Source organism: Specibacter sp. AOP5-B1-6 (assembly GCF_052376555.1).
Classification (GTDB): Bacteria; Actinomycetota; Actinomycetes; order Actinomycetales; family Micrococcaceae; genus Specibacter.
Genome location: NZ_JBQSVT010000015.1, coordinates 57375 through 105109, shown reverse-complemented (window position 1 = coordinate 105109; position 47735 = coordinate 57375). Strand labels below are relative to the sequence as shown.

At 63.5% G+C, this 47735-nt stretch carries 38 protein-coding genes and 1 pseudogene (1 of these 39 only partly in view); 8 read left to right on the top strand and 31 right to left on the bottom strand.

Annotated elements, in window-relative coordinates; genetic code table 11:
• On the top strand, positions 1-676 hold a 676-nt coding region (locus ACT3TS_RS10010; RefSeq protein WP_444531357.1), incomplete at its 5' end, for an HNH endonuclease signature motif containing protein.
• Positions 677-1291: 615 nt separating this feature from the next.
• On the opposite strand, the gene nrdR is transcribed toward ACT3TS_RS10010, so the two are convergent.
• The 26 genes from nrdR to dinB all read right to left on the bottom strand — a co-directional run bounded on the left by nrdR (position 1292) and on the right by dinB (position 33501).
• Positions 1292-1825 carry a transcriptional regulator NrdR gene (gene nrdR / locus ACT3TS_RS10005; RefSeq protein WP_444531356.1) on the bottom strand — a complete coding sequence of 178 codons (534 nt, stop codon included), beginning with the start codon at positions 1823-1825 and terminating at the stop codon, positions 1292-1294.
• Between the two features lie 138 nt (positions 1826-1963).
• Positions 1964-3304 carry a histidinol dehydrogenase gene (gene hisD / locus ACT3TS_RS10000; protein WP_444531365.1) on the bottom strand — a complete coding sequence of 447 codons (1341 nt, stop codon included), beginning with the start codon at positions 3302-3304 and terminating at the stop codon, positions 1964-1966.
• 157 nt (positions 3305-3461) lie between these two features.
• A complete protein-coding gene (locus tag ACT3TS_RS09995) occupies positions 3462-4466 on the bottom strand; it encodes a hypothetical protein (RefSeq protein WP_444531355.1) in 1005 nt (334 codons plus the stop codon).
• A gap of 31 nt (positions 4467-4497) precedes the next feature.
• Positions 4498-8064 carry a DNA polymerase III subunit alpha gene (dnaE, locus tag ACT3TS_RS09990; protein WP_444531354.1) on the bottom strand — a complete coding sequence of 1189 codons (3567 nt, stop codon included), beginning with the start codon at positions 8062-8064 and terminating at the stop codon, positions 4498-4500.
• Between the two features lie 197 nt (positions 8065-8261).
• On the bottom strand, positions 8262-9185 hold the full coding sequence (locus ACT3TS_RS09985; RefSeq protein WP_444531353.1) for an RluA family pseudouridine synthase: 924 nt from the start codon (positions 9183-9185) through the stop codon (positions 8262-8264).
• On the bottom strand, positions 9178-9837 hold the full coding sequence (gene lspA, locus ACT3TS_RS09980) for a signal peptidase II (RefSeq protein ID WP_444531352.1): 660 nt from the start codon (positions 9835-9837) through the stop codon (positions 9178-9180). The genes ACT3TS_RS09985 and lspA overlap by 8 nt, the downstream gene beginning before the upstream one ends.
• 200 nt (positions 9838-10037) lie before the next feature.
• Positions 10038-10718 carry a DivIVA domain-containing protein gene (locus ACT3TS_RS09975; protein ID WP_444531351.1) on the bottom strand — a complete coding sequence of 227 codons (681 nt, stop codon included), beginning with the start codon at positions 10716-10718 and terminating at the stop codon, positions 10038-10040.
• Between the two features lie 145 nt (positions 10719-10863).
• Positions 10864-11154 carry a YggT family protein gene (locus ACT3TS_RS09970; RefSeq protein ID WP_444531350.1) on the bottom strand — a complete coding sequence of 97 codons (291 nt, stop codon included), beginning with the start codon at positions 11152-11154 and terminating at the stop codon, positions 10864-10866.
• Positions 11155-11324: 170 nt separating this feature from the next.
• A complete protein-coding gene (locus ACT3TS_RS09965) occupies positions 11325-11852 on the bottom strand; it encodes a cell division protein SepF (protein WP_444531349.1) in 528 nt (175 codons plus the stop codon).
• 87 nt (positions 11853-11939) lie between these two features.
• Positions 11940-12683 carry a YggS family pyridoxal phosphate-dependent enzyme gene (locus ACT3TS_RS09960; RefSeq protein ID WP_444531348.1) on the bottom strand — a complete coding sequence of 248 codons (744 nt, stop codon included), beginning with the start codon at positions 12681-12683 and terminating at the stop codon, positions 11940-11942.
• A gap of 137 nt (positions 12684-12820) precedes the next feature.
• On the bottom strand, positions 12821-13582 hold the full coding sequence (locus ACT3TS_RS09955; RefSeq protein WP_444531347.1) for a polyphenol oxidase family protein: 762 nt from the start codon (positions 13580-13582) through the stop codon (positions 12821-12823).
• Between the two features lie 56 nt (positions 13583-13638).
• Entirely contained in the window at positions 13639-14811 is a 1173-nt protein-coding gene (gene ftsZ, locus ACT3TS_RS09950) for a cell division protein FtsZ (RefSeq protein WP_444531346.1), read from the bottom strand.
• A gap of 308 nt (positions 14812-15119) precedes the next feature.
• Positions 15120-16568, bottom strand: a complete 1449-nt coding sequence (locus ACT3TS_RS09945; protein WP_444531345.1) for a cell division protein FtsQ/DivIB — start codon at positions 16566-16568, stop codon at positions 15120-15122.
• Positions 16561-18129 carry a UDP-N-acetylmuramate--L-alanine ligase gene (gene murC / locus ACT3TS_RS09940; protein ID WP_444531344.1) on the bottom strand — a complete coding sequence of 523 codons (1569 nt, stop codon included), beginning with the start codon at positions 18127-18129 and terminating at the stop codon, positions 16561-16563. The genes ACT3TS_RS09945 and murC overlap by 8 nt, the downstream gene beginning before the upstream one ends.
• A 5-nt stretch (positions 18130-18134) precedes the next feature.
• Positions 18135-19244: an undecaprenyldiphospho-muramoylpentapeptide beta-N-acetylglucosaminyltransferase gene (gene murG, locus ACT3TS_RS09935; protein ID WP_444531343.1), complete on the bottom strand. Its 1110-nt coding sequence runs from the start codon at positions 19242-19244 to the stop codon at positions 18135-18137.
• On the bottom strand, positions 19241-20620 hold the full coding sequence (gene ftsW, locus ACT3TS_RS09930) for a putative lipid II flippase FtsW (protein ID WP_444531342.1): 1380 nt from the start codon (positions 20618-20620) through the stop codon (positions 19241-19243). Before ftsW ends, murG begins: the two co-directional genes overlap by 4 nt.
• Positions 20620-22173 carry a UDP-N-acetylmuramoyl-L-alanine--D-glutamate ligase gene (murD, locus tag ACT3TS_RS09925; RefSeq protein WP_444531341.1) on the bottom strand — a complete coding sequence of 518 codons (1554 nt, stop codon included), beginning with the start codon at positions 22171-22173 and terminating at the stop codon, positions 20620-20622. Before murD ends, ftsW begins: the two co-directional genes overlap by 1 nt.
• Positions 22155-23267, bottom strand: coding sequence for a phospho-N-acetylmuramoyl-pentapeptide-transferase (gene mraY, locus ACT3TS_RS09920; protein ID WP_444531340.1), 1113 nt, complete (start codon positions 23265-23267; stop codon positions 22155-22157). Before mraY ends, murD begins: the two co-directional genes overlap by 19 nt.
• On the bottom strand, positions 23264-24787 hold the full coding sequence (locus ACT3TS_RS09915) for a UDP-N-acetylmuramoyl-tripeptide--D-alanyl-D-alanine ligase (protein WP_444531339.1): 1524 nt from the start codon (positions 24785-24787) through the stop codon (positions 23264-23266). Before ACT3TS_RS09915 ends, mraY begins: the two co-directional genes overlap by 4 nt.
• On the bottom strand, positions 24780-26534 hold the full coding sequence (locus ACT3TS_RS09910) for a Mur ligase family protein (protein WP_444531338.1): 1755 nt from the start codon (positions 26532-26534) through the stop codon (positions 24780-24782). The genes ACT3TS_RS09915 and ACT3TS_RS09910 overlap by 8 nt, the downstream gene beginning before the upstream one ends.
• A 78-nt stretch (positions 26535-26612) precedes the next feature.
• Positions 26613-28433, bottom strand: a complete 1821-nt coding sequence (locus ACT3TS_RS09905) for a peptidoglycan D,D-transpeptidase FtsI family protein (RefSeq protein WP_444531337.1) — start codon at positions 28431-28433, stop codon at positions 26613-26615.
• Positions 28434-28505: 72 nt separating this feature from the next.
• Positions 28506-29189, bottom strand: coding sequence for a hypothetical protein (locus ACT3TS_RS09900; RefSeq protein ID WP_444531336.1), 684 nt, complete (start codon positions 29187-29189; stop codon positions 28506-28508).
• Positions 29186-30184, bottom strand: a complete 999-nt coding sequence (gene rsmH, locus ACT3TS_RS09895; protein ID WP_444531335.1) for a 16S rRNA (cytosine(1402)-N(4))-methyltransferase RsmH — start codon at positions 30182-30184, stop codon at positions 29186-29188. The genes ACT3TS_RS09900 and rsmH overlap by 4 nt, the downstream gene beginning before the upstream one ends.
• Before the next feature lie 380 nt (positions 30185-30564).
• Positions 30565-30996 carry a division/cell wall cluster transcriptional repressor MraZ gene (gene mraZ, locus ACT3TS_RS09890; RefSeq protein ID WP_444531334.1) on the bottom strand — a complete coding sequence of 144 codons (432 nt, stop codon included), beginning with the start codon at positions 30994-30996 and terminating at the stop codon, positions 30565-30567.
• 637 nt (positions 30997-31633) lie between these two features.
• The gene (locus ACT3TS_RS09885; protein ID WP_444531364.1) at positions 31634-32011 is read right to left on the bottom strand and encodes a DUF3040 domain-containing protein; all 378 of its coding nucleotides are present in this window, start codon (positions 32009-32011) and stop codon (positions 31634-31636) included.
• Positions 32012-32340: 329 nt separating this feature from the next.
• Positions 32341-33501, bottom strand: coding sequence for a DNA polymerase IV (gene dinB / locus ACT3TS_RS09880; RefSeq protein ID WP_444531363.1), 1161 nt, complete (start codon positions 33499-33501; stop codon positions 32341-32343).
• Positions 33502-33693: 192 nt separating this feature from the next.
• Here dinB and ACT3TS_RS09875 point away from each other — a divergent pair, with 192 nt between their 5' ends.
• Together ACT3TS_RS09875 and ACT3TS_RS09870 are read left to right on the top strand one after the other, a co-directional pair.
• Entirely contained in the window at positions 33694-34293 is a 600-nt protein-coding gene (locus ACT3TS_RS09875) for a hypothetical protein (RefSeq protein ID WP_444531333.1), read from the top strand.
• Positions 34294-34348: 55 nt separating this feature from the next.
• Positions 34349-35467, top strand: a complete 1119-nt coding sequence (locus tag ACT3TS_RS09870; protein WP_444531332.1) for a polyprenyl synthetase family protein — start codon at positions 34349-34351, stop codon at positions 35465-35467.
• A 242-nt stretch (positions 35468-35709) separates the two neighbouring features.
• Here the strand turns inward: ACT3TS_RS09870 and ACT3TS_RS09865 are convergent, their stop codons facing one another.
• A complete protein-coding gene (locus tag ACT3TS_RS09865) occupies positions 35710-36063 on the bottom strand; it encodes an Rv2175c family DNA-binding protein (RefSeq protein ID WP_444531331.1) in 354 nt (117 codons plus the stop codon).
• Positions 36064-36224: 161 nt separating this feature from the next.
• Here ACT3TS_RS09865 and ACT3TS_RS09860 point away from each other — a divergent pair, with 161 nt between their 5' ends.
• Together ACT3TS_RS09860 and pknB are read left to right on the top strand one after the other, a co-directional pair.
• Positions 36225-37589 carry a LysM peptidoglycan-binding domain-containing protein gene (locus ACT3TS_RS09860; RefSeq protein WP_444531330.1) on the top strand — a complete coding sequence of 455 codons (1365 nt, stop codon included), beginning with the start codon at positions 36225-36227 and terminating at the stop codon, positions 37587-37589.
• Positions 37590-37695: 106 nt separating this feature from the next.
• The gene (pknB, locus tag ACT3TS_RS09855) at positions 37696-39837 is read left to right on the top strand and encodes a Stk1 family PASTA domain-containing Ser/Thr kinase (protein ID WP_444531329.1); all 2142 of its coding nucleotides are present in this window, start codon (positions 37696-37698) and stop codon (positions 39835-39837) included.
• A 121-nt stretch (positions 39838-39958) separates the two neighbouring features.
• Here the strand turns inward: pknB and ACT3TS_RS09850 are convergent, their stop codons facing one another.
• Entirely contained in the window at positions 39959-41356 is a 1398-nt protein-coding gene (locus ACT3TS_RS09850; RefSeq protein WP_444531328.1) for a class II 3-deoxy-7-phosphoheptulonate synthase, read from the bottom strand.
• Between the two features lie 376 nt (positions 41357-41732).
• Positions 41733-42455: pseudogene (locus ACT3TS_RS09845) on the bottom strand (lysophospholipid acyltransferase family protein); the annotation flags it as partial.
• A 190-nt stretch (positions 42456-42645) separates the two neighbouring features.
• Here ACT3TS_RS09845 and ACT3TS_RS09840 point away from each other — a divergent pair.
• Both ACT3TS_RS09840 and ACT3TS_RS09835 read left to right on the top strand, forming a co-directional pair.
• Complete coding sequence (locus tag ACT3TS_RS09840; protein WP_444531327.1) at positions 42646-43389, top strand: alpha/beta hydrolase; 744 nt, start codon at positions 42646-42648, stop codon at positions 43387-43389.
• Positions 43379-43930, top strand: coding sequence for a hypothetical protein (locus ACT3TS_RS09835; protein ID WP_444531326.1), 552 nt, complete (start codon positions 43379-43381; stop codon positions 43928-43930). Before ACT3TS_RS09840 ends, ACT3TS_RS09835 begins: the two co-directional genes overlap by 11 nt.
• 119 nt (positions 43931-44049) lie before the next feature.
• Here ACT3TS_RS09835 and ACT3TS_RS09830 read toward each other — a convergent pair whose 3' ends face one another.
• Complete coding sequence (locus ACT3TS_RS09830; protein WP_444531362.1) at positions 44050-45102, bottom strand: ROK family glucokinase; 1053 nt, start codon at positions 45100-45102, stop codon at positions 44050-44052.
• A 196-nt stretch (positions 45103-45298) separates the two neighbouring features.
• On the opposite strand from ACT3TS_RS09830, the gene ACT3TS_RS09825 reads away from it, so the two are divergent.
• Positions 45299-47113 (top strand): AMP-dependent synthetase/ligase, encoded by a 1815-nt coding sequence (locus tag ACT3TS_RS09825; protein ID WP_444531325.1) that lies wholly within the window; start codon positions 45299-45301, stop codon positions 47111-47113.
• 113 nt (positions 47114-47226) lie between these two features.
• Here ACT3TS_RS09825 and ACT3TS_RS09820 read toward each other — a convergent pair whose 3' ends face one another.
• Positions 47227-47735: the 3' end of a pyruvate carboxylase gene (locus ACT3TS_RS09820; RefSeq protein ID WP_444531324.1), read on the bottom strand. The gene runs 2887 nt beyond the window's last position; the window shows 509 of its 3396 coding nt (coding positions 2888-3396); its start codon lies off the right edge, out of view; its stop codon occupies positions 47227-47229.

Here is a 47735-nt window from a genome sequence, read left to right as displayed (position 1 = left end):
TCTGGCGAAAGCGACGAACTGCGAGATCGACCACCTCAAGAAATTCGAGCACGGCGGCCTCTCCATTTACGACAACCTTGAAACGTTGTGTCATCGCCATCATCTGCTGAAGCATTTCAAGGACGACAGGACCCGTACCGGTGAATGCCGCACGGACCAAAGCCCGGAACGTGAAGCAGTGCGCCTGCGTGGCTGGACCCCGGCCATGGTCGCCGGACGGGTTGCCTGGACCTCACCGACCGGGCGGTACTACCCGCCAGAGATTGGCGATACACAACCAGCGGTCTACCCGGAATGGCTGAAGACACTCATCAACAAAACCCTCGGACAACCAGACACCCACGACAACACCGACCAAAACACCGCCGCTGACCCCGCGAGTACTGACCCCGAAAGCGCTGCCCCCGAAAGCGCTGCCGAGTTCCAAGACTTCCAAGACTTCCAAGAGCCAGAGGATCCTCGAGAGCCTCAGGACTTCCAAGAGTTCGAGGGCGTCCTGGGCTTTGCGTTCCTGGACGAGGACGACATCCCGGGCATGGACCAAGACGACAACCCTTACGCCCGCCCGCTGCCAGTGCCGCCACCAGGAACCTTCCCCACCGACGAGGAACAAGCCGCCCTCGACAAAGAAACCCTCGCCAACTACCTCGTCAGCCATCCAGACACGCGCGGCTAAGCAGGGCAGTTGAAGGCCAAGCCAGTTGTAAAGCCAGGGTCCCGCACCGTTTGCTCGTATCAGTAGTCGGCCAAGTAATGCAGGGATTCCCTAGGCAATTTTTGTGCAGATGAAGGGCGTGGGATTTTCGTTCCATCCGGTGACCCAGTTGCACAGCTCCTTCTCCAGTCCCTGAACGTTTCCGTGGTCACGGGTCTGGAGATGTCCCCGTCCCTATGGGCGAACAGCCGCTCGAACTAATTGATCCGACTTCAAGATCCGCCCGCCGGTGGACTTGGATACCCCGTTACTTTCGTCCCTCTTGGAGCGACAACAAGCGGGCAGGCATGAGAGTTCAGCCGATACCAGCGATGGTCGATACAACGTGAGTCCAGCTTCGCCGCCCTAAGTGGCTGAACACCCAACAGGGATAACGACGTCCTTGTTCACAATCAGTTCGGCACAGGCCAAGAAGATGCACGAACGCAGTTCGAGGGTTTTGAGGACTTCCCTCTTCGAACCCGTCGGGTAAACCGATCGCGTCCATCACCGATCAGGATCAGCTCGGTCTCATGCCGTCAGTGCGTGCCAAACATGGACTCAAGCACTCATTCAACGCATATACGACCAGGGACCCTAGCCGGCATCGCCCGTGTTCCCTGCGCCTGACGCGTCGGCCTCTGCGCTGAGCGAAACAGTGCTGGCAGCCGAACGCCCTGCAGCGATGTCTTCGCTGCGAAGCTGCGCAATTGACGATTCGAAGTCTTCCAGGGATTCAAAGGCCTGGTAGACGCTGGCAAACCGCAGATACGCGACCAGATCCAGTCGGCGCAGCGGCGCAAGTATGGCAAGCCCCACGTTGTTCGCATCGATCTCGGCCGCACCGCTGGCCCGGATGGTTTCTTCGACCTCTTGGGCCAGCTTGGCCAGGTCGTCATCGGTGACAGGTCGGCCCTGACAGGCTTTACGCACGCCACTTATGATTTTGCTCCGGCTGAACGGTTCAGCCACGCCGGATCTCTTCGATACTGAAAGGCTGGCGGTTTCAACGGTGCTGAAACGCCGGCCGCACTCCGTGCATTGCCGGCGGCGCCGGATGGACGAGCCGTCGTCCGAGAGGCGGGAATCGGCCACTCGTGAGTCGGGATTTCGGCAAAAAGGACAGTACATGCAGATCCCTTCGGTTCATGGTGAGTCCCAGTCTAGGACTGGAAATGGGCAAACAACAATCGTGCAATTAGCACACTTGAAAGCTCCCGGCAAAGGTGCCGGTCAAGTGAATGGAAGGGCTGGCCAGTAGGCACTCGCTCAGGGAAAACGCACAGCCACGGCATCTCCGTGCGCCGGCAGGCCTTCGGCTTTTGACAAGGTGATGACGTGCCCGGCCACCGCGGCGAGGGCGTCCTTGTTGTAGTTGATGACCTGCACCGCACGCATGAAGGTGGTCACGTTCAGGCCCGATGAGAAGGCCGCCGTTCCGCTCGTCGGCAGCACATGGTTTGAACCGGCGCAGTAGTCACCGAGGCTTACGGGGCTGTAGTCGCCCACAAAGATGGCACCGGCATTGGTGATCCTGGCGGCAACGGCAGCGGCATTCTCGGTGACAACTTCCAAGTGTTCGGCTGCGTAGGCGTTGCACACGGCCACGCCTTGGTCGATGTCGTCCACCAGGACAATGCCTGACTGCGGTCCCCCCAGCGCGGTTTCGACACGTTCGCGGTGCCCGGTCAGGGCAACCTGTCGCACCAATTCCCGGTCGACGGCGTCGGCGAGCCCTAGTGAAGTAGTCACCAGCACTGAGGCCGCGTTGGGATCGTGCTCCGCCTGGCTGATCAAGTCGGCAGCCACAAACGCCGGGTTGGCACCGTGATCGGCCAACACAGCAATTTCGGTGGCACCGGCTTCCGAATCGATGCCGACAACACCCTTGACCAGGCGCTTGGCCGTGGCAACGAAGATATTGCCCGGACCTGTCACAACATCAACGGGTTCAAGCGCTTCTCCGCCACCGTTCGCGCCGCTGCCGGCGCTCACGCCGTACGCGAACGCGGCAATCGCCTGTGCACCGCCCATGGCATATACCTCATCGACGCCCAGCAGTGCCGCTGCTGCAAGCACCGTCAGGTCCGGGAGACCGCCAAATTCCTTCTGCGGGGGTGAGGCCAGTGCCACCGACTCCACTCCTGCCGCCAGCGCCGGAACCACGTTCATGATGACCGACGACGGATAGGCCGCCAGTCCGCCTGGCACGTACAGACCGACCCTGCGCACAGGTATCCAGTGGGCGGAGACGACGGCACCGTCGGCAACGGGGAAGTCAACATTGGCCGGTTTTTGTGCCTGGGCAAAGGCCCGGGCCCGGGCAATGGATTCCTCCAGTGCGGCCCGCACCTTCGGATCAAGCGACTCAAGTGCCTGGGCAAGTGCCGCGGCCGGGACGCGGGGATGTTCCTGCGTGACGCCGTCGAACTTGTTGGCAAGCTCCGCAAGGGCTGCATGGCCGCGACCACGAACGCCGGTGATGATGTCGCGCACGGCGGACTCGGCCGTGGTCACGGTGGACTGTGCCGTGCGAGGAACAGCGCTTTTCAATTCGGCAAGGCTCAGGGTACGGCCTCGCAGGTCGGTGCGGCGCAGGCCAGCGAGGATCCTGCCTGCTGGCGGGCTGCCCGCCGGACTGGCACTTGCGGGGCTGGACACTGAAGGTTCAAGATAGCTCACAACAGTTGAGTTTACCCGCTGACCTGCTGCACGCCGTGCATTGTTGCGGCCGGCCCTGCACTGCTCCCCCACGCCGGGCTTGGGTTTAGTTGCCGGCAGCGGTGGTGGCGCCGGCGATGGGGGTGGCGTCTGCCTTGGGAGTGTCGCCGGCACTGGGGGCCGCCGCCGTGCCGGCAGCCGCGGCCAGGGATTCCACCGGCGCGGGGAAGAATGAGTAGGACACCAGGGTTGAAACAAAGACCACGGCAACGCTTGCCAGCGGCCACAGGATCAGCACCGACGCCGACCGCAGGGAGAACACAATGCTCGGGTTGGCCATGTTGTCCGGCGGTGTGTGGAACAAGTCCCCGGCAAAAACACCCATGCGCCAGGCAATCACGGAGCCGGCAAATCCGCCCACCACGAGGGCGGCCATCAGCGCTGTTTCGGTCCCCGAAGCCGGGGCACTCCCCTGCCGGGCTGTTTTGCGACGGCCCCGCAGCACCAGGACTGCACTGAGAATACCGGCAACCAGCATCAGCAGGCCAAGGGTTGCATCCCGCGGCAACCACACCTCAAAGTCTTTGCCGTCACCATATAAAGCGCCCCCGGGCGCCAGCAGCCACCACAAGATGCCGGCGGCCACACCAGCGACGGCCGAGAAGGCCAGCCACCGCCGCCACACAGCCCGGGTGTCCGCCGTACGGGCCAGGCGCTGGGCGCTGCGGGTGCTGGCACCGCGCCTTTTTTCGCCGATCCGCTGTGCGCTGCGGCTGCTCAAGGCGTGCGACAACGCCGCAGGAACCGGGGCCGCCAGAACTCGGGCATCACCCTCGTGGTCAGCACCCTCGTGGTCAGCGCCGTCGCGGGCAGTCCCCACCTGGGCGGCGGGGACTGCGGCTGCATCCTCGTGGGGAGCGCCGTCGTCGGCAGCACCGTCGTGGGCAGTCCCCACCTGGGCGGCGGGGACTGCGGCTGCATCCTCGTGGGGAGCGCCGTCGTCGGCAGCACCGTCGTGGGCAGTCGCCACCTGGGCGGCGGGGACTGCGGCTGCATCCTCGTGGGGAGCGCCGTCGTCGCTTTCAGTGTTCTGGCGGTGAAACTCAGTCATGGGTTAACCGTAACCCTGCTTGCCTGCTCCATCAGCCCTCCAGGCATGTTGGCCCCAGCAACACCTTCAGGTCACCAAAGAGCGCCGGTGTGGGGTTGACCCTGTGGTGCAGGGGCAGTTTCATGACCTTGACGGCGCGGCTGCCTGCCAGATGCATTTTGACCTCGGTGTTGCCGCGGTGGTCACCAAGTACCTGCTTCAGCGCCAGCAGCACCTGCTCATTGGCCTTGTGCTCGGGCAGTGAAATCACAAGGGGGCCGGACATTCCTTCGCTGAGGTCAGGCACGGAGAGCTCCATGGCGTTCAAGGAGATGGCGCCGTCGTCGCGCTTTTGCAGCCTGCCCTTGATCACCACAATCAAGTCCTCGGCCAGGACATTGGCGATGGGCCCGTATACCTGGCCAAAGAACATGACCTCAACGGACCCGCCCAGGTCCTCAACCTCGCAGCGGGCGTAGGGGTTTCCGCTGCTCTTGGCGATGCGGCGCTGCAGGTTGGTGATCATCCCGGAAATGGTGATGATGTGCCCGTCCTGCGGGCCGTCGTCGCCCAACACTTGGGTGATGGACATGTCGGCGTTTTGGCTCAGGATTCCTTCAAGGCCCCGCAACGGGTGGTCTGAGACGTACAGGCCGAGCATGTCACGCTCAAACGCCAGCTTGTCCTTTTTTTCCCATTCAGGCAGATCGGGGATCTCGGTGACCAGTGCCGATTCCGGCTCTGCATCGCCGCCGAGGCCGGCGAACAAGTCAAACTGCCCCACAGCCTCGTTGCGCTTGATGGTGATGACCGAATCCACTGCCTCTTCGTGGATCATGGCCAGTGCACGGCGGTGGTGTCCCAGGGTGTCAAAGGCACCGGCCTTGATCAACGATTCGATCGTGCGCTTGTTGCACACCACGACGGGCACCTTCATGAGGAAGTCGGAAAAGTTCTCGAAATTTCCGCGTTCTTTCCGAGATGCCACCAGACCGTTGACGACGTTGGCGCCCACGTTGCGAATGGCGCCCATGCCGAAGCGGATGTCGGTGCCCACGGGGGTGAAGTTCAAGGCAGATTCGTTGACGTCGGGGGCCAGGACTGTGATGCCCATGCGGCGGCATTCGTTCAAGTACAGCGCGAGCTTGTCCTTGTCGTCGCCGACGCTTGTCAGCAGGGCGGCCATGTATTCGGCCGGGTGGTGTGCCTTCAGGTAGGCGGTCCAGTAGCTGATGACGCCGTAGGCGGCCGAGTGGGCCTTATTGAAGGCGTAGTCGGAGAAGGGCAGCAAGATGGCCCACAGGGTGGCGACGGCGGCGTCCGAGTAGCCGTTGTCGAGCATGCCCTGGTGGAAGCCCGCATACTGCTTGTCCAGCTCGGATTTTTTCTTCTTGCCCATGGCACGGCGCAGAATATCGGCCCGGCCCAGGGAATAGCCGGCCAGCTTCTGGGCAATGGACATGACTTGTTCCTGATACACGATCAGCCCGTACGTACCGCCGAGGATCTCGGCGAGGGGTTCCTCGAGCTCCGGGTGGATCGGTGTGATCGGCTGCAGGCCGTTCTTGCGCAGGGCGTAGTTGGTGTGCGAATCAGCACCCATGGGGCCCGGCCGGTACAGTGCCAGGACCGCCGAGATGTCCTCGAAGTTGTCCGGGCGCATGAGCTTCAGCAGCCCGCGCATGGGTCCGCCGTCGAGCTGGAAAACGCCCAGCGTGTCGCCGCGGGCCATCAGCTCGTAGGAGGCGACGTCGTCGTACTCCAGGCCTTCAAGGTCCAGGTCAAAGCCCTTGTTTGCCTTGATGTTCTCCAGTGCGTCCGTGATGATGGTGAGGTTTCGCAACCCCAAAAAGTCCATCTTGATCAGGCCGAGGCCCTCACTCGTGGGGTAGTCGAACTGGGTGATGACCTGCCCGTCCTGGATGCGGCGCATGATCGGGATGACATCGATGATGGGATCCGAGCTCATGATCACGCCGGCGGCGTGCACGCCCCACTGGCGCTTGAGCCCCTCCAGGCCCTTGGACAGCTCAAAGACCTTGGCGGCTTCCGGATCGGTGTTGATCAGGTTTCGGAAATCCTGTGCCTCGCCATAACGCTTGGCCTCGGGGTTCTCAATGTCGTTGAGCAGGATGTCCTTGGCCATGACGGCGGGCGGCAGCGCCTTGGTCAGCATTTCACCCATGCTGAAGGGGTGCCCCAAAACGCGTGAGGAATCCTTCAGCGCCTGCTTCGTCTTGATGCTGCCGTAGGTGACGATCATGGCAACCCGCTCGTCACCGTATTTATCCGTCACATACTTGATGACCTCGTGCCGGCGTCGATCATCAAAGTCGACGTCGAAGTCAGGCATGGACACACGTTCCGGGTTCAGGAAACGCTCAAAGATCAGCCCGTGGCGCAGCGGGTCCAGGTCGGTGATGCGCATGGCGTACGCGACCATGGAACCGGCACCTGAACCACGGCCGGGGCCGACCCGGATGCCGTTGTCCTTGGACCAGTTGATGAAGTCGGCAACCACCAGGAAATAGCCGGGAAAGCCCATCTTGATAATGACGTCAAGTTCATAGTCGGCCTGTTTGCGGACATCGTCGGGAATCCCTGCGGGGTACCTGAACTTCAGTCCGGAATCCACCTCCTTGACCAACCACGACGTCTCGTCCTCCCCCGGCGGGCAGGGGAACTTCGGCATGTAGTTGGCTTCCGTGTTGAAAGACACGTCGCAGCGCTCGGCAATCAAAAGCGTGTTGTCGCAGGCTTCGGGCAGCTCGGAGAACAGTGAACGCATTTCGGCCGGGGACTTCAGGTAGTAGCCGCTGCCGCTGAAGGCAAAGCGCTTGCCTCCCTCGTCGTAGGTGGGCTCGGTCAGTGTGGAGGCGGACTGCAGCGCCAGCAGGGCCTCGTGCGCCTTTGCGTCATGTTCGTGCGTGTAGTGCAGGTCGTTCGTGGCGACCAGTGGAATCTGCAACTCCCTGGCAAGGCGCAGCAGGTCCTTGGTGACCCTGCGTTCAATGTCGAGCCCATGGTCCATGAGCTCGCAGAAGTAGTTCTCCTTGCCGAAGATGTCCTGAAATTCGGAGGCCGCAGCCTTGGCCTCGTTGTACTGGCCAAGCCGGAGCCTGGTCTGGACCTCGCCGGAGGGGCAGCCGGTCGTGGCGATCAGGCCCGGGTGGTACTGGTTGAGCAGTTCCCGGTCCAGGCGCGGGTGCTTGCCCATGGGCGAATCCAGTGAACCTATGGAGGAAGCCCGGAACAGGTTGCGCATGCCTTGGTTGTTGTAGCTGAGCAGCGTCATGTGGGTGTAGAAGCCACCACCGGAAACATCGTCCCTTTTTTGGGACTCGTCGGTGCGCCACTTGACCCTGGTCTTGTCCGTGCGCGCGGTGCCCGGGGTGACATAGGCTTCGACGCCAATGATGGGCTTGATGCCCGCGTCGGTGGCCTTCTTCCAAAAGTCAAAGGCGCCGAAAAGGTAGCCATGGTCGGTGGTGGCCAAAGCCGGCATTTCAAGCCGTTTGGCCTCGTCAAACAGTTCGGTCAGGCGCGCCGCGCCGTCCAACATGGAGTATTCGGTGTGCGTATGGAGATGGACAAAACTGTCAGTCGATGAGCTAGCCACCCGATCATTCTACGTGCCATTTCCCGGACCCGGACCCGGCCCGGAAACAAGAGTGTCGCCTGCCTGCAGCGACGCCGCATCCCCGTGCGCGGCAAAAACAGCGACGCCGCATCAGCCTCGGCTCAAAGCTGCTGTTGCAGAAAGCAAGGATGATGCGGCGCAGTGGATAAAGCCGCCAAGAATGCGGTCGTGTCGCGTCAGTGGTCCCCGCGCAGGTGGTCAAGGGCATAGTTCAGGTCCTGCGGGTAGGGGCTTGCCACACTGACCCACTCCCCCGACGACGGGTGTGTGAAACCCAACTTGTGCGCGTGCAGCCACTGCCTCGTCAATCCCAGCTCGGCCGCCAGCGCCGGATCGGCACCGTAGGTGAGGTCTCCCGCGCACGGGTGCCGCAAGGCCGAGAAGTGGACGCGAATCTGGTGTGTGCGCCCTGTCTCCAGATGCACCTCGACCAGGGACGCCTTGCCAAAGGCTTCAAGGACCTCGTAATGGGTGATGGACGGGCGGCCGTCCTCAATCACGGCAAAACGCCAGTCATAGCCCGGGTGGCGGCCGATGGGGGCGTCGATGGTCCCCTTCAACGGGTCGGGCAGTCCCTGAACCACGGCATGGTAGACCTTTTCCACCGTCCGTTCACGGAAGGCCTGCTTCAACACCGTGTAGGCGTGTTCGGTTTTGGCGACAACCATGGCCCCGGAGGTGCCCACATCCAGGCGGTGCACAATGCCCACACGTTCCTGGGCCCCCGACGTTGAAATGCGGTAGCCGGCGGCAGCCAGCCCGCCCACAACCGTTGGGCCAACCCAACCTGGCGATGGGTGTGCCGCAACCCCGACGGGCTTGTCGACCACGACGAAATCGTCGTCATCAAGCAGGATGTCAAGGCCGTCAACCGCCTCAACCACCACTTCAAGCGGGTCGCGGCGCTCCGGAATGGTTACCTGCACGCTGGCACCGGCCTTGAACTTCTCGCTCTTGCCGAGGGGTTCCCCGTTCTGGCGCACATTGCCCTCGGCACACAACAGGGCGGCAGCAGAACGCGAGATCCCCAGCAAAGCTGCCAGTCCGGCGTCGGCCCGGCGTCCTGCCACGTCCTGCGGGACGGTAAATGTCTCAGTCATTCCTGTCTTCACCCTGCTCTCCTTCGGACACCACTGGTTCGGTCTCTGCTGCCACGTCTGTTTCCGCAGCCGCGGCCCCGGAATCAGGTGTGGCGGAATCAGGGATGCCGGGCTCCGCCGTTGCGGGCTCCGCCTTGACGCCGTTCAACGGGACGCCAAGGAGCGTGAGGAGGCAGATGACGATCACCCCGCCCACCACACCCATGTCGGCCATGTTGAAGATTGCAAAATTGGGGAATGAGATGAAGTCCACCACATGCCCCATGCCGAACGACGGCGGACGGAACAGCCTGTCGGTCAGGTTGCCGAGGGCGCCGCCCAAGACCAGCCCCAGACCGATGGCCCACCAGGCCGAGCCGATCTTTCGGGACATGACGATGATGGCAATGGCCACGCCCACCATGATCAAGGTGAAGAACCAGGTGAAATTCTCGCCGATGGAGAAGGCGGCTCCCGAATTGCGAATGAAATACCACTGCAGGATTCCGGGGATCACGGGTGTGGTTTGACCTTCCACCATGCTGGAGGTGACCCACCACTTGGTTATTTGGTCGCAGGCATAGGCAAAGGCGGCCAGCCCCAGCCAAAGCCACCAAAAGCCGCGGCGTAGCAAGGGTGTGGCCCGTCGGTCCTGCAAGGAGTTTTCGCTCATGATGCTTTCATTAGTTCTCAGGCAAAGATTCTTCTTAATCATAGGCGGCCATCGCACGCACCCCGGCCCGCCAAGTGCTTACCGTTGCGCCATGCACAGGCGCCGGCAATGCACCAAGCTGTTCGGCAGGTGCTGGAGGCGTTAACAAGCCAAAGGCCGGCGGAGCAAGTTTCCTTGCCCCACCGGCCCTTGAATTGTTGCTAAGAGTCCGAGCTGCTCTCGGAGAAGTCCGGTGCTGCCACCGAACCGCGAGCATCCAAGTCACGCAGCTGACCTTCAATGTAGGTCTTCAGGCGTGAACGGTAGTCGCGCTCAAACCCGCGCAACTGCTCCACCTTGCGCTCAAGCACCGAACGCTGCTGCTCCAAGGCACCGAGCGTCTTACGGCTCTTCTCCTGGGCATCGTTGACCAGCGTGCTGGCTTCGATCTGTGCTTCAGCGATGATCTTGTCGCGCTGCTCAACACCGGCATTGACGTATTCGTCATGGAGGCGCTGGGCCAAGGCAATGACGCCCGTGGCGGACTCGGCCGAGGCCGATGCTGCTGCCGGGGCAGGAGCTGCCGCAACCACAGGAGCCTCTTCAACAACCGGCTCCGGATCGGCCTTGACAGGCTCGACAACTTCCGGCTCGGCCTTGACGGGCTCCTCCACAACGGCGGGCTCCTTTTCAAGCAGCGGGGCTGCCTGGGCGGGAACCGTTCCGGTGTCGGACGGGTTCTGGGCAAGCTGCTTGCGCAGCTCATCATTTTCTTGATGCAAACGGCGAAGCTCTACGACGATTTCGTCAAGAAAATCGTCGACTTCGTCCTGGTCATAGCCTTCACGAAACTTTGTCGGCTGGAACCGCTTGTTGACAACGTCTTCTGGCGTAAGCGCCATCTAGTCACCTCATTGGTCTTAGTGCGTCTGGAAACGGCCGAAACCGTACCGACTGCGGTACCGAATACAGATCTGGAGATCTGCACTGGGGGTCTATCGCTTTTTACAATATAGCTTTTCGCCGGTGAAAACTAACGACGCGGCGCTAACTGGCAAAACTTTTTGTGACACTCATCCCAATGCCCACCGCAACGAGCAATAAAATGAAGCCAATGTCGAGGGCTATCGAGCCAATGCGCAGTGGTGGAATCATCGCACGCAACTTGCGCAACGGTGGGTCGGTCAGCCGATAAACGACCGACGCACCGACAAGCGCTGCACCTTTCGGCCGCCAGTCACGGGCGAACACCTGTATCCAGTCGAACACCATGCGCAGCAAAAGCGTCAGGAAGTACAGCAACAGCAACAGGTAGAGAAGTCCGAAAACAATTGTCACGCGAGTGCACTCAATCCCTAGGTGGAGGAAAACATAAACGTTGGCTTTAAGAATAGACCAGCGCCGGCCGGGCCGCCGTGGAGCTGCCACATTAGCCCGGTTCCCAATACAACGAACTGCCCGGGCACAAGGTGCCCGGGCAGTTCAAAACAGTGGGAGAGGGTGCTGCCCTAGCTCTGGTTGAAGAAGCTTGCCTGCGTGTCGGAGATCTTCTTGTCGTCACCAAGGACTTCAATGTAAGACGGTGAGAGCAGGAACACCTTGTTGGTGACGCGCTCGATGGAGCCCCGCAGTCCAAAGACCAGGCCTGCCGAGAAGTCGACCAGGCGCTTGGCATCCGCTTCGCCCATGTCCGTGACGTTCATGATGACTGGAATGCCATCCCGGAAGCTTTCCCCAATGATTTTTGCATCATTGTAGGACCGGGGATGAACGGTGGTGATCTGACGCAAACTGACTGCCTCTTCCCGATTTGATGCGGCGCGCTTGATGGGGGTCACCGGTGCCCGGTATTCTTCGTCGCCGGCCTTGGGCGGTGCTGGTTCCGTGGCGGCAGCTGGCGCAGGCGCAGCTTCACGCTCATGGACTTCCGCAATGCCTTCGTCCTTTAGGAAGGACGTTGACTGCTCAGCCTCGTAGTGCTCGTCACCGTCGGCGAGCCCAAGAAAGATCATTGTCTTGCGCATAGCGCCAGCCATGGTTGCTCCTCATTAGTCTGCAAAGCACAAATCACTCTGTCAGGTACGTTGTGCGGCAAAAACAACTTGTTGCCAACAGCTAAAACGCTACATCACCACGGGACGGGGGCCGAGTATATCCGAACCGACACGCAGGTGTGTCGCCCCGGCCGCCAGTGCTGCTTCAAGGTCGTGGCTCATGCCGGCTGAAATCCCCCCTGCGTGCGGATGCCCGGCAGTCAATGCCGCGGACGCCGAGGCGAGCAGTTCAAAGGCAGGCTCCGGCGCAACTCCCAGCGGTGCCACAGCCATGAGTCCCGCCAGGGAGAGTCCCCCGGTGCCTGCGATGAGGTCGGCCAGTTCCTGGATGCCCGACGGCGTCACCCCTCCCCTCCCGGCGTGGCCGACAAGTCCGGTGGCAGCCGAGTCCTCGTAGGCTTCGGACAGGTCAACCTGAATGAAGCATTCAAGGTCGGACCTGCCGTTTTCCTGCTGCCTGGCGGACATGGCCCGGCCAAGGGACTTGACGAGGGACACCCTGTCAATCGAATGTACGGAATGGGCGTAGGCCGCCACGGACTTGGCCTTGTTGGTTTGCAGTTGGCCGATGAAGTGCCAGCGCAGTGCCGGATCGGAGACTTCCACTGCTTTTGCGGCGGCCTCCTGGTCCCGGTTTTCACCGATGTCGGCGACGCCAAGGCTCCGCAGTCTCCGGACATCGGCGGCGGGGTGGAACTTGGTGACCACAATGAGTGTGGGCTCGGCATTTTCCCGGGCAGCGGCGGTGATCCGTTGCTTCACTGCGGCAAGGCGGTCAGCGAGAACTGCCGTGCGGGGGTCTTGCGGCGTCATTGCTGGGGGTTCCTTTGTCAGGGTGCACGCGGTGCGTGCTGCGGGATGGGCCGACACTGGGTGTTGTGGTCTGTGGAACTGGCCGGCGTTGGGGGTTTGTGGTCCTTGGATCTGGGTTTTGTGGGTCCGGGGCTGCGTTACGCGGCCGGTGTCCCTGGCACACGGGGAATGGGAACTGAGCAGACAAAGCCGATGAACCGGCCCTCGGCTTCCCCGTCGCGCTGAGAGCGCCGGTGGGAGTAGTAGCGGGAGTCTTCAAGTGTGCAGATCCCTGAGGCGTGTGCCTGCACGCCCTCGTTGGCCAGCTGGGCCAGCACGGCTGCCGGCAGGTCCAGGGCCGGCGTCCCCCAGGCGGTGGTGGCAAAGGCTTCCGGGATCTTTGCCGCCACGCTCGCGCGCATGGTTTCGGGGACTTCGTAACAGCTGCCGCAGACACTGGGTCCGAGCCACGACTCAATGTCCACGGCTCCGGAGCGTCGCATCCGCGCGACAACCGCGGCGATGACGCCGTGCTCGACACCCGGGCGCCCGGCGTGGGCCACGGCCAGGACGGGCTCCCCGACTGCGGTGCTGCCAACGAGTACGACGGGGACGCAATCGGCCACCATCACGGCCAGCCCCGCCGCCGATGCGCCGGCGGCGGCGACCATGGCATCAGCGGTGGGCGCTTCGGGGCCGGAGTTCCCGGCGTCGAAGACGGCCACATGGTTTCCGTGGACCTGGTTCATGTAGGCCAGTGGCTCCCCGGCACCGCCAGCCCGGGCCAGCACGGCTTCCACGGCGCTCCGCCGGTCCGCCACACGCTCCGGGGCGTCACCAACATGAAAGGCCAGGTTGCCTGCTGTGGTGTCGGTGAAGCCCACCCATATCCCGGGACGGACCTGCTTTGAAGACCACATGCAAACAACCTGACCATTCATGGGTGCCCGGCTGCTGCCGGGGACGGGAAGCGGTGCTACTTCAGGAAGTCGGGAACGTCCAGATCGTCGGAGCGGTGCCCGGTGAGGTCTGGTTCCACGATGGCGGGCAGCTCGACGTCAAAACCGCCGTCTGCGGGAACGTTGGTACCCGACTGCTGGCCGCCCCACTGGCTGAGGTTTGTCACCGATGCGCTGGCCGGCACGGCGGCAGGAACCGGCGGAGCCGCCTGCGCAGCTGGTTCGCGTGTTTCGCCTGCCTGATCCGGTGCGTCGAAACCGGCCGCAATGACTGTCACCCGCACTTCATCACCCAGGGCGTCGTCAATGACGGCACCGAAGATGATGTTTGCTTCCGGATGCGCCACTTCCTGGACCAGCCGGGCCGCCTCGTTGATCTCGAACAAGCCGAGGTCGGAGCCGCCCTGAATGGACAGCAGCACGCCGTGGGCGCCGTCAATGGACGCTTCCAGCAGTGGGGAGGCGATGGCCAGCTCGGCTGCCTTGACGGCACGGTCCTCGCCGCGGGCGGAACCAATGCCCATCAGTGCCGAGCCCGCACCCTGCATCACGGACTTGACGTCCGCAAAGTCAAGGTTGATCAAGCCGGGCGTCGTAATGAGGTCGGTGATGCCCTGCACACCTGACAACAGGACCTGGTCTGCGGTCCGGAAGGCCTCGATGACGGAGACGTTGCGGTCGCTGATGGACAGGAGGCGGTCGTTGGGGATCACGATCAAGGTGTCCACCTCGTCGCGCAGGGCGTCAATGCCGCTGTCGGCGCTGGTGGCGCGGCGGCGTCCCTCGAAGGTGAACGGGCGCGTCACCACGCCGATGGTCAGTGCACCCAAGCCGCGGGCGATGCGGGCAACAACCGGCGCGCCGCCGGTCCCGGTGCCGCCACCCTCGCCTGCCGTCACGAAGACCATGTCGGCCCCGCGCAGGACCTCTTCGATCTCCTCGGCATGGTCCTCCGCCGCCTGGCGTCCGACGTCGGGATTCGCGCCGGCCCCCAGGCCGCGCGTCAGCTCACGGCCGACGTCAAGCTTGACGTCGGCATCGCTCATCAGCAACGCTTGCGCGTCCGTGTTGATGGCGATGAACTCCACGCCGCGCAGACCCACGTCAATCATGCGGTTCACTGCATTTACGCCGCCACCGCCGATACCGACGACTTTGATGACTGCCAAGTAATTCTGGGGTGCTGCCACGTTAGGTGTCCCTTGTTCGTATGTTGCTGAAAGATCAATATTTGCTGCCGCTGACAAAGAATGTACCCCTTTTCAAGGTGCCGGCTGGGTTCTCCGGAGCAACCCTGAAGCGTTGCTTGAGACTTTATGTAGCTTAACCTTCAACTTGAAGGTTATAGTTATGTCAACTAGTTCGTGTCATTGACGCTATGGTGCATCCGCGCCGCATGCAATTACCGCTGCCGCGTGTCGCCCTAATCCCGCAAAAAAACCCACAAACGAGCCCTCTTCGGAGCCAGGCCGCTTGTTCTTCCGACTTTCGTGCACCCTCATCGTGTCACAGGGTGGCGTGGGGCGCTCACATCAAAAACCTTGGCAGGCTCCGGAGCGGGTTTTCCAGCCGCTGCCGTTGGCGCAGGGGCGTTGAGCAGGGCTTCAAGGACCTGGGCCTTCAATTCCATGTCGCTTGCATTGCCCCAGATGACGCTTCTGCCGTCGGCAAGCTTGAGCTCCACGGCATCCGGCGACTCGGCCGTTGCATTGGCAAGCTGGCCCAGAATCGACTGCGGCAGATTTGCCAGCACCGCTGTCATGGCCCGGAAGGTGTCTTGGCCAATCGCTGCCTTGCCGCCGTCAATCACGGGCAGCGCCACAGATGCCGGGTCGGCGGTGGACCCCAGCTGCACCCCGTCCTGGTCAACCAGCAGGTATTCCTCCTCGTTTTTCAGCAGCGCAACCGGCACCCGTTCCACGACGTGGATTAGCAGGGTGGACGGCGGCTTTGCCTCAATGTGCGAGCTCTTGACCTGCACGACGGAGCTGAGCAGTTCCTGCACCTGGGCATCCGTTACCTGCGGCAGCGGCTTGGACAGGATGGGAGCCACCGCGCTCTGCAACACGTCTTCCGCAACAAGCTTGTTTCCCTCAAACGCAACTGTTTTCACTGCCAGCGCCGGTGAAAACAAGGCGACCGCCATGATCAGGGCCAGCACCGCAACGAGCCCCGTGACGGTGTACACCATGTTGCGTCGGCGGCGTTTGTGTTCGGGAACGGGGAAGGCCAGTACTTGCGCGTCGCCGCCCCGGCCTGAATCTCCGGCTGCGGTGGCGGTGGCCCGTTTGGGGCCGCCCAGCTTGGAGCTGGCCATCTTGGAGCTTGCTCCATTGGAGCTGCCCGGCGTGGAGTTTTCCGTCGTGGAACTGGAAGCCGGAGCTTTGCCCGCCTTGGCTTTGGCGCCCGGTGTGCTTTGGGTCTTGCCGGCTGGCTTGTTTCCGGCTGGCTTGTTTCCGGCGGACTTGTTTCCGGCTGGCTGGTGCGCCGGAGCCGTGGGAGCCTTAACCTTGGGCACCGAATTGGCAGCAGGATTGCGCGCCGGATTGGGCACCTTGGCTTTGGGCAACGCGGTCTCCGGTGCTGACACCGCGGACCCGTCAGCTTCCGGTCCCGAGGTGTCCACGCCGGGGCCATGCCCCTCCCCGGCTTGTGTAGCCCCGGCTTGTCCGGCGCCGGATTTGCCGGCTCCGGTTTTGGGCAGCACGGACTTCCAGCTGGGGATCTTCCAGCTCGGTGGCTTTGGCTGGTCGGCCTCGTCCTGCTCCACCTCAGGAAGCCGCTCCACCGAAACCTTGGCGCTGGTGCTCCGCACGGCACCGGCCTGCTCCACGGGCTTTCCCGCGGCATCGGTCGGACTGGATTCCGTCCCGGACGTTTCCGTCCCGGCCGGCAGCCCTGTCCCGGGGCGGGTCCTGATGACCCTTGGCTTGCGTGGCTCAGCCATCGCTGGGCCCCTTTTCGTCTTGCAGGTCTTGCAGGGCTTGCACGTCTTGCTCGTCATTTTCGTCGCGCCCGCCATCGGAGGCGTGGTTCCCCGCACGCTCCGCACCGGCGGCCTGTTCGCCTGCCGGCTGTTCCGTGTTCAGCGCGGCCACGAGGGCCGGCCCGAATTCGGTGACATCGCCGGCCCCAACGGTCAGGATGATGTCGCCGGCAACTGCCCCCCGGGCAAGCTCCTGCACAGCAGCGGCACTGTCGGGGGCATAGCCAAAGGGCTGCCGCAGTGCGCCAGCGATCAACTCACTTGTGACCCCGGGAATGGGATCCTCGCGGGCCGGATAAATGTCGAGCACCGCCACGGTGTCAGCCAGGTCCAGCGCCTGGGCGAATTCGGCAGCGAACTCCCTGGTCCGTGAAAACAGGTGCGGCTGAAAGAGCACATGGACCTTGTGGTTTCCGGCAACGGTCCTCGCGGCCAGCAGCGCGGCAGTCACTTCCGTCGGGTGGTGGGCATAGTCGTCAAACACGGCGACCCCGCGCCCCTCCCCCTTGGCTTCAAACCTTCTGGCGGCCCCGCTGAAGGCGGCCAGCGCATCGATGGCGTCGGTGATGTCCACGCCCAAGGCCACGGCCACGGCAACTGCCGCGGCGGCATTGCTGAGGTTGTGGTTGCCCGGCACCTGCAGCTTCAGGTCAAACTGCATGGCCTTCCCGGCGTCCAGCACTCCGGCACGCACCACCACGGACGCTGTCGTGTGCAGGCCGTCCTGCGTGCCCGGCAGCAGGCGGATGTCAGCGCCCTCCGCAAAACCGTAGCTCAGGCAGTGCTTCCCGGCGGCCTCGGCCTGGGCAGCCAAGGCGGCCGATCCGGCGTCGTCCACGCATGCGACCAGGGTGCCGTCAGCCGGCAGCAGCGCCGTGAACTGAACAAAGGCGTCAAATACGGCCTCGGCGGTTCCATAGTGGTCAAGGTGGTCGGCCTCGAGATTGGTCACCACGGCAATCTGAGGACGGTAGTTCAAGAACGAGGCATCGGACTCGTCAGCCTCTGCCACAAAGACGTTCGCCGCCCCGTGGGCCGCGTTGACGCCTAGACCCTGGACAGTGCCGCCCACCGCGAAGGAAGCGTCAACACCGGCGCCCCTGAGCATGACGGTGATCATGGAGGTGGTGGTGGTCTTGCCGTGTGTTCCGGCAACGGCGACAACCGTGTCCCCTGCCATGGTGGCGGCCAGGGCTTGGGAGCGATGCAGCACGCGCAGCCCGGCCGCACGGGCCGCGGCCAGCTCCGGATTGTTTTCGCGAATGGCCGTGGACACCACGACGGTGTCCACGGCGGCAACGTTGGCGGCGCTCTGGCCTATGTGGACTATGGCACCGAGGGCAGCCAACTCGCCAAGGCCAGCCGATTCCCTGGCGTCGGACCCGCTGACGGGCACGCCCTGGCCCAGCATGATCCTGGCGACGGCCGACATGCCGGCGCCTCCCATGCCGATGAAATGCACGCGGCCAAGCTCGGCCAGTGTGGGTGGAATGTACGGCACGGCATCAACCTTCTTCGTCATGTGCTTCATTTCCCGCCCGCCGCAAAAACCATGTCGGCCATGCGGTCCGCCGCGTCCCGGATTCCCAACGCTGCTGCTGCAGTGCCCATCCGGGCGAGCCGCGGCGCATCGAGGCACAGGGGTATGAGCCGGTCCTGGATCCACGCCGCATCCAGGGCGCCGTCGGGAACCAGCAGCGCCGCATCAGCGCCAACAAGCCCGGCGACATTGCGGGCCTGTTCACCGTTGCCGATGGGCAGGGGCACGAATATTGCGGGCAGCCCCACGGCGGCAACTTCCGAGACCGTGCCGGCGCCCGAACGGCACAGCAGCAGGTCCGCCGCGGCGTAAACATCCTCCATCCGGTCAACGTATTCCATTTGGCGGTAGAGATTGCCGCTCAGCGGATTGCCGGCATCGTCCAGGACGGTTTTGCCCTTGCCGGTGATGTGCAGGGTTTGGATGCCGGCCGCGGCCAATGCGTCCACTGAACCGGCCACGGCCTGGTTCAGCCGGAGGGCACCGAGGGATCCCCCGGTGACGATCAGGGTGGGCCGCTCTGCCTCGAGTCCCAGCCGTTCGCGGGCCTCACGCTGTGCGGCGGCGCGGTCCAAGGTGGCGATGGCCTGGCGCATGGGCATGCCGACGAGATGTGCGTGGCGGATCTTCGTGGCGGCAAATGCCGTCCCCACGTAGGTGGTGTAGCGGGCCCCCACTTTGTTGGCGAGCCCGGCCTTGGTGTTGGCTTCGTGGACCACGACTGGGACTCCCAGCGCCTTCGCCGCAAGGTACATCGGCGTGCAGACATAGCCGCCCACACCCACCAGGACATCGGCGTTGGCATCCCGCAGGTGCTTCTTGGCCGCAGCAACGGCCCGGCGCATGCGCACGGGCAGTTTCACCAGGTCCATTGACGGTTTGCGCGGCAGCGGGATCCGTTCAATGAACGCCAGTTCGTGACCTGCCGCCGGGACAAGGGTTGCTTCCAGCCCGTCCTTGGTCCCCACGGCCAGGATGGCAGCCTCGGGGATGCGCCGCTGGATGGCGGCGGCGATGGCCAGCAGCGGGCTGACGTGCCCGGCGGAGCCGCCCCCGGCCAACACCACTGACAGTGGCTGGTTTTGCTTTTGCGTCATGAGGACTTCAAGGTTCCTTCGGGTTCGGTGCGGGAAAAGGACAACATGACGCCGACCGCGGCAAGCACCATGATCAGGGCCGTGCCGCCGTAGGAAATCAAGGGCAGCGGGACACCAATCACAGGCAGCAGCCCAACCACCACGGCAATGTTGACGGCGGCTTGTCCGACGATCCAGGTCAGGATCATTCCGCAGATAACCCTGGACATGGTGTCGTTGCGTGTGTTGATGACCCGGAAGATGGAGTAGGCCAGCACGGCGTACAGCCCGAGGATGACGATGGTGCCCAGCAAGCCGAACTCCTCGCCGATGATGGCGAAAATGAAGTCGTTGTGGGCCTCGGGAATCCAGTTCCACTTCTGCCGGCTCTGCCCGAGCCCGACTCCAAACCAGCCGCCCGAGGCCAGTGCGTAGGCCCCGTTGAGGTATTGGTCGCAGGCACCGGGCTGGCTGCAGTCGCCAAGCCAACTGGCGAAGCGGCTGGTGCGGTTGTCACTTGTCAGGTTCGAGATCAAAGCCACCAGGACGGCGGCCACAACCGCAAGCGACAGGGTCCACCAACGCACGCCGGCAAACATCAGGCCGGCCAGCACCATCATGCCCACAATGACGGCCGTGCCCAGGTCGTGCCCCAGAAGGATCAGCGCAAGGATGATGGCCGCACCGACACCGACAGGCAGGACGACATGCCAAAATTCGCGCACAAGCCTGCCCTTGGCTGCCAGGACAACGCCCATCCACACGGCCAGCGCCAGTTTTGCCGCCTCGGAGGGCTGGAACTGCAACGGACCGAATGCCAGCCAGTTCAAGTTGCCGTTGACGTTGACGCCCAGCGGGGTGAACACCAGGGCCAACAGCGCAACCGCCAGCAAGATCAGGAGCGGGCCGGCTTTTCTCCAGAAGGTCGGCCGCATGCAGGACAGCACAAACATCAGCACCAGCCCAAGCACGGCAAAGCCCGACTCCTTGATGAAGAGGTCGTACGGGTCCTTGCCCTGCGAGATTGTTTCAGCCGTTGAGGCTGAGAGCACCGTCATGCGCCCAATCATGGTCAGGGCGACGGTGGTGCCAATGATCCAGTAGTAGGAAGCTGTGGGGCGGCCAACTTTGGCATTGAACCAGTCACGAATTCCCTGGAACGCCCGCGGCTTCGACTCCCTGCCGGGCTTGCCGGCCTTGCTGGTCTTGCCCCCACCCGCCGCAGCCGGCTTGGACGCCTTGGCGCCAGCGGGCTTTGCGGCATTGGTGCTGGCAGGCTTGGCTTGTTTTGCTGAATTTTCCTGCCCGTGGGCGTTTCCGGCTGCAGTGTCCGCAGCTGTTTTGGCCCGCGCTGCGCGGGCGGCGGAGGTGCCTGGCTGTGCGGGGGTCTTGGCCACTATGACTCCTTGTTGGCGCTTGCCCGTGATTCCAGCAGCTCCCGGACTGCGTCGATGAACGCTTGGCCGCGGTGGGCATAGGAGGTGAATTGGTCCATGGAGGCCGACGCCGGTGCCATCAGCACCGTGTCCCCGTCCGCTGCCAGTGACGCCGCCACCGCTACAGCCTCGGCCATCACGGAGTCGCCGCGCAGGACGGCAGCGTCGGAGTGCCGCCCGCCCTGGGCGCGGGTCTGGATGACCGGCACCTTGGGTGCGTGCCTGGCCAGGGAACCGGCCAGGCCGGTGCTGTCGGCACCGATGAGCACAACGGCCTTGAGCCGTGGGGCCTGCTGTTGCACCAGCTCGTCGTAGTCGACGCCCTTGGACAAGCCGCCGGCAATCCAGATGACCGGGTCAAAGGCGGACAGTGACGCTGCCGCGGCATGCGGGTTGGTCGCCTTGGAGTCGTTGACCCACAGCACACCGTCGGCGCTGGCCACCGGTTGAATTCTGTGGTCACCGTTTTGGTAGTCCTGCAGCCCCTTGCGCACGTGCTCCGGGGTGAGCCCGTAGGCGAGGACGAGCGCCGCAGCGGCCGCTGCATTGGCGACGAGATGGCGTGGCACCAGGTCTCCGATGTCGCTGATCTTGGCCAACTCTGCCGCGGAATCCTTGCGTTCTGCAATGAAGGCACGGTCGACGAGGAGCCCCTCGACCACACCGACCATGCTGACAGCCGGGATGCCTGTTGTGAAGCCGACAGCCCGGCAGCCTTCCAGGACGTCAGCTTCCTGGACCATGCGTTCGGTTTCAATTTGTTCCGCGTTGTAAACGCAGGCGATCTGCGTGTTCGCATAAATCTTTGCCTTGTCGGCGGCGTAGGCGGCAAAGCTGCCATGCCAGTCGACGTGGTCCTCGGCGAGGTTCAGGCACACGCTGGAGACGGGTTCGAGCGAGTCCGTCCAATGCAGCTGGAAGGTTGAGAGCTCCACAGCCAGCACGTCGTACCCTTCGGGGTCCCGGACGGCGTCGAGAATGGGCGTTCCGATGTTCCCTGCTGCGATGGCGCGCAGCCCGGCGCCCTGCAGCATGGATTCAACCATGGTGGTTGTGGTGGTTTTGCCGTTCGTGCCGGTGATGGTGATCCACGCGGCGGTCTTCCGTCCGGTCTTGACCCGTACCCGCCACGCCAGTTCCACATCACCCCAGATCGGGATGTTTACTGCTGCGGCGGCGGCCAGCAGCGGGTGGGTTGGCTTGAACCCGGGGCTGGTGACAACCAGCTGCGCCGGCTCGCCGCCGACAAGCGGAAGCACCGTTGAGGTGTCCACACCCAGGAGGACGTCCTTGACCCCGACGATCTTGAGCGTGTCGGCGTGGGCCAGGGCTTCGTCGTCGTCCGCGGCAGCCACAACGACGACATGGGCGCCGAGCTCGGCCAGGGTGTCGGCCACGGAGAACCCGGTCTTGCCGATGCCGGTCACGACCACGCGAAGGCCGGCCCAATCGGCGTCCCAGCTGGTCAGTGTCTCAAGCCGGTTTTCTGGTGCACTCACAGTCGAACAATCCATTCAGCATAAAAGGCGCCAAGTCCCACGGCGACCATGAGGCCCGCCAAAATCCAGAACCTGACAACGACGGTGACTTCCTTCCAGCCCTTGAGCTCGAAGTGGTGTTGCAGGGGTGCCATCAAGAAGACCCGCTTGCCCTTGGACAGCTTGAAAAAGCCGACCTGGATGATGACGGACAAGGCAATGAGCACGAACAAGCCGCCGATGATGGCCAGCAGAATTTCGGTGCGGGAAAGGATGGCGAATCCGGCCATGGCGCCGCCGATGGCCAGCGAGCCGGTGTCGCCCATGAAGATCTTTGCCGGCGAGGTGTTCCACCACAGGAAGCCGATCAAGGCGGCAAACATGATCACTGCCAGCAGGGACAGATCCAACGGATCGCGCACTGCGTAGCAGACAGTTTCGGAGGGCACCTTGCGGGAGCCGCAGGCCTGGCTGCTCTGCCACAGGCCAATGAGGGTGTAGGCGCCAAAGACGAGGATCGAGGCTCCCGTGGCCAGCCCGTCGAGGCCGTCGGTGAGGTTCACACCGTTGGTGGCGGCAGTGATGATCAAGTTCGACCAAATCACAAACAGCACCACGCCCAGTCCTGCCCCGGCAAAGGCCAGGTTCAGCGAGGGGATGTCGCGGGCAAATGAAATGAAGGTGCTGGCCGGGGTGACCCCGGCACTGTTCGGGAAGCCCAGTGCCATGACGGCGAAGGAAATGCCCACGACGGCCTGCCCAATCAGCTTGCCTTTGGGATCGAGCCCGGTGTTGTGCTGCTTGGTGATTTTCAGGAAGTCATCCAGGAATCCCACCAGTCCCATGCCCACCATGAGGTAGATCATGAGCAGCCCCGACGCTGTGGGGCCGGTTGACTCGGGGTTGACCAGCCATACGATCAAGTGCGTGATGAAATAAGCAGCCACCACGGAGCCGACAACAACCGTGCCGCCCATGGTGGGCGTGCCGCGCTTGATCTGATGGGTGGTGGGACCATCCTCACGGATGATCTGTCCATAGCCCTGCTTCACAAGGACACGGATGAACAACGGTGTGCCGACCATGGCAAAGGCCAAGGCCAAGCCGGCACCAATGAGCAATGCGATCATGGCTGGGAGGTCCTTTCACCTGGGGTGGCTTCACTGGTTTTACTGGTTTTACTGGATTTACCGGGGTCTTTCCCCGTGGGTAATGCTATCCGATCACCCAGGAACCGCAGCCCGGCACCATTGGATGACTTGACCAAAACGACGTCTCCGGGGGCCAGTTCAGCCGCGAGCACGGCATGGGCGGCGTCGGCGTCGGGCACGAACATTGACTCATCCCCCCACGATCCCTCCATGACGGCTCCGACGTGCATCGCACGGGCCCCGGCGCCGACGACGAGCAACCGGGAGATGTTCAGCCGGACTGCCACCCGTCCCACGGCGTCATGTTCGAGGACTGAATCCCCACCGAGTTCAAGCATCTCCCCCAGCACCGCCCACGTCCGTCGGGCGCCGCTGCCGCCAAGCTCGGCCAGGGTGCGCAGCGCTGCGCGCATGGATTCCGGGTTGGCGTTGTAGGCGTCATTGATGACGCTCACGCCGTCGCTGCGATCCGTCCGTTCCATCCGGTACCTGCTCGCCGCACGCTGTTCGCTGAGTGAGGAGGCAATGGTTTCGGGGGCGACGCCCAGGGTGTGGGCGGCCGCTGCCGCCGCCAGCAGGTTTGTCACATGGTGCAGGCCCAGCAGCTTGCTGTGCACCGTGAAGGTTCCCTCCCGGCCCGGAAAGGCAAGTTCAAATTCGGGCTGGCCGTCGGCGTTTGTATGGACGTTTCGGGCTTGCAGGAATTCCTGCCCGGACCCGGTTTCAGGCGCGTCCGCGCTGCTGAAGAACGTCACGGGCGCCCCGGAACGTGCGGCCATGGCCCGGACCCTGCCGTCGTCATAGTTCAACAACGCCCGGCCCTGCGGCGTCAGCGCCTCAACCAGTTCGCCCTTGGCAACAGCAATGTTGTCGATGGAGCCGAACTCCCCGGCGTGGGCGCTGCCCACACACAAAATGACGCCAAGGTCCGGGGCGACCATGTTGCTGAGGTAGGTGATTTGGCCCATCTTCGTGGCCCCCATTTCAATGATCAGGTAGCGGGTGCCTTCAACCGCCTGGAACACCGTCAGGGGCACGCCCACTTCACCGTTGTAGGAGCCGACAGGTGACACTGTGGGCGCCACCGGCGACAAGATGCCGGCCAGCAGGTCCTTGGTGGTGGTTTTCCCGGCGGACCCGGTGATGCCGATGACGGTCAGCGGCGAGTGCGCCCTGATCCTGCGCACCACCTCAGCTGCCAGTGCCCCCATGGCGAGCACGGCGTCGGCGACGATGACGGCCGCAAAGGAGGTTCCGGCGTCGTCCGCGGGAACGTCGCGTTCAACCAGCGACAGCACCGCTCCGGCGGCAACCGCGGCCGCAACGAAATCGTGGCCGTCGCTGTGCTCCCCGGCCTTGGCAACGTACATGCTTCCGGGCACCACCTCACGGGAATCGGTGGCGATCTTGGCCACATCGATGAGCGTGGCGGGATCGGTGCCGGCCGAAAGGGTGCCGTGCGTCAGTTCGGCAATCTGGGCCGCAGAAATTTCAATCATCAGTTGAGGACTCTATCTTGCTTGCATGAGTGAGCGGGAATCCGCGGGCAGTCAGGGCCGCCCGCAGCTCGACCCTGTCGTCGAGGGAAATATTGACCCCTTTGACTTCTTGGTAGACTTCATGGCCGCGCCCGGCCACCAGGATCACATCAGCCGGTGTGGCCAGTTCCACGGCGCGGGCAATGGCAGCGGCGCGTTCGTCAAACTCCTCGACAACCCGGCCCAGGCCCTCCCGCGCATTGGCTTCGCGGGCGCCCGCCAGCACGTCGGCACGGATGGCCGCCGGGTCTTCATCGTGCGGGTCGTCGTCGGTGATAATGACCACGTCGGCGCCCCGGGCCACGACCGCGCCCATGATGGGCCGCTTCGTGGCGTCCCGCTCCCCCGTGGCGCCAAAGACTGCAATGACGCGGGCACCGTCGGTGGCGGGCCGGACGGCGTCAAGTGCGCGCGCCAGGGCGTCGGGATTGTGTGCAAAGTCGACCACGGCAACGGGCGCGGTGCCGATGAGCTGCATGCGGCCGGGCACCTCCACGGTGAACGGGTCATGGCTGTCAAGGACTGCCTGCAGCTGCGCCAGCACCTCATGTGCGCTTCGGGCCGGGACTGCTGCGGCGCCGCTGTCCGGAGCACCGTGATGGTCGACGCCGGGGCCGGACCCCACGGCGACCGCCAGAAGGCGGGTCGCCACCATGAGCAGGGCAAGCGCCGCGTTGGAGACGTTGAAGTCCCCCGGCAGGCCGGTGTGGACCTGGAGCACGGCGCCGTCCGGGCCGCAGAGGCTGAAGCGTGAGCCGATGCCGTCCCGGCGCACGTCACGCACCTGCCAGTTGGCGGGCGCCTCCGCAATGTCCGTGGTGGTTGCCCCCGCAGTGGTTGCCAGCGTCACAGTGGTTGCCAGCGTCACAGTGGGCACCGTGCAGGCCGCAGCCATGCGCCGGCCCCAGTCGTCATCAACTGTGATGACGGCCGCAGCTGCATGCGCTGGGGTGAAAAGAGCCGCCTTCGTCGCGAAATAGCTGTCCATTCCGCCGTGCAGGTCAAGGTGGTCCTGGGTGAGGTTGGTGAAACCCGCAACATTGAAAACCACTGAATCGATCCGGCCAAAGGCCAGCGCATGGGAAGAGACCTCCATGGATGCGGCGTCCAGGCCCCTTTCGGCCATGACGGCCAGCAGGGCGTGCACGTCGGTGGATTCCGGTGTTGTCAGCTTGCTGGGGATGGCTTCGCTGCCGGCCAGGATTTCAATCGTGCCAATGAGCCCGGTGGTTTGGCCCAGGGCCTGCAACAGTGCGTTGAGGAAGTACGTGGTGGTTGTTTTTCCGTTGGTGCCCGTAACGCCAAACAAGTCCAGGCCTCCGGGCGAACGGCTGCCGGCATCGGTTCCGTAGATGCTTGCCGCGACAGCACCGGTGGCGGCACGGGCGTCTGCAACGGTGAGGACAGGCACGGCGCAACCGGCACCCAAAAGGCCGGTCCCGGCGTCGTCCGTCAAAATCGCGACGGCACCGGCGGCAACGGCCATCGCGGCAAACTGCGCACCATGCACACGGGCACCAGGCAAGGCCACGTAGAGATCGCCTTGGCAAATGGTTCGGGAGTCCAGGCTGACGCCTGTCACGCGGGAGGGCAGCGTGCCACCCTTGGGGGTGCGTGTGGCGGCGCCCACCAGCTCGGCCAGTTGCGCCAGCGTCGCCCCACGGTGGTGGTGCGGACGCAGCGGGGCAGACGGGTTGTTTAGAGGCACTTCCTCAGAATCCTTTACTTTCACAACGTTCGGTGGCGTGGTCCCGGACCAAGGCGGTTTGGCCCATCAATGACCGGATCACTTGTAGAACTTGGGCGGCTCGACAGGCGGCGTGGTTGACGGCGGCACGTCGTAGCTGCGCAACACCTGTCCCATCACCTGATTAAATGTAACCCCCTGGGTGACCCCGTAGATCTCTCCCTTGGGGCGTTGGACAGTAATACCCACCACATATTTCGGATCTTCCATGGGCGCCATGCCGATAAAGGACGAGGTGTAGCCGTCAAAACCCACACCGCTGTCGGCAGGGGCCTCGGCGGTGCCCGTCTTGCCACCGGTGCGGTAGCCGGGAATGCCAACCACCTTGTAGTCGGCCATGGTCACCACGCCTTCAAGCATGTCCCTGGCCGACTGCGCCGTTTCGGGACTGATGACTTCAACGCCGGGCGCCTGCGGCACCGTTTCCACTGTGCCGTCGGCGGCGGTGAAGGAATCAATCAGTGCAGGTTTGAGCCTGACACCGTTGTTGGCCACAGTTTGAAAAATCATGGTTGTCTGCAGCGGCGTTTGTGCCACGCCCTGGCCAAACAGCACGGTGTACCGCTGCCGGCCGTCCCAATTCCGCCAGTCGGCCAAAATGCCCGGACTTTCGCCGGGAAGGGCGATGCCGGTCTTTTCGCCAACACCAAACTTGCGCATGTAGTCATAGCGCTGTTCAAGGCTGAGCTTGGATCCTGCCATCACGGTGCCGGTGTTCATGGAGTCGGCAATGATGCCTGCCAGCGTGCGCTTTTCAGTTCCGTGGACGAAGGCATCCGAGAACGTCTGTCCGTCAACGGTCAGAGTTGGCGGCACCAGGTATTCGCTCATCGGGGTGGCCAACCCTTCCTGCACGAGGGCGGCGGCTGTCATGATCTTGCTGGTGGAACCCGGTTCAACGACCGAGCCCACAGTGCGCGAACCAATGTTGCCCGCGTCCGAGGCGCCAACGTTGTTGGGGTCGTAGGAGTCGGTGTCGGCCAGCGCGATGACCTTGCCCGTCTTCGCTTCAATCACCGAAATGCTGGCCCATTCGGCACTGTACTGTTCCTTTTGCTGCTGGGCTGCCTGCTGGGCGTAGTACTGGATGTCCTGGTCAATGGTCAGCTTGACCGTCTGGCCGTCAACGGCGGGTTCGGTCCGTACGGGGGCCGTGGGGATGATGATGCCGTTTTTGCCGGCCTGGTAGGTCCTGGCGCCGTCGGTGCCCGTGAGCTTGTCGTTCATCGTCTGCTCAACACCGGCCAGGGGCGTGCCCTCGGCGTCGACAAAGCCAACGATGGGCCCGCCCACGGCACCCATCGGATAAACGCGCTTGGTGATCCCTTCGGAATAGATGCCGGGGATGCCCAGCTCGGCAACCTTTTTCTCCACCACCGGGCTGACATCCTGAACGATGTAATTGAAGGTTTTCTTGCCCGTGGCGTTCTTTTTAACGTCCTCGAAATTCAGGCCCAGCAAGTCCGCGAGCTGTTGCAGGCCCTCGTCCTTGGTGAACTCGGTAATGACGGACTTGCCAGTTTTCGGGTCAACGGTCCGGTGTTTGTAGGTCTTGTAGTCGGCCATGTTGACCTGGGAAACTGTGATGTTGTACCGGATGATGCTCTCAGCCAGGACCTTGCCCTTGGCATCAATGATCTTTCCACGGGCTGCGGGCAGCTTTTGCACTACAGTGCGTTGGGTCTCCGCGGCCTGAGCCATGTTGCCCGTGTCAAGGCCCTGAACCATGACAAGCCTGCCGGCGATGACCAGGAGCACCACCATCATGACGATGAAACCCACACGCATCCGCCCGCGGCCAACCTTGTTCAGTTGTTGTGCAGTTGCAGCTCGTGTTGATTGGGGAGAGTTGTGTGCCACTGCTGCATTCCTTGCGTTGTTGGCTTTGGGACTATTGCTGCTGCCCGCCCCGGCGAAGACAGTGGTTAAATCCTAGCTGTCCTTTTGTGCGGGGGCTGGGATGGTGCCGCCGTGGAGATCCGGTGTCACCGCGGTCGGAGCCGCAGCTTCCGGCGCTTTGGCAGCCTTCTTCTGGGCAGCCTCGTCCTTCTGCGTGTTTGCTGCCGGGCTGGGCGGAACATCCGCGGCCTCGGCCGCGGGCGCAACCGGCACCGGCTTGTCAATGAGCGCCGGCGGGATGCTTACCAGTCCCTTGGCATCAGCGGACGCGGGTTGCGGGGAACCGCTGACCTTCTGGGTGCGAACATCAATCTGCCCCGTCGAGCCGGCCGGTACCATGCCGAGGTCAGCAGCGCGGGCCACCAACTCCTGCGGCGCCTGCTTGGCGGCAATTTCCTGTTCCATGGTTTGGTTTGCCTTGAACAGGTCGGATTGCTGGTTCTTCAGGCCAACCAGTTCGTACTGGCCCTTGGAAACGGAGATGCTCATGACAAGGACAACGGTCAGTGCGGCCACAACCACCATGAACAAGATCACCACCAGCGACGAACGGCTCCGCTTGGGTGTGGAAACCACCAGGGAGAGCGGGGTGCGCGCTTTCCGTGGCTTGGCTGCCGGTGCCGCGGCACCCAGATCGGGATCAGCCAACGGCACGCTCAGGGCGCGGGCATTGTTGCCTGCGGTCACCGGAACGGTGCGTGTTGCTAGCTGGCTCATTTGGCGCTCCTGATCTTGATCTTTTCCACTGCCCGCAGCCGCGCCGACGCGGCCCTGGGATTTTCTGCTATTTCTTCATCCGTGGGGATTTCAGTGCCCTTGGTGAGGCGTTTTAGGGTCGCCTTGTGCTCTTCCAGCTCCACGGGGAACCCTGCCGGAGCTGAAGATCGGGAACCGGCTGCAAACACTGCCTTGACGATCTTGTCTTCCAGGGAGTGGTACGACATGACGACAGCCCGTCCATGCAGGGCCAGCGCGTCAACGGCCGCCGGAATGGCTCTTTCGAGAACGCTCAGCTCCTCGTTCACTTCGATGCGCAGCGCCTGGAACGTGCGTTTGGCCGGGTGTCCGCCCGTCCGTGCAGCCCCCGACGGGACGACGTTGCGGATGATGTCCACCAGTTCGCCGGTGCGGATGAGCGGTGCCTTGTCTCGGGCGGCGACAATATGGTTGGCAATGCGGCCGGCAAACTTTTCCTCGCCCCACTTGCGGATGATCCGGACCAGGTCTTCTTCCGAATAGCTGTTGAGCACGTCGGCTGCGGTCGGCCCGCGGCTGGTGTCCATGCGCATGTCAAGGGGCGCGTCGAAGGAATAAGCGAATCCGCGGTCCCGCTCATCCAGCTGCAACGATGAAACTCCCAGGTCCATGAGGATGCCATCGATGCTGGGGATGCCAAGGTCTTCCAACACCTCCGCGATTTCGTCGTAGACGGCGTGAACCAGGTCCGTGCGGTCCTGAAAAGGGGCCAGCCGCTCCCCTGCCAGGCCCAGCGCCTCGGTGTCCCTGTCAATGCCGATCAGGTGTAGATCCGGGTAGCGCTGCAGCATCGCTTCACTGTGGCCGCCCATGCCCAAGGTGGCGTCAATGACAACGGGAGTGCGGCCGGCGGTGCGGGCGATCTCAAAGGCGGGGGCCAGCAGGTTGATGCAGCGATCTTTTAGAACAGGAGTGTGGCGTTCGGACGTAGGTGGCGTGGGGGTATCCGACGTCATCACGACTCCGTTTCTCTTCGGTCAAAACCGGGAGGGGCGTTTCTTCCCCCGTGGCAATGCAAATCTGGCAATAAAATATGGTGCTGCGATGGTGCGGTCCTGCTGGTCCAGTCCACGCCGCCTGAGTGTGAACAACGGCGGGTGGTGTGTTCTTGAACCAGATCCCCCTCCGCGCCAAGCCTTGCCACGCCTGGCTCCGGGGAAGGTGAGCCAGGATTGGCCGTGCTGGGCGGCTGGAGATCTCATTCAAGATCACCGGTGGTGCTGGCGGAGTCCGTGCGCCATGGCGACGTTTTCCGAATGTTTCAACTACTGGGTGCTGCTTGTGGTGCCAGTTGTCGTGCCTGTCAAGGATCCGGGGGTCTTTGGAGAAGCATTTGTCAGCTGATTCCGGGAATGGCAAGTTCGTCAGTGGCCGAGAAGGCGGTCTCCTTGGCTGCCAGGTATTCCTGCCACGCTGTTGCATCCCAAATCTCTGCCCGGCTGCCGGCGCCAATGACGACCAGCTCCTTCTCGAGACCGGCGTAGGAACGCAAGGTCGCCGGAATCGTCACCCGCCCCTGCTTGTCCGGGACCTCGTCAGAGGCTCCGGAAAGAAAGATGCGGATGTAGTCCCGTGCCGCCATGTTGGACAGTGGAGCGTCCTGCATTTGGGTCAAGACCTTTTCGAATTCCCGTGCACTGAAAACGTAAATGCAATTTTCCTGCCCCTTGGTCAGGACAAGTCCACTGGCAAGTTCCTCCCGGAACTTTGCGGGAAGGATGATCCGGCCCTTCTCGTCAAGGCGCGGTGAGTGTGTTCCGAGAAACAATCCCCCACCACCTTCATTTGCCGAGTTTTGAGATCAACCGAACCCATTCCCCTCTTACCTGCTCCACATTACTCCACAAGGCTCCACCGTCAACCTCACTTTCAGGCGTGTTCGCTGCGTGTCGGATTTAATTCCTTGTGATGACGCGGATTTTGGGCGGTGGTGGATGGTGGAGGGAAAAACATGACCGGCCCAGGAAGATTCACCCCCGGGCGAGCCATCTGCCTGCCGGAAGTACGTTTTCCCCGGCGTCAGGTGCCATCGTGGGGCAAAGTGGAGGACATCTTCTCGGGCATGCCAGGCCCGTGGCGCAAAGTGGAGGAACCCCAAAGTGGAGGAAACGTGGGCCGGCTTGGTTGGCGGCCGAACACCTCGGCGGGGCGTTATGTTCGGCGCTGAATCCTGCGGAGCATTTCGCTGTCGGCACCTTTGGCGCAGCCGGAAGCGGGCCGGGCGGTGAAGGAGGCTTCGACATTGCACATTCCAGAGGCGGCATTGACTGCACGATTAAATGCAAAAAGCCCCGATATCGGGGCTTTTCGGCTCAGCTGCGGCACACTGGCATTCGTCAACTCAAATACGGGGGCAGGCTGTCAGCGGCAGCGCAGGTGCCGCTCATCGCCTGCCGGGGCACGGGCTACTGTTCGCGACGGCGCTCTTCCCACTTTTCTTCCAGACCGTTCATGAATCCACTCTTTTGCTTGTCGCCGGTCTTGGCGCCTGGATTGTGTTCGTGTTGTGCCTGTGCACCAAACTTGGGCTTCGACACGGCGACGTAAACTCCTGCTCCCATCGCCAGAAAACCAATGATTCCCACCGGGATGAGGTGCGTTGCCACACCACCCAACAGGATCAGCAGACCCGTAATCATGATCAGCACGCCAATGACGATGTTTCGTGTTGACAACGACCGCGTGGGTGCTGTTGACAGGGCGTTGGCGAATTTTGGATCTTCCGCATGCAGCTGCTGCTCCAATTGATCCAGCAGTCTCTGCTCGTGCTCAGAGAGGGGCATGACGACCTCCTTCGGGTCAGGGCCATGGGCGTCTTTACTCGTTAACGAATTTACTGCCTTTTTGATTCCCGCCGAACCAATTCCACGCCGCGCATTCCCGGCGTGGGCCCGATGTCGTTGAGCGCCAACAAGTTGTGAAGCCATCAAAGAGTTAACTCCTACTACTAACAATAGGCTTGATTGTGGCGAACTGAAACCCGCGTGCCGCACGACCTTCACACACCCGTCCCGAACACGGGAATACCGCCACCCAGAGCGGCTGTTTTCCGTGCCCGGGTGACGTCCCGGGGTGCCTGGCTGATTGCCCGGGGATTGGTCCAACGCTGGAGCTAGTTCCTGCCACGGGGCTTGCCCAGCAGTCGTGCGGGGACAATTTTGGCCCCGCCGAACCGGGCCGAAATGGCATCGCCAACAACTTCGGCGTTGCGGGAATTGTCATCGCGGGGATCCAAGGTGAACTGCAGCGGCGCCCCGGCAACCGTGTCGAGCCGCTCCATGCGCACCCCAATCAAGCGCACGCTTTGCGGCCTCGCACCCAGGGCACGAAGCAAGGCCACGGCCCCTGCATAAATCTGCGCCGAACTGTCTGTACCCGCACTGAGCGCCTTCGAGCGGGAGATGGTTGAAAAGTCCGAATATTTAATCTTGATGGCCAAGGTGTGCCCACTCAGCCCAGCTTCGCGCAGGCGGGCGGCCACCTTGTGCGAAAGCCTCAGCAGTTCCCGGGTGAGGACCCCGTCGTCGAAAGTGTCCACGGCGAAGGTCTCCTCGGCACCAATGCTCTTTTCCACGTGCTCAGGCGTCACTGGCCTCGGGTCGATTCCCCAGGCCAGCGCATGCAGTGCGGCACCGGTGCTGCCAAGCGCCTTTTGCAGGGACGCCCGCGGCGTCGCAGCGACATCCGCCACCGTGAAGATCCCCAACCGTGCCAGGACCTCACGGGTCTTGGCCCCCACTCCCCACAGCGCCTCGACCGGCAGCGTGTGCAGGTATTGGACAGTCTGCTCCTTTTCAATCAAGAGCATGCCGTTGGGCTTGCAGCGGGTCGAGGCAACCTTCGCAACAAACTTGCTGGCCGCAATGCCCACGGACGCGGTGATCCCCACCTCGGCGGAAATGCGCCTGCGGATCAAGGCACCAATCTCAAGGGGCGTCCCCAACCGGCGCAAGGAGCCGCTGACATCCAGGAACGCCTCATCGACGCTGAGTTGTTCAACCGTGTCGGTGATGGAGTGAAAGACGGCCATGACCTCGGCTGACACCTGCTGGTATTGATCGTGGTGCGGTGGAATGACGACGGCGTTCGGGCACATGCGCAGGGCCGTCACCATGGGCATGGCGGAACGCACGCCAAGAGCCCGCGCTTCGTAGGACGCCGAGAGCACCACCGAGCGGCCCTCCGGCTGGCCGACGATGACCATTTTTCCCAGCAGCTCGGGACGGTGCCGCAACTCAACAGCCACGAAGAACGCGTCCATGTCCACATGCATGACGGTGCAGCCTTGTTGCTCGGGCACCCGCCGTGGTTGCTGTTCATCATTCACCCCTCAAGTCTAGTCAGCGTGCTGCGTGCCGGGGCCCGCTCAAGGTGAGGTGCGCAACACGTGCAGGGGGCCGCTGCGCATCGTGGGTAAACTGGACTCGAGGCCACCGCACCGGCCCCGGCAGCTAAGGAACCCGTCATGACAAACCCCATCACCCGCCCCGGACGCACCATGCCGCTGGCCCGCAGGCGCATGTTGGCAGTGGCCGCAAGTGCCGCCGTCGTGCTTCTCGCTGCTTGTTCAAGCCCGGCCTCCCCGGAAAAGACGCCCGCAGCTTCCAGCTCGGCATCAGCCGCGGCGAAATCCGCCACGGCAACCGCCAGCCCAACCTCAACCCCGGCCTCGGCCTCGACCAGCGCAGCACCAGCAACAAGCACGGCCGCTGCTTCGGCAAAGTCGGCGGTGAAGAAACTTGTTGCCGGCTTCCCCGTGACTGTTCTGCCCCTCATGAAGAGCGCTGAAATCCAGGCTTCCAGCCTTGAACACTCGACGCCGGTGTCGGTGGCGTCGCTGACGGCCAGCGTGAAGGCAAGCTCCGCCGACGTTTTGGCCCACTACACCAAGATTTTCACCGACCAGGGATTCACGGCGCAACCGGGCGATGCGGTGGACGGTGTGCCCCTGAAGACGTTTGTGCGGGCCCAAGGCCAGGAGATCGTGACCGTCTCAGTGGTTCAGACAGCCTCGACCGCCACCTTCACCGTGGGCGCCACGCTGCTGCCTGCTTCGTTTAAGTAACAGCCCCGCATCTTTGATCCCCCAGCATGATCACACAGCAAGGAATCCAGAAAGCATGAACGCAACGCCCGTCAAGACCGGCGCAACCACTGCCGCCGAAAACGACGCATTCATTGCTGCCGTCGCGGAAGAACTGAATGATTTTCTGGCCGATAAGCACCAGCTGCTGGCGCAGATATCCCCTGCGACCCTGGTTTTGGTGGATTCGATCAAGACCCTCGTCACCGGCGGAAAGCGGATGCGGGCGCTGCTGTGCTACTGGGGTTGGCGTGGAGCCGGCGGCGCTCCGGATGCCAAATCCGTTATTCAGGCAGGCGCCGCCCTGGAGCTGTTTCAAGCTGCGGCGTTGATCCATGACGACATCATCGACCGTTCGGACACCCGCCGCGGCGGTCCCAGCGTGCACCGGCAGTTCAGCACGCTGCACACCGGGAGCGGCTGGGCCCTGGATGACGAACGGTTTGGGCATGCGGCAGCCATCCTCACAGGTGACTTGTGCTTGTCGCTGAGTGAAGAAATGTTTTCGCGGATTGCCTCCGGCCCCATCGGCTCCGCAGCTGCGGAACGCGCACGGGCCGTCTTCAACGTGATGCGCACAGAGGTCATGGCAGGGCAGTACCTTGACATCCTGGAGGAAGTCGCCGGCCCGTCCAAGCCGCATGAAACGGCCGTGGCACGGGCCTCGGCGATCATTCGCTATAAGAGTGCAAAATATTCTTCCGAACATCCCCTGGTGCTTGGCGGCGCGCTGGCCGGTGCCGACGAGACGCTCCTTGCCGGGTACAGCGCGTTTGCCCTGCCCCTGGGTGAGGCCTTCCAACTCCGCGATGACGTGTTGGGTGTGTTCGGCGATCCGGCCCAGACCGGCAAACCTGCCGGCGACGATTTGCGGGAGGGCAAGCGCACTGTCTTGGTGGGCCTGACCATTGATGCTGCGGCAGCGGCCGACCGCGAATTTGTTGACAAGAACCTGGGGCGCCAGGACTTGAGCGAGGACCAGGTTGCCCGGCTGTGTTCCATCATGGTTGAGTCGGGCGCCCTGGCCAGCACCGAGGCAATGATTTCCGAACTGAGCCAAACGGCGTTCGCCGCGTTGGCCCTGCTGCCCATCGACCCCACAGTTGCCGCGGCACTGTCGGGCCTGGGGCTGGGCGCCGTGACCAGGACTTCCTAAGACTTGATCAAGGCTAATCACCAGGACGTCCCAAACTCCTGGACTGCTCGGCCCTGGATGCTGGGTTCCTGGTCCGTTTTTACGCCGCCGGGGCAGTTGTGGCCACCGGCGCACCAATCAGTGGATGCACTGCTCGGTTGTCATGCGCTGCGCGGCAGGGTTGCTGTGGAAGTGTGCCGTGGCGGCCGGCAGCGGGTCTTGGAAAGGCTTGCCGGCCACCAGCGGGTTCACTGGATTGAGATTTACCAGCCCAGGGCTGCTGCGCGGCGGCGAATTTCCGTTTTGCGACCTTCACGGAGAGCGTCGATGGGCCGGCCCGGCAGGGACTCATCCGCAGTGTAAAGCCATTCGATGGCCTGGGCGTCCTCGAAGCCTGCGTCATGGAGCACCGTGATGGTCCCCCGGAGGCTTTCGAGGATGTGGTCACCTGCAATGAACTCGGCAGGCACTGCCCTGATGGAGCGCTCGCCCACCCGCGCGGCGAGCAGGGAACCATCCTTGACCAGGGCATGGACTTTGGTGACCGAGACATCAAGCATCTCGGCGACATCGGGCAGGGGCAACCATTCGCTGACTACTGTTTCAACATTACTCACAGACAAAGGTTCCCACATATTGGTGCCGACAGTATAAATATTCGTCGAATTGCACCTCAAACACCCATTTGCCCGTAGTTTGGTGTAAATTCGCCTGTAGTCACATGAGTAACATCAACACCAATGGCATCATACGTAACGGAAATTTGAGGTACGCACCGATGACTCCCCCACGCCCTTCGACCACCAGTGCCAAGCAGTTGGCCGCAGTGGCCACAGCCGCCATTCCCGTGGTCATGCTGTCTTCCCTGGCCTTGGCCAGCCCCGCGACAGCCGCCCCGGCCCCAGCTGAGCTGAAACCTCAAGGCAGCCACGGCAGCATTGACGCACAAAAAGTGCTTGCCGCTGTCCAGGCCCGCACTGCGGGCAGCCGCATTCCGGCAGCCGTCATGGCCAGCTCGGTGCCGCGTGCCGTCAGAACACAGATCTCGGCCCCGGTGACGCACACGGTCGAGTCGGGCGACACAGTCTCCGGCATCGCCGACAAATTCGGTGTCTCCGTTGAGTCGGTGCTGTCGCGCAACAAGCTGTCAGCATCCAGCCTCATCCATCCCGGCAAGGTCCTGACCATTTCCGGCCCGGCAGCCGAGGCGGCGCCCAGCACAAGCCCGGCACCAGCAGCCGAAAGTCACACGGTCCGTGCCGGCGAAACACTGAGCGGCATTTCAGCACAGTACGAAGTCAGCCTGGAAAGCTTGTTCAAACTGAACAGCCTCAATGGCAGTTCAATCATCCACCCGGGCCAAACCATCAAGGTGGGCGGCCAGGCTGCGGAAGCTGCTCCGGCTGCTTCCACAGAAAGTGTGGCGGCGCCCGCCGGCAGCGACAAATATGTGATCAAGGCCGGCGACACGCTTTCCGCCATCGCTGCGAGTCACAATGTGGGTCTCTCAGCCCTGGCCGCTGCCAACGGGACCGACGTGAAGTCAGCCATCTACCCCGGCAAGACCCTCACGATCCCGGGCATAAGCGCCGCTTCAAGCGAGATCACGCCCATCGCGCCGGAAGCACCTGCAGCTGTTGAATTGACGCCTGAGCAGCAGGTGCCCAGCACCTTCCTGCATTACACCTACCCCGACGCCGTGGTGAGCGATGCCAATGCCAACAAGTCCGCGCTGCTGGCTGCCCCGGCGCCGTCCAGTGCCGAGATGAAGGAAATGGTGGCCCGCACGGCCGCCAGCATGGGCGTCGATCCAGCGCTGGCCATGGCCTTCGCCCAGCAGGAGTCAGGCTTCAATCATCAGTCGGTGTCCCCTGCCAACGCCATCGGCACCATGCAGGTCATCCCCGACGCAGGGGAATGGGCCTCGGGGCTGGTGGGCCGGAAGCTGAATCTGCTGGATCCCCAGGACAACGTCACGGCAGGTGTCGCCATCATCCGGGCCCTGCAAACGGATGCGCCCAACGAGGACAAGGCCATCGCCGGCTACTACCAGGGCCAGTACTCGGTCAGTGTGCACGGCTTGTTCGCCGACACCGAGATTTACGTTGCAGGAATCAAGGCCAATCGGGCCCTTTTCCAGTAATCCGCTCGGCTTGGCAGCGAGGCGGAAAGTACGCTCTCAACGAAAAGGGGACCCCCGCACGGTGTTGCGGGCGGTCCCCTTTCGTTTCAACTCCTAAGCTGGAAGAGTGCAAGATGTCTCCCCTGACCCGCTGATCGGGTCCACGATCGACGGGCGCTACCTGGTTCTTTCCAAGGTGGCGCACGGCGGCATGTCAACTGTCTATTTGGCCACTGACCTGAGGCTGGGCAGGAACATCGCCTTGAAGATCCTGCACCCGCACCTTGCCACCGATGAAGCCTTCATCGCACGGCTCGGCCGCGAAGCCCAAAGCGCCGCCAGCCTGTCCCATCCCCACGTGGTGCAGATCCACGACCACGGGGTCGGCCCGCAGCACGCCTATCTGGTCTTTGAGTTCATCGACGGCTACACCCTGCGCGATGTCATCAACGAAAACGGCCCGCTGAGCCCCCGACAGGCCATGGACTTGTTCGATCCAATCGTTGAGGGGCTGGCCGCCGCCCACAACGCCGGTCTTGTGCACCGTGACGTAAAGCCCGAGAATGTGTTGATTTCCCGCCAGGGCTGGGTCAAGATCGGCGATTTCGGACTCTCCCGGGCCGTCACCACCTCCACCAACACCGCCACCCTTCTTGGCACCGTCGGCTACATCGCCCCGGAGCTTGCCCGGGGCCAGGGCGGGGATGCACGCAGCGACATTTACTCCGCCGGGATCATGTTTTACGAACTGCTCACGGGCGTCCAGCCGTTCCGCGCCGCCATGCCGGTCGCCGTCGTCATGTCGCACATCCAGGATGAGGTTCCCGCGCCGTCGTTGGCCCTGCCCGGGCTGCCGCCTGTCATGGACGAGCTCGTCCGCTACATGACGGAGAAGGACCCCGACCACCGTCCGGCCGATGGTGCCGCGCTGCTGGAAGACCTGCGCCACATCCGCCAGACCCTGACAGCGGCCGAGCTGGACTTTGGGGCCGGCCCCGGCGCCAGGGTGCCCGCCACCGCCGCGGGTGCCCGGGACCGCACCGAAGTCATCACCACCGCCGGAAGTCCGTCCCCGGACGCCACCAGCGTGGTTGCCTCCCCCTACTTCCCCACCTCGGTGCTGCCGCAGCCGGCCCGGTTGTACGCCGAGGATCCCCATGCGGGCCAGCCGGCCTCCAGCGGTTCGCAGGCTGAAGATTTTGCCGCTCACAAGCACGACGCCGGGCAGGCCATGACCGCGCCCATCGGCACCTCCCCGCGCTCCGGGCCAGGCGACGACAACGCTGCACCGGCGTTGTCCAAGCGCCAGGCGGCCACGGCTGCGAAGAGCCGGGCCAAGGCTGCGGCGACCCCGCAAAAGACCCTCGGTTCAAAAAAGCCGCGCCGCCGCGCACTGCTGTGGGTCCTGCTCGTGATGGTGCTTGTCGCCATTGCCGCCACGGCGGGCTGGTTCCTGGCGCTGGGCCCCGGAGCCCTGGCGACGGTGCCGGATGTGCACAACAAGACGGTGCCCCAGGCACAGGAGCTGCTGCGCACGGCCGGATTTGAGCTCACCCCCACCACTGATGTGTTTGATGAGAAGGTGGCTGCCGGCTTCATCGTTGCCTCAGATCCCACCGCCGGCGCCTCGGTGCGCAAGTTCAACAGTGTCACCCTGCAGGTCTCCCGCGGCCCGGTCCTTTACCCGGTACCCAAACTTGTCGGAACACAGCTGGACGCAGCCACAAAGGCCCTCACCGACGCCCACCTTGCCGTCGGCGACGTCACTGAAGCGTTCGATGAAAAGGTGCCTGCCGGCGTCGTGCTCAGCCAGGATCCAGCAGCGGGCAAGGACTTCCGCGCCAACACCAAAGTGAACCTGGTTGCCTCCAAGGGACCCAAACCCGTCCCCGTCCCCGGCGTGGCAGGACAGCCGGAAGCCGACGCCGTGGCCGCCCTGAAGGCTGTGGGCCTGGTGGCTGCAATTGCCCCCGAACAGGTCAACAGCGGCTCTGTCCCGGCCGGCTCGGTGGTGGCGCAGTCCCCCGAGTCGGGCGAGTTGAAGGCCGGCGACACCGTCACGCTGACCTTGTCCAAGGGGCCAAAAATGATCGCCGTGCCCAGCACGGTTGGCAAGCAGGTTGATGCCGCCACCAAGACGCTGCAGGATCTCGGCTTCAACGTCGAGGTGGAAAAATTGCTTGGCGGCTTCTTCGGCACCGTCCGCTTCCAGACGCCCGACGGTGGAGAGGCCCCCGAAGGCTCAACGATCGTCCTCCAAGTCATCTAACCGCACTGCGCTCCGGGCAAGGCACTCCGGGCAGGGCACAAAAAAGTCCTGATCAGACCGCCCCTCACGAGGGGCCCTGATCAGGACTTTTCTGTGTTGTTACTTGAACTTGCGTTGTTATTTACTTGGACTTGCGCAGGGCCTCGGAGACCAGGAACGCCATTTCCAGTGACTGCTTGTGGTTCAGGCGGGGGTCGCACACCGACTCGTAGCCGGTCAGGAACGCTTCCTGATCGACGGGGTCGGCGCCGCCAAGGCATTCCGCGACATCGTCGCCAGTCATTTCCACATGAAGGCCGCCGGGGAACGTGCCCTGCGCCTCATGGACCTCGAAGAAGCCGCGGACCTCGTCGATGACGTCGTCAAAGTTGCGGGTCTTGTAGCCGTTGGGTGAGGTGACGGTGTTGCCGTGCATGGGGTCGGTGACCCAGAGCACCTGGGCGCCTGATGCCGTGACCTTTTCCACCAGATTCGGCAGCTTCTCGCGAATGTTGGTGGCACCCATGCGGGTGATGAACGTCAGGCGTCCGGGTTCGCGGTTCGGGTCCAGCTTCTCGATCAAGCGCAGCGCGTCGTCAGGGGACGTCGTCGGGCCAAGCTTCACACCGATCGGGTTGCGGACCCGGGAGAGGAAGTCAACGTGGGCCTGGTCCAGGTCGCGGGTGCGCTCACCGATCCACAGGAAGTGCGCCGAGGTGTCGTACGGCAGCCCCGTGCGTGAATCGATGCGGGTCAGCGCGCGCTCGTAATCAAGCAGCAGCGCCTCGTGGCTGGCAAAGAACTCCACGGTCTTCAGCGCGTCAAAGTCGGCACCGCAGGAGGCCATGAACTTAATGGCACTGTCGATGTCCTTGGCCAGGCGCTCGTAGCGGCTGTGCGCCGGGTTGGAAGTGAAGCCGCGGTTCCATTCATGCACGCTGCGCAGGTCCGCAAAACCGCCCTGCGTGAACGCACGGATCAAGTTCAAGGTCGACGCCGAGGTGTGGTAGGCCTTGAGCATGCGGGCGGGGTCGTGTTCGCGGGACTCCGGTGTGAAGTCAAAGCCGTTGACGATGTCTCCCCGATATGCCGGGAGGGTCACGCCGTCGCGCGTTTCATCATTGGAGGACCGCGGCTTGGCGAACTGGCCGGCCATGCGCCCCATCTTGATGACGGGCAGCTGGGCGCCATAGGTCAGAACCACGGCCATCTGCAAGATTGTCTTGACCCGGGCACTAATTTTGTCTGCCGTGGCAGCCTCAAAGGTTTCAGCACAGTCGCCGCCCTGCAGCAGGAACGCCTCACCTTGGGCGGCCTGGGCCAGGCGGGAGCGCAGCACGTCAACCTCGCCGGCAAAAACCAGCGGCGGCACGGACGACAGCTCACTGACCGTGGGCGCAAAGGACGGGTGTTCGACCCAGGTGGGCTGCTGTGCAATGGGCAGTTCACGCCAGTCGTCAAGGCCCGGGTAGACGGCGGCACCGGGGACGGAAAGTGCGTCAGCGGGTGCTTGCGAGGCAGTAAAAGTAAGATCAGTCACCGCTTAAGCCTAGCCCCCAAAACCGCACCCCACCAACCGGTCCGATACCTGAGATGGCCGGGCGTTCCGAAAGGGACCCCGGTGCTTAACTTTTTGTGCTGCCAGAGTCCGGTTCCGCTGCTGCATGTTTCGGCTCCGCGGGCTCGGACGCTGCTTGCTCGGCCACCGCCTGCCCGACCACTGCCTGCTTCGGCTGGGCGGGCGTGGGGTCGGCGGGCTCGGGGTCGGCCGGCGTCGGGTGCTCCGGTGCCGGTGCCTCCTTTTTTGCGCCGATGACGGTCACAGCCCCGGGCAGCACGGTGGGGGCGGGGTCAAGCCTGACGGCGCCGCCGGCGGTCCTTGCTGCCCCTGCATTCTTGGCCGCCTCGACTTTCTTGGCGGCTTCGGCCTTCTTGGCGGGGGTGGACTTGGCGGTCTTCTCGGCAGCCAACTTGTCCTTGACAGTGGTGGCGTAGGCATCGACGTATTCCTGCCCCGAGAGCCGCATGAGTTCGTACATGATCTCGTCGGTGACCGAGCGCTGCACAAACCGGTCGTCGGCCATGCCCTGGTAGCGGCTGAAGTCCATGGGCTCGCCGAAGATGACTCCCAGCCGGCGAATCGTGGGAATGCGGCGACCGATGGGCTGAACCTTGTCCGTGCCGATCATGGCAACGGGGATCACGGGGACATTGGCGGTCAGGACAAGCTTGGCGACGCCCACCTTGCCGCGGTACAGCCGGCCGTCGGGACTGCGGGTGCCTTCCGGGTAAATGCCCAGCAGGCCGCCGCCGTTCAGGACCTCAACACCTGTTTGCAGGGAGCCGGCCGAGGCCGCCCCGCCGGAGCGATCCATGGGGAGCTGGTTTGTCAGCTTGAAGAAGGCCGCCGTCAGGCGCCCCTTGAGGCCGCGGCCGGTGAAATAGTCACTTTTTGCCAGAAACACGACCGGGCGCGGAACCATCAGCGGCATGAAGATGGAGTCCGAAAAGGACAGATGGTTGCTGGCCAACACGGCCGGACCTTCCACGGGCAGGTTGTCCAGGCCCTTCGTCCACGGGCGGAAAAGCACCTTCAGCACGGGCCCCAGAACAAAATTCTTTAGTACCCAATAGATCACGGTGGTGTTCCTCCTCTGGCGCTGCCGGTTGCAAGCGAACCGAGTTCAATGCGGTACCCCCGCTATGGCTGTATCAACAGTAGTCTAGTGAAAGCAGCACAAAATCGCGGCAGCACATCCACAACCACGCACGCCGGCACACCGAGCACCACTGCGGGACGGGGCTGCCGGACAGAAAGGGGCCACCACAATGGCACAATCGTTCCGTTCCCCGGGGCATGGCGGGCTGTCAAGGATCGGCGTGGCGGTGTGTCATGGCTTCACCGGCTCCCCCGTCAGCATGCAGGGCTGGAGCGAGCATCTCGCCGACGCCGGATTCGCCGTCAACATGCCGCTGCTCGCGGGCCACGGCACCACCTGGCAAGACCTCGGCAGGACCCCGTGGGAACACTGGTACAGGGATTTTGAAGCGGCATATCTTGAGTTGGCAGCGCGTTGCGACACAGTCTTTGTTGCCGGCATGTCGATGGGCGGGGCGCTGGCACTGCGTGTGGCTGCGCTGCACCCGGTGGCCGGGGTGGCCCTGGTCAATCCCGGCCTGACATTTAGTGACAACAGGGCTAAATATTCCGGGCTGCTGAAGTTCGCGTTGAAAAGCGTTCCCGCCATCGGTGATGACATGAAACTCCAAGGCGTCAGCGAGGGGGCCTACGCCCGCACCCCCGTTGCAGCCGTGCACCAGCTCTCACAACTGTTCACCGACACCATCAACCTGCTCCCCCGCGTCACGGCCCCAACATTGGTGTTCCGGTCCACCGTCGACCATGTTGTGCCCGATTCCAGCCTCGACGTGCTGCAGGAAAAAATCGGCAGCACCGAGCTGCAGGTGGTGTCGCTGGAAAACAGCTACCATGTAGCCACCATGGACAACGATGCACCCTTGATCTTTTCCCAGTCTGCGGACTTCTTTCGGAGGAACCTTCATGCAATCTGACCCCGGAGCGGACACGCCGCACACCGGCGGAAATGACGACGAAGTGTGGCGCGACCTTGTGTCAAGGCTCGAGGAAGCCGACGACGCCTTCATGGACAGCTCCGACGTCGTTGAGACGCCCGAAGGCCCAGTCGCAGGTCCGGAAGCCAAGGGCGTTGTCGACTTTGACCCCCTGGGCGTGTGGCAGCGACAATCGGAGCCGGCGCCACGGGAACCCGCCGCCGGCGGACACCCCGGCGACCACCCCGGCAGGCCGGCCGAGTTTGGTCCCCGCGACTACGCCGTCGACGACGAGGACGGCGACGAATTTGTGCCTGAGGAACTCCCCAGCCTGCGCAACACCGAGCCGGCCATCATGCTGTCCTGGATTGGGGCTGCGGGAGGACCGCTGTTCCTGGTTTTTTCGGCCATCTTCTGGCGCCAGATTCCAATGATGATGGTCCTGGCCGTCATCGTGGCCTTTCTGGCAGGCACCGGCTACCTGCTGTTCCGCCTGCCCAACCACCGCGACCATGACAGCGGCGACGGCGCCGTCGTCTAGTTCCTGCAGCGCGTCCCGTAAGGCAGCGTGCCGGGCAGGGCAGTGCGTCCATAAGAAGGCAGCGTGCCGGGCAGGGCAGTGCGTCCATAAGGCGGTGTGCCGGGCCCAACGTGCCTCGGCTACGACGCCCCGGCCAGGCCCAGCCGCCGAACGCGTGCCAGGTCGGCGGCGCCAATCAAGCCTGCCGAGGGACCGAGCTGCGCAACAGTGATGACGGCCTCCTGGCGGTAGCCCCGGCCCGTCAAGTTTCGTGAAAAAGCGCGCCGCGCGGGCTCAAGCATGAGGTCCCCCGCGGCGCTGAGCCCACCGCCAATGATGAAAAGTGCCGGGTCAAGGGCGGCTGCCAGGTTGGCGATGCCCAGCCCGAGCCAGTCGCCCACTTCGGCCACCAGTTCCTGTGCCGTTGCCTCCCCGTCCAGTGCCAGCTCGGTGACAACACTGCCGGTGATGTCCTTGGGCCGGCCATTGGCTGCGGCCAGCAATCCGGCGGCCATGGGCGAATGCTTCCTGGCGAGTTCACGGCCCTCCCGTCCCAGCGCATTCCCGGAGGCGTACTGCTCCCAGCATCCGCGGTTGCCGCATTCGCAGCGGTGTCCGCCAGGCATGATGATCTGGTGCCCGAACTCCCCTGCCATGCCGAAACTGCCGCGCTCAACCCGGCCGTCAATCATCAGCGCTCCACCTATGCCTGTCCCCAGGGTCAGCATGAGCAGCCTGTCGTGCCCGCGCCCCGCCCCGAAGCGCCATTCGGCCCAGGCAGCGGCGTCGGCGTCGTTGGTGATGACGACCGGGCGCTGCAGCAGCGCCTCAAGCGTGTCGCGGAGGGGTTCATCGCGCCAGGCGAGGTGGGGGCTGAAGACAACTTTTGCGCCGGCCAGGTCCATCCAACCGGCGGCACCAATGCCCACCGAAGCAATGTCGTGCCGTGAGCCGAGCTCGCGGACCAGCTCCACAATGACAGCTTCCACTGCCCGGGCGTCGCGGCCGGGAGTTTCCCGCCTGATTTCCTCAAGGATTGCCCCCTTGCCGTCGACAACTCCGGCGGCCACTTTTGTGCCTCCGATGTCGATCCCCAGAGCCAGCGGCGCCAACGCTGGCGGCTGCGGTTCCAGAGCTGGAGGCAGCGGTCCGGGGCCTGTGGTGGTGCCCGCGGTTGTGCGTGCGGCGGGGATGGCAGGTCCGGTTTCAAGGGGCGGCGGAAGCATGCATTAAGTCTAGTCAGCGCCGGACCCGCCGCGAACCAAATTGAAAGTGTGAGCCGAACAACATAAAGTTACTAACCAGTAACATAGCTTTTCCGGCGGATCACTTGCTTCGCGGATAGAGTAAAGCAACACAACCGCAGGCCCACATATCAAAGGAGCTATTGTGCAAGAGATTTCCGTTCCGGCCAAGGTAGTCAGTCCACGGACCATGAACACCACCGATTTTGTGCTCCGGCAGGCAAATTCGGCCGCCAATCCTGCTCTCTTCTCCCGCCGCAATGCCGACCATGTGTGGGTCGACGTCTCCGCCAAGGAATTCCATGCCGACGTCAGCGCCCTGGCCAAGGGCATGATCGCCTCCGGCATCAAGGTCGGCGACCGCGTGGGCATCATGGCCAGGACCCGTTACGAGTGGGCCCTGGTCGACTTTGCCATTTGGTTTGCCGGTGCCGTGTCGGTGCCGATTTACGAAACGTCGTCACCGTCGCAGGTGGCTTGGAATCTGGGCGACTCCGAGGCCGTAGCCGTTTTCGCTGAAACCGGCACCCACGAAAACATCATCCGCCAGGCCGCCCACAACGAGGGCCTCACCGCGATCGCGCATGTCTGGCAGCTCGAAGGCGACGGCCTGGATGCCCTGCGCGAAGCGGGTCGCGATGTCGCCGACGACGTCCTGGAGGCTGCCCGCACGGCAAACGGCCTGGACGACGTGGCAACCATCATTTACACCTCGGGCACCACAGGCCGCCCCAAGGGCTGCATGCTCATGCACCACAACTTTGTGGAACTGAGCGAAAATGCGCTGGCCGTGTTGGGCGAATCGGTGGTGGTGCCAGGTTCGCAGACAATCATGTTCCTGCCCCTGGCCCACGTTTTTGCCCGGTACATTTCGGTGCTGGCGGTGGCGGGCGGAGCCAAGGTTGGCCACACCCCCGACATCAAGCACCTGCTCGAGGACCTCCAAAGCTTTCAGCCCACGTTTATCCTCGCCGTGCCGCGCGTCTTCGAAAAGGTGTACAACTCGGCCGCACTCAAGGCTGAAGGCGAAGGCAAGGGCAAAATCTTCGCAGCAGCCACCAAGACCGCCATCGAGTACTCCCGGGCCGTTCAGGACGGCAAGATTGGCTTGGGCCTGAAGGCCAAGCACTTTGTCTTCGACAAGCTCGTCTACGTCAAGCTCCGGAATGCGATGGGCGGCAACGTCCGCCATGCAGTTTCCGGCGGAGGCCCCCTCGGGGAACGCCTTGGCCACTTCTTCCAAGGCATCGGCCTGCAAATTTTGGAGGGCTACGGGCTGACCGAGACCACGGCACCGATCACGGTCAACCGCCCGGAACGCATCAAGATCGGCACGGTGGGCACTCCCCTGCCGGGCAATGCCGTCAAGATCGCGGACGACGGCGAAATCCTCGTCAAGGGTGTCTGCGTCATGAAGGGCTACTTCGGTCGCGAGGACCTGACGGCCGAGAACTTCATCGACGGCTGGTTCCGCACGGGAGACATCGGCGAACTGGACGATCAGGGTTTCCTGAAGATCACGGGGCGCAAGAAGGAAATCATTGTCACCTCCGGTGGCAAGAACGTGGTGCCGGCCCTGCTGGAGGACCAGATCCGGGCCGATGCCATCGTCTCCCAATGCGTTGTCATCGGCGAGCAGCGTCCGTTCATCGCGGCGATCGTCACCATCGATGAAGATGCGCTGCCGCAATGGGGCAAGGCGCATGGCCTGCCTGCCGGAGCCACGGTGGCCGAGGCCGCCAAGCACCCGAACGTCATCGCCGCCGTGCAGGCAGCCGTGACCAGGGCCAACTCCTCGGTCTCATCCGCTGAAGCCATCAAGCAGTTCAGGATTGTTGATTCCGACTTCACCGAAACCTCCGGCCACCTGACCCCGTCACTGAAGGTCAAGCGGGCCCAGGTCATGAAGGACTTTGACGCCGTCGTGGAAGAGATTTACCTGAGCAAGAAGCCCGCTTAGTACGCCCAAGAGAGCGGCGGCGCCGGCTCCCGGAGCGGGGATGGATTTCCAAGGTCGCCCAGCGACCGAGGAAATCTTACTGCCCGCGAGGGAGCCGGCGCCGCCAGTTCTCGTTAAGAGATGACCACCAGCAGGTCCCCGCCCTGCACCTGGGCGACCCCAGTCACGGCGAGGCGGCCCACGGTGCCGCCGACCGGCGTCGTAATTGACGCTTCCATCTTCATGGCCTCAATGGTGGCGATGGTGGCTCCCGCATCGACGACGTCGCCGACGGCCACCTTGACGCTGACGGCGCCGGCGAACGGCGCGGCAACCTGGCCGGGCACCGACTCGTCGGCTTTTTCGGCCGCCTTCACGGTGCTTTCGATGCTGTTGTCACGCACCGTGACGGGCCGGCTCTGGCCGTTGAGCTTGCACGTGACGGTGCGCATGCCCTTTTCGTCCGCTTCGGAGATCGTCTCCAGCGCGGCGATGAGGCGCACACCCTTGCCCAGGTCAATCGTGTGCTCCACGCCGCGGCGCAGCCCGAACAGGTAGTCGCGGGTGTCCAGCACCGAAACGTCGCCGTACGTCTTTCGCACAGCCTCAAATTCCTTCGTGGGCCCGGCAAAGAGCAGGCGGT

Coding starts and splice junctions, on each gene's coding strand:
- ACT3TS_RS09900 (WP_444531336.1), bottom strand. CDS start 29,189: ATGAGCCAGCTAGCAACACGCACCGTTCCGGTGACCGCAGGCAACAAT.
- dinB (WP_444531363.1), bottom strand. CDS start 33,501: ATGCATGTGGACATGGACGCGTTCTTCGTGGCTGTTGAGTTGCGGCAC.
- ACT3TS_RS09960 (WP_444531348.1), bottom strand. CDS start 12,683: ATGACGCCGCAAGACCCCCGCACGGCAGTTCTCGCTGACCGCCTTGCC.
- ACT3TS_RS09965 (WP_444531349.1), bottom strand. CDS start 11,852: ATGGCTGGCGCTATGCGCAAGACAATGATCTTTCTTGGGCTCGCCGAC.
- ACT3TS_RS09995 (WP_444531355.1), bottom strand. CDS start 4,466: ATGACTGAGTTTCACCGCCAGAACACTGAAAGCGACGACGGCGCTCCC.
- nrdR (WP_444531356.1), bottom strand. CDS start 1,825: ATGTACTGTCCTTTTTGCCGAAATCCCGACTCACGAGTGGCCGATTCC.
- ACT3TS_RS09860 (WP_444531330.1), top strand. CDS start 36,225: ATGACTCCCCCACGCCCTTCGACCACCAGTGCCAAGCAGTTGGCCGCA.
- ACT3TS_RS09885 (WP_444531364.1), bottom strand. CDS start 32,011: ATGCCCCTCTCTGAGCACGAGCAGAGACTGCTGGATCAATTGGAGCAG.
- ACT3TS_RS09875 (WP_444531333.1), top strand. CDS start 33,694: ATGACAAACCCCATCACCCGCCCCGGACGCACCATGCCGCTGGCCCGC.
- murG (WP_444531343.1), bottom strand. CDS start 19,244: ATGACGCAAAAGCAAAACCAGCCACTGTCAGTGGTGTTGGCCGGGGGC.
- murC (WP_444531344.1), bottom strand. CDS start 18,129: ATGACGAAGAAGGTTGATGCCGTGCCGTACATTCCACCCACACTGGCC.
- ACT3TS_RS09955 (WP_444531347.1), bottom strand. CDS start 13,582: ATGTGGTCTTCAAAGCAGGTCCGTCCCGGGATATGGGTGGGCTTCACC.
- lspA (WP_444531352.1), bottom strand. CDS start 9,837: ATGAGCGAAAACTCCTTGCAGGACCGACGGGCCACACCCTTGCTACGC.
- ACT3TS_RS09915 (WP_444531339.1), bottom strand. CDS start 24,787: ATGATTGAAATTTCTGCGGCCCAGATTGCCGAACTGACGCACGGCACC.
- ACT3TS_RS09945 (WP_444531345.1), bottom strand. CDS start 16,568: ATGGCTGAGCCACGCAAGCCAAGGGTCATCAGGACCCGCCCCGGGACA.
- ACT3TS_RS09870 (WP_444531332.1), top strand. CDS start 34,349: ATGAACGCAACGCCCGTCAAGACCGGCGCAACCACTGCCGCCGAAAAC.
- murD (WP_444531341.1), bottom strand. CDS start 22,173: ATGGATTGTTCGACTGTGAGTGCACCAGAAAACCGGCTTGAGACACTG.
- ACT3TS_RS09975 (WP_444531351.1), bottom strand. CDS start 10,718: ATGGCGCTTACGCCAGAAGACGTTGTCAACAAGCGGTTCCAGCCGACA.
- ACT3TS_RS09985 (WP_444531353.1), bottom strand. CDS start 9,185: ATGACTGAGACATTTACCGTCCCGCAGGACGTGGCAGGACGCCGGGCC.
- ACT3TS_RS09835 (WP_444531326.1), top strand. CDS start 43,379: ATGCAATCTGACCCCGGAGCGGACACGCCGCACACCGGCGGAAATGAC.
- rsmH (WP_444531335.1), bottom strand. CDS start 30,184: ATGACGTCGGATACCCCCACGCCACCTACGTCCGAACGCCACACTCCT.
- ACT3TS_RS09840 (WP_444531327.1), top strand. CDS start 42,646: ATGGCACAATCGTTCCGTTCCCCGGGGCATGGCGGGCTGTCAAGGATC.
- mraY (WP_444531340.1), bottom strand. CDS start 23,267: ATGATCGCATTGCTCATTGGTGCCGGCTTGGCCTTGGCCTTTGCCATG.